At 70.6% G+C, this 57,671-nt stretch carries 43 protein-coding genes, 3 tRNA genes and 3 pseudogenes (1 of these 49 running past the window's edge); 34 read left to right on the top strand and 15 right to left on the bottom strand.

Going from position 1 to position 57,671, the window contains the following annotated elements; genetic code table 11:
• The 4 genes from I0C86_RS22510 to I0C86_RS22495 form a co-directional block, all read left to right on the top strand.
• Nucleotides 1–8, top strand: partial view of a hypothetical protein gene (locus I0C86_RS22510; protein ID WP_230394582.1) — the 3' portion only. It extends 592 nt beyond the left edge of the window; 8 of the gene's 600 nt are visible here — the last part of the coding sequence; the start codon falls outside the window, past its left edge; it ends in the stop codon at nt 6–8.
• Nucleotides 9–151: 143 nt separating this feature from the next.
• Nucleotides 152–847, top strand: a complete 696-nt coding sequence (locus tag I0C86_RS22505; RefSeq protein ID WP_196203247.1) for a response regulator transcription factor — start codon at nt 152–154, stop codon at nt 845–847.
• A complete protein-coding gene (locus I0C86_RS22500; protein WP_196203246.1) occupies nt 837–2,276 on the top strand; it encodes a sensor histidine kinase in 1,440 nt (479 codons plus the stop codon). Before I0C86_RS22505 ends, I0C86_RS22500 begins: the two co-directional genes overlap by 11 nt.
• A 137-nt stretch (nt 2,277–2,413) precedes the next feature.
• On the top strand, nt 2,414–3,118 hold the full coding sequence (locus I0C86_RS22495; RefSeq protein WP_196203245.1) for a glycosyltransferase family 2 protein: 705 nt from the start codon (nt 2,414–2,416) through the stop codon (nt 3,116–3,118).
• Nucleotides 3,119–3,179: 61 nt separating this feature from the next.
• On the opposite strand, the gene I0C86_RS22490 is transcribed toward I0C86_RS22495, so the two are convergent.
• Nucleotides 3,180–4,076: a transketolase family protein gene (locus tag I0C86_RS22490; RefSeq protein ID WP_196203244.1), complete on the bottom strand. Its 897-nt coding sequence runs from the start codon at nt 4,074–4,076 to the stop codon at nt 3,180–3,182.
• A 5-nt stretch (nt 4,077–4,081) separates the two neighbouring features.
• Entirely contained in the window at nt 4,082–4,819 is a 738-nt protein-coding gene (locus I0C86_RS22485) for a transketolase (protein WP_230394581.1), read from the bottom strand.
• A gap of 60 nt (nt 4,820–4,879) precedes the next feature.
• Between I0C86_RS22485 and soxR the strand changes: the two genes are divergently transcribed.
• Nucleotides 4,880–5,317, top strand: coding sequence for a redox-sensitive transcriptional activator SoxR (gene soxR, locus I0C86_RS22480; protein WP_196203243.1), 438 nt, complete (start codon nt 4,880–4,882; stop codon nt 5,315–5,317).
• A gap of 104 nt (nt 5,318–5,421) precedes the next feature.
• Here soxR and I0C86_RS22475 read toward each other — a convergent pair whose 3' ends face one another.
• Nucleotides 5,422–6,399, bottom strand: a complete 978-nt coding sequence (locus I0C86_RS22475) for an NAD(P)H-quinone oxidoreductase (RefSeq protein WP_196203242.1) — start codon at nt 6,397–6,399, stop codon at nt 5,422–5,424.
• A gap of 398 nt (nt 6,400–6,797) precedes the next feature.
• Here I0C86_RS22475 and I0C86_RS22470 point away from each other — a divergent pair, with 398 nt between their 5' ends.
• From I0C86_RS22470 to I0C86_RS22455, 4 genes are all read left to right on the top strand, one after another.
• Complete coding sequence (locus tag I0C86_RS22470) at nt 6,798–8,426, top strand: D-glucuronyl C5-epimerase family protein (RefSeq protein WP_196203241.1); 1,629 nt, start codon at nt 6,798–6,800, stop codon at nt 8,424–8,426.
• A gap of 122 nt (nt 8,427–8,548) precedes the next feature.
• Nucleotides 8,549–8,635 (top strand) — tRNA-Ser (locus I0C86_RS22465).
• Nucleotides 8,636–8,873: 238 nt separating this feature from the next.
• The gene (locus I0C86_RS22460; protein WP_196203240.1) at nt 8,874–9,242 is read left to right on the top strand and encodes a hypothetical protein; all 369 of its coding nucleotides are present in this window, start codon (nt 8,874–8,876) and stop codon (nt 9,240–9,242) included.
• A gap of 139 nt (nt 9,243–9,381) precedes the next feature.
• Nucleotides 9,382–9,924, top strand: a complete 543-nt coding sequence (locus tag I0C86_RS22455) for a YbhB/YbcL family Raf kinase inhibitor-like protein (RefSeq protein ID WP_196203239.1) — start codon at nt 9,382–9,384, stop codon at nt 9,922–9,924.
• A gap of 69 nt (nt 9,925–9,993) precedes the next feature.
• Here the strand turns inward: I0C86_RS22455 and I0C86_RS22450 are convergent, their stop codons facing one another.
• Nucleotides 9,994–10,704, bottom strand: a complete 711-nt coding sequence (locus I0C86_RS22450; protein WP_196203238.1) for a class I SAM-dependent methyltransferase — start codon at nt 10,702–10,704, stop codon at nt 9,994–9,996.
• Between the two features lie 298 nt (nt 10,705–11,002).
• Entirely contained in the window at nt 11,003–11,782 is a 780-nt protein-coding gene (locus I0C86_RS22445) for a ferric iron reductase (protein ID WP_196203256.1), read from the bottom strand.
• 360 nt (nt 11,783–12,142) lie between these two features.
• Between I0C86_RS22445 and I0C86_RS22440 the strand changes: the two genes are divergently transcribed.
• The gene (locus I0C86_RS22440; RefSeq protein ID WP_196203237.1) at nt 12,143–13,669 is read left to right on the top strand and encodes a peptide deformylase; all 1,527 of its coding nucleotides are present in this window, start codon (nt 12,143–12,145) and stop codon (nt 13,667–13,669) included.
• An 86-nt stretch (nt 13,670–13,755) separates the two neighbouring features.
• Here the strand turns inward: I0C86_RS22440 and I0C86_RS22435 are convergent, their stop codons facing one another.
• Nucleotides 13,756–14,871, bottom strand: coding sequence for a globin domain-containing protein (locus I0C86_RS22435; protein WP_196203236.1), 1,116 nt, complete (start codon nt 14,869–14,871; stop codon nt 13,756–13,758).
• 171 nt (nt 14,872–15,042) lie between these two features.
• Between I0C86_RS22435 and I0C86_RS45500 the strand changes: the two are divergent.
• Nucleotides 15,043–15,310 (top strand): annotated as a pseudogene (locus I0C86_RS45500) (CPBP family intramembrane glutamate endopeptidase); the annotation flags it as partial.
• A gap of 92 nt (nt 15,311–15,402) precedes the next feature.
• Nucleotides 15,403–15,885 (top strand): annotated as a pseudogene (locus I0C86_RS45495) (CPBP family intramembrane glutamic endopeptidase); the annotation flags it as partial.
• Here I0C86_RS45495 and I0C86_RS22425 read toward each other — a convergent pair.
• Complete coding sequence (locus tag I0C86_RS22425; protein WP_196203234.1) at nt 15,846–17,627, bottom strand: hypothetical protein; 1,782 nt, start codon at nt 17,625–17,627, stop codon at nt 15,846–15,848. The pseudogene I0C86_RS45495 and the gene I0C86_RS22425 sit on opposite strands and share 40 nt — an antisense overlap.
• 172 nt (nt 17,628–17,799) lie before the next feature.
• Between I0C86_RS22425 and I0C86_RS22420 the strand changes: the two genes are divergently transcribed.
• From I0C86_RS22420 to I0C86_RS22385, 8 genes and pseudogenes are all read left to right on the top strand, one after another.
• A tRNA-Ser gene (locus tag I0C86_RS22420) sits at nt 17,800–17,890 on the top strand.
• A 34-nt stretch (nt 17,891–17,924) separates the two neighbouring features.
• Nucleotides 17,925–18,000: transfer RNA gene (locus I0C86_RS22415), tRNA-Arg, on the top strand.
• A 663-nt stretch (nt 18,001–18,663) separates the two neighbouring features.
• Nucleotides 18,664–19,036 (top strand): annotated as a pseudogene (locus I0C86_RS22410) (DUF1731 domain-containing protein); the annotation flags it as partial.
• A 61-nt stretch (nt 19,037–19,097) separates the two neighbouring features.
• Nucleotides 19,098–19,643: a hypothetical protein gene (locus tag I0C86_RS22405; protein ID WP_196203233.1), complete on the top strand. Its 546-nt coding sequence runs from the start codon at nt 19,098–19,100 to the stop codon at nt 19,641–19,643.
• Between the two features lie 16 nt (nt 19,644–19,659).
• A complete protein-coding gene (locus tag I0C86_RS22400; protein ID WP_196203232.1) occupies nt 19,660–20,640 on the top strand; it encodes a hypothetical protein in 981 nt (326 codons plus the stop codon).
• Nucleotides 20,641–21,434: 794 nt separating this feature from the next.
• The gene (locus tag I0C86_RS22395; protein WP_196203231.1) at nt 21,435–33,113 is read left to right on the top strand and encodes a DUF7927 domain-containing protein; all 11,679 of its coding nucleotides are present in this window, start codon (nt 21,435–21,437) and stop codon (nt 33,111–33,113) included.
• A gap of 17 nt (nt 33,114–33,130) precedes the next feature.
• Complete coding sequence (locus I0C86_RS22390) at nt 33,131–33,820, top strand: DUF11 domain-containing protein (protein WP_196203230.1); 690 nt, start codon at nt 33,131–33,133, stop codon at nt 33,818–33,820.
• Complete coding sequence (locus tag I0C86_RS22385) at nt 33,820–34,713, top strand: fimbrial biogenesis chaperone (RefSeq protein WP_196203229.1); 894 nt, start codon at nt 33,820–33,822, stop codon at nt 34,711–34,713. The genes I0C86_RS22390 and I0C86_RS22385 overlap by 1 nt, the downstream gene beginning before the upstream one ends.
• Before the next feature lie 12 nt (nt 34,714–34,725).
• Here the strand turns inward: I0C86_RS22385 and I0C86_RS22380 are convergent, their stop codons facing one another.
• Nucleotides 34,726–35,097, bottom strand: a complete 372-nt coding sequence (locus I0C86_RS22380) for an SPFH domain-containing protein (RefSeq protein ID WP_230394580.1) — start codon at nt 35,095–35,097, stop codon at nt 34,726–34,728.
• Between the two features lie 74 nt (nt 35,098–35,171).
• Here I0C86_RS22380 and I0C86_RS22375 point away from each other — a divergent pair, with 74 nt between their 5' ends.
• Both I0C86_RS22375 and I0C86_RS22370 read left to right on the top strand, forming a co-directional pair.
• Entirely contained in the window at nt 35,172–35,624 is a 453-nt protein-coding gene (locus tag I0C86_RS22375; RefSeq protein WP_196203228.1) for a hypothetical protein, read from the top strand.
• Nucleotides 35,625–35,853: 229 nt separating this feature from the next.
• On the top strand, nt 35,854–36,525 hold the full coding sequence (locus tag I0C86_RS22370) for a hypothetical protein (RefSeq protein ID WP_196203227.1): 672 nt from the start codon (nt 35,854–35,856) through the stop codon (nt 36,523–36,525).
• Between the two features lie 72 nt (nt 36,526–36,597).
• On the opposite strand, the gene I0C86_RS22365 is transcribed toward I0C86_RS22370, so the two are convergent.
• Nucleotides 36,598–36,972, bottom strand: coding sequence for an ArsR/SmtB family transcription factor (locus tag I0C86_RS22365; protein WP_196203226.1), 375 nt, complete (start codon nt 36,970–36,972; stop codon nt 36,598–36,600).
• A 56-nt stretch (nt 36,973–37,028) separates the two neighbouring features.
• On the opposite strand from I0C86_RS22365, the gene I0C86_RS22360 reads away from it, so the two are divergent.
• Entirely contained in the window at nt 37,029–38,216 is a 1,188-nt protein-coding gene (locus I0C86_RS22360; protein ID WP_230394579.1) for a cation diffusion facilitator family transporter, read from the top strand.
• 146 nt (nt 38,217–38,362) lie between these two features.
• Here I0C86_RS22360 and I0C86_RS22355 read toward each other — a convergent pair whose 3' ends face one another.
• Nucleotides 38,363–39,046 (bottom strand): response regulator transcription factor, encoded by a 684-nt coding sequence (locus tag I0C86_RS22355; RefSeq protein WP_196203225.1) that lies wholly within the window; start codon nt 39,044–39,046, stop codon nt 38,363–38,365.
• A complete protein-coding gene (locus tag I0C86_RS45120) occupies nt 39,043–40,206 on the bottom strand; it encodes a sensor histidine kinase (RefSeq protein WP_196203224.1) in 1,164 nt (387 codons plus the stop codon). The genes I0C86_RS22355 and I0C86_RS45120 overlap by 4 nt, the downstream gene beginning before the upstream one ends.
• Nucleotides 40,207–40,368: 162 nt before the next feature.
• Here I0C86_RS45120 and I0C86_RS22345 point away from each other — a divergent pair, with 162 nt between their 5' ends.
• The 4 genes from I0C86_RS22345 (at nt 40,369) to I0C86_RS22330 (ending at nt 42,969) form a co-directional block, all read left to right on the top strand.
• A complete protein-coding gene (locus I0C86_RS22345; RefSeq protein WP_196203223.1) occupies nt 40,369–41,094 on the top strand; it encodes an ABC transporter ATP-binding protein in 726 nt (241 codons plus the stop codon).
• Nucleotides 41,091–41,822: an ABC transporter permease gene (locus tag I0C86_RS22340; protein ID WP_196203222.1), complete on the top strand. Its 732-nt coding sequence runs from the start codon at nt 41,091–41,093 to the stop codon at nt 41,820–41,822. The genes I0C86_RS22345 and I0C86_RS22340 overlap by 4 nt, the downstream gene beginning before the upstream one ends.
• Nucleotides 41,823–41,852: 30 nt before the next feature.
• On the top strand, nt 41,853–42,509 hold the full coding sequence (locus tag I0C86_RS22335) for a class I SAM-dependent methyltransferase (RefSeq protein ID WP_196203221.1): 657 nt from the start codon (nt 41,853–41,855) through the stop codon (nt 42,507–42,509).
• Between the two features lie 100 nt (nt 42,510–42,609).
• A complete protein-coding gene (locus I0C86_RS22330) occupies nt 42,610–42,969 on the top strand; it encodes a hypothetical protein (RefSeq protein ID WP_196203220.1) in 360 nt (119 codons plus the stop codon).
• Nucleotides 42,970–43,063: 94 nt separating this feature from the next.
• Here the strand turns inward: I0C86_RS22330 and I0C86_RS22325 are convergent, their stop codons facing one another.
• On the bottom strand, nt 43,064–45,802 hold the full coding sequence (locus I0C86_RS22325) for an ATP-binding protein (protein ID WP_196203219.1): 2,739 nt from the start codon (nt 45,800–45,802) through the stop codon (nt 43,064–43,066).
• Between the two features lie 136 nt (nt 45,803–45,938).
• On the opposite strand from I0C86_RS22325, the gene I0C86_RS22320 reads away from it, so the two are divergent.
• The 7 genes from I0C86_RS22320 to I0C86_RS22290 all read left to right on the top strand — a co-directional run bounded on the left by I0C86_RS22320 (nt 45,939) and on the right by I0C86_RS22290 (nt 54,596).
• Nucleotides 45,939–46,535, top strand: a complete 597-nt coding sequence (locus I0C86_RS22320; RefSeq protein ID WP_196203218.1) for a dihydrofolate reductase family protein — start codon at nt 45,939–45,941, stop codon at nt 46,533–46,535.
• An 82-nt stretch (nt 46,536–46,617) separates the two neighbouring features.
• On the top strand, nt 46,618–46,962 hold the full coding sequence (locus tag I0C86_RS22315) for a DUF1801 domain-containing protein (protein WP_196203217.1): 345 nt from the start codon (nt 46,618–46,620) through the stop codon (nt 46,960–46,962).
• A gap of 207 nt (nt 46,963–47,169) precedes the next feature.
• Nucleotides 47,170–48,315, top strand: coding sequence for a serine hydrolase domain-containing protein (locus I0C86_RS22310; RefSeq protein ID WP_323373787.1), 1,146 nt, complete (start codon nt 47,170–47,172; stop codon nt 48,313–48,315).
• Between the two features lie 459 nt (nt 48,316–48,774).
• Nucleotides 48,775–51,588, top strand: coding sequence for an ATP-binding protein (locus I0C86_RS22305; protein WP_196203215.1), 2,814 nt, complete (start codon nt 48,775–48,777; stop codon nt 51,586–51,588).
• 173 nt (nt 51,589–51,761) lie between these two features.
• Nucleotides 51,762–53,159, top strand: a complete 1,398-nt coding sequence (locus I0C86_RS22300; protein WP_196203214.1) for a class-III pyridoxal-phosphate-dependent aminotransferase — start codon at nt 51,762–51,764, stop codon at nt 53,157–53,159.
• A 156-nt stretch (nt 53,160–53,315) separates the two neighbouring features.
• Nucleotides 53,316–54,161 (top strand): hypothetical protein, encoded by an 846-nt coding sequence (locus I0C86_RS22295; RefSeq protein ID WP_196203213.1) that lies wholly within the window; start codon nt 53,316–53,318, stop codon nt 54,159–54,161.
• A 93-nt stretch (nt 54,162–54,254) separates the two neighbouring features.
• Nucleotides 54,255–54,596, top strand: a complete 342-nt coding sequence (locus tag I0C86_RS22290; RefSeq protein WP_196203212.1) for a hypothetical protein — start codon at nt 54,255–54,257, stop codon at nt 54,594–54,596.
• Nucleotides 54,597–54,706: 110 nt separating this feature from the next.
• Here I0C86_RS22290 and I0C86_RS22285 read toward each other — a convergent pair whose 3' ends face one another.
• The 3 genes from I0C86_RS22285 to I0C86_RS22275 all read right to left on the bottom strand — a co-directional run bounded on the left by I0C86_RS22285 (nt 54,707) and on the right by I0C86_RS22275 (nt 57,503).
• Nucleotides 54,707–55,234: a DUF6244 family protein gene (locus I0C86_RS22285; RefSeq protein WP_196203211.1), complete on the bottom strand. Its 528-nt coding sequence runs from the start codon at nt 55,232–55,234 to the stop codon at nt 54,707–54,709.
• 197 nt (nt 55,235–55,431) lie between these two features.
• Nucleotides 55,432–56,094 (bottom strand): lipoprotein, encoded by a 663-nt coding sequence (locus tag I0C86_RS22280; protein ID WP_196203210.1) that lies wholly within the window; start codon nt 56,092–56,094, stop codon nt 55,432–55,434.
• 173 nt (nt 56,095–56,267) lie between these two features.
• Nucleotides 56,268–57,503, bottom strand: coding sequence for a sodium:proton exchanger (locus I0C86_RS22275; protein WP_323373785.1), 1,236 nt, complete (start codon nt 57,501–57,503; stop codon nt 56,268–56,270).
• Between the last annotated feature and the right edge of the window lie 168 nt (nt 57,504–57,671).

Below are 57,671 nucleotides of genomic sequence, written 5' to 3'. Positions count from 1 at the left end.
CCGTCTGAGTCCTCGCCGGCACCGCGCGGCCGACCCCGTCCCCCGACCACGACTCCGTAACGACCACGACCCGGTACCCGACCACGACTCCGTACCCGATCCGAACGTTCCGGCCCGGGCGCCCGGGCCGCCCGTCGGACATCATTGTCGGGTGGCCGTCGACGCGTACCCGCGAGGGCTCGTCCTCGTCGTCGAGGACGAGCGGTCCATCGCCGACCTGGTCCGCCTCTACCTGTCCCGGGACGGGTTCGGGGTGCACGTCGAGCACGACGGCACCGCCGGGCTCGACGCCGCCCGCCGGATGCGTCCGGTCGCCTGCGTGCTGGACATCGCGCTGCCCGGCATGGCCGGTACCGAGGTCTGTCGCCGGATGCGTGCCGCCGGCGACTGGACCCCGGTAATCTTCCTCACCGCCCGGGACGACGAGGTGGACCGCGTCGTCGGCCTGGAACTCGGCGCCGACGACTACGTGACCAAGCCGTTCAGCCCTCGGGAACTGGTGGCCCGGATCCGGGCGGTGCTGCGCCGGACCGGCGGAAGCCCGGAGGGCGCGGAGCGGCCCCGGGTCGTCGGCCCGGTCACGCTCGACCCGGTACGGCGACTGGTGACCGTGGACGGTGTCCCGGTACAGCTCACCTCCACCGAGTTCGACCTGCTGGCACATCTGATGGGCCGTCCGGGGCGGGTGTTCACCCGGGAGGAACTGCTGGCCGGCGTCTGGGGCTACGCGGCGCACACGGGCACCCGCACGGTCGACGTGCACGTGGCACAGGTACGGGGCAAGCTGGGCCGCGCCGCCGAGGTGATCCGGACCCATCGGGGCGTCGGGTACGCCTGTGCCGACTGACCCCGCCGGGCCGCCGGGCGGCACCGAGCCGCCCGGCCGGCGGCGGCGCCGGTTCGGTCGTACCCTGACGGTCCGCGCGGTCGGGGTCAGTTGCGCGGTGGCCCTGGTGTCGGTCTTCGTGACCGCCGTGGTCGCGGTCCCGCTCGCCGCCCGCTCGGCGGAGCGGCAGGCCCGGAGCGCGTTGACGGCACAGGCCCGGCTGGCCGCCGAGGCGCTGCGCCCACGGATCGACCGGGGACGGACGGCCGACGAGGAGCGGATCGTCCGGCAACTTCGCAACCAGGGGATCAACGCGTACCTGATCCGGGCCGGCCGGGCCGACCGGCCCGGACTGCCGACCGAGGTGGTGGACCGGGTGGCCGCGGGCCGGAACTTCTCCGGACGCCGACAACTCTCCGGCCAACCGACGATGATCGAGGGTCGCTGGTTGCCGGGCGGCAACGGCGTCGTACTGGCGCGTCCGGTGACCACCGGCCTGTTGGAGGAGATCGTCGGGTGGCTCTGGCTGCCGCTGCTCGCCGGGCTCGCGGCCGGAGTCGTGGCGGGAGCGTTGCTCGCCCGCCGGTTGGCCCGGCCGATCAGCAACGCGGCGACGGCGGCGGCCCGGCTCCGCGCCGGCGACCGGGCGGTCCGGGTACCGGTGGAGCCGCCGGAGGAGGCTGCCGACCTGGCGTACGCGCTCAACGACCTGGCCGCCGCGCTCGCCCAGAGTGAGGGACGGCAGCGGGAGTTCCTGCTCTCCGTCTCGCACGAGTTGCGTACGCCGTTGACCGCGATCCGTGGCTACGCGGAGGCCCTGGCCGACGGGGTGGTCGGCCCGGACGGGGGCCAGCGGGCCGGTCAGATCATGTTGACCGAGGCGGAACACCTCGATCGGCTGGTCAGTGACCTGCTGTCGCTGGCCCGGCTCGAGGCGGCCGACTTCGCGTTGGAGCCGGTGCCGGTCGACCTCGGCCGGTTGGGTGGTGATGCCGCGCAGACCTGGTCGGCCCGCTGCGCCGCCCTCGGCGTCGTGATGCGGGCCGAGATTCCGGAGGTACCGACCTGGGTCCACACCGATCCCGGGCGGATCCGGCAGGTCATCGACGGGCTGCTGGAGAACGCGCTCCGGGTGGTGCCGCCGGGGGCGACGATCGTGCTCGCGGTACGGCCGCCGGGTCCGGGCGAACCCGGGGGTGGCGTGCTGGAGGTCCGGGACGGTGGGCCGGGGCTGGCCGACGACGACCTCGCGGTGGCTTTCGAACGCGGTGCGTTACGGCAGCGCTACCAGGGTGTCCGCAAGGTCGGGAGCGGCCTGGGCCTGGCGCTGGCCGCCGGACTGGTCCGCCGGCTGGGCGGCCGGATCAGCGCGGGTCACGCCCCGGAGGGTGGCGCCCGGTTCACCGTCTGGCTACCGGCCGACGGGACGGTTACGTACCGGACGGGCTGACCGTGGCCCCGGCCGGCGACGGCTGCGAGCTCGGGTCGCGAAGATCTGACCAGGGGCCGTGCCCATGCCAGGGACGGCGAAGGGCGCCGATCAGGCTAGGCTAGTCCCGATTCGTCGTCGGCACCGTGGAGATCCCCGTGAAGCTCTCGATCCTCATGCCGGTCTACAACGAGGAAGAACGCATAGCGGACGCCCTCAAGCAGGCACTCGCGGTCGACTATCCGTGCGAGGTCGAACTTGTGGTGGTCGACGACGGTAGCCGTGATGGTACCGGAGAGATCCTCGGACGGGCCGACGACACCCGGCTCCGGGTGATCACCCATCCGCGTAATGCGGGAAAGGGTGCCGCGATCAGGAGCGCGGTCGACAACGCCGAGGGCGAGTACATGGTGATCCTCGACGCCGACCTGGAGTACGACCCGCAGGACATCCCCAGGCTCCTCGCGCCGGTGCTCGACGGCCGGGCGACGGTGGTCTACGGAAATCGAACATTTGGCAGCCACAGCGCCTACAGCTTCTGGTACGTGATCGGCAACAAGGCCGTCACCACGGCCGCCAACGTGCTGTTCAACTCGTACATCGGTGATCTGGAGACCTGCTTCAAGCTGATGCCGGTCGCGCTGTACCGCTCCCTGGACGTCCGCTCCCGTGGGTTCGGCATGGAGGCGGAGGTGACCGGCAAGCTGCTGCGCCGCCGGATCCGTCCGTACGAGGTGCCGATCAGCTACCGGGCCCGGGGCCGGGAAGAGGGCAAGAAGATCACCTGGAAGGACGGCGTCGAGGCGCTGTTCATCCTCGGACGGGAGCGCACCCGTCGCCGAGCCGTTTCCGGCGAGCGCTGACCGGCCGGAGCCGGCCGCACTGCTCGGCGGCACTGCTCGGCGGCACTGCTCGGCCCCGGGATCAGTCGAGGAAGGCGCTGATCGACCGGCGCAGTCCCGGCGCGTCCAGGCCGTGCCAGCGGGCGTGGTCGGCCGGACTGCCGTACCGGCGCAGGTCGGTGCGGCCGACGCCGAGCGCCAGCAACCGATGCGGTACGCCGGCCAGGGCCCCGCTCACCTCCGCGCTCGACGTGCCGGCGAGGTACGGCTCCACCAGCACCACCGCCGGGGCGGCCGGTGACGGGGTGCCGACCAGCTCCCGCAGACCGGCGGCGTCGAACGGCCGGGGAGTGTGCGTGTACGCGACCGTGACGTCCAGCCCGGTGACGGCGTGCAGTACCGGGTCGAGCATCGGGCCGACCGCCAGCACCAGGGGTGCGCCGACGGTGCCCCGGTGGACCACCATCAGCCGGCCGGCGGCGGGCCGGGGCAGGTCGTTGGTCGCGGTGGAGAGTCGCAGGTAGACCCGGTCGTCGTGGTTCGCCGCCGCCCGCAGCAGCGCCGGCACCTCGTCCGGATGTCCGGGTACGTGCACCGTCCAGTCGGTGAGCGTGTCCAGTAGCGCCACGTCTCCCGGCGACATGTGCGTACGGCCCATGCTCGACCCGTCGTACGACGCGCCGACGCTGACCACGACGGCGCCCACCCCCTGGTGGTCCAGGTCGAGTTTGAGCTGCTCGTAGACCCGGTCGACGGCGAAGGTGGCGTACGAGTGCACGATCGGGCGCAGTCCGGTCAGGGCGAGTCCGCCGGCGACGCCGACCATCAGCTGTTCGCGGATTCCGACGTTGAGCACCCGGTCGGGATGCCGCCCGGCGGCGGGGGCGAAGGAGGACGCGGAGATGTCGGCGAGGACGAGCGCGGTGCGCGGATCGTCGTCCAGCAGGGCGGTGGCGGTCTCGGTGAAGGTGTCCCGCATCTCGTTCACTCCTTCGGTTCGACGACCGCGACGACCACGTGCGGCCGGTCCGGTCGGCGGCTGGTGAGGGCGGTCTCGATCGCGTCGTGGTTCCGGCCGTCGACGGTGTGGGCGGTCCAGCCGTGCACGGTGAACCGGCTCGCGATCCCGCCGGGCCAGCCGTGACTGGCGGACTGGTTGTCGATCACGATCGCGCTGATCGTGGCGAGCCCGGTCGCACCGGCGTACGCGATCGCCTCGTGGTTCGAGCCCTCGTCGAGTTCGGCGTCGCCGAGCAGGACGTACACCCGGGGCAGGTCCAGGCCCTGGGCCCGCAACCCGAGCGCGGTGCCGACGCCCAGTCCGAGGCCGTGGCCGAGTGAGCCGGTGCCGATCTCGACTCCGGGCACCAGGGTCCGGTCGGGATGGTGCCCGAGCCGGCTCTCCGGCCCGGCGAGGTCGTCGAGCCAGTCCTCCGGGAAGAATCCCTTGGCGGCGAGTACGGCGTAGTAGGCGGCCGGTCCGTGGCCCTTGGAGAGCAGGAAGCGATCCCGGTCGGGCGAGTCGGCGGTCTCCGGCGAGACCCGCAGGATCCGGTCGTAGAGCACCCAGAGCACGTCGAGGGTCGAATGGGCGCTGGGTGCGTGTTTCTCGTCACCGGTCAACCGGCGGAGCAACGGCCCGAGCCGGGCTGGCCGTCCAGCACGCCGGTTCCGGGTCGCGGGGGTGACCATCAGGTCGGGAGCAGTGGCGGTCGTGGTCATGAACCCAGCTTGCAAGTTAAAGTGCACTTCAACTCAAGGCCCCGGACAGCGGAGATTGACGTGCGGCAGGAGAGTCTGACGATCGGCGAACTCGCCGTCCGGTCCGGCGTGGCGCCGTCGGCGTTGCGGTACTACGAGCGGCTCGGACTGATCCGGGCCGGTCGTACCGGCGGCAACCAGCGGCGCTTCGACCGGGCCGAGCTGCGTCGGGTGTCGTTCATCCGGATCGCGCAGCAGCTCGGAGTCTCCCTGGAGGACATCAGGTCCGCGCTCGACGCGCTGCCGGACTCGCGTACCCCGAACAAGGCCGACTGGGCGCGGCTCTCCGCGAGCTGGCGGCGCCGGTTGGACGAGAAGATCGACCTGCTGACCCGGCTCCGGGACGACCTGACCAACTGCATCGGTTGTGGTTGCCTCTCGTTGCGCAGTTGCAGCCTCTACAACCCGGACGACGAACTGGCCGGGCAGGGGCCGGGCCCGCGCCGGATGCTCCCGTGAACGCGCCCGCCGACGGACCGACGGACTGGCGGACCGACGGACTGACGGGTCGACGGCTCGGCGGCTCGGCGGTTCGGCGGCTCGGCGGCTCGGCGGGGAGCCGATCAGTCGACGGTGAGCAGCACCTTGCCGAAGTGCGCCCCCGACTCCACGATCCGGTGCGCCTCGGCGGCCCGGGCCATCGGCAGCCTGCGGTCGACCACGGGCCTGATCGCGCCCGACACGATCAGTGGCCACACCTCCTCGCGTACGCCCCGGACGATCGCGGCCTTCTCCGCCGCCGGCCGGGAGCGCAGCGCGGTCGCGGCCACCGAGGCCCGCTTGGCGAGCAGCGCCCCCAGGTCGAGTTCGCCCCGGCGCCCGCCCTGCATGCCGATCACCACGAGCCGGCCGCCGGTGGCCAGCGCCGCGACGTTGCGGCCCAGGTACGACCCACCGACGATGTCCAGGATGACGTCCGCGCCTCTGCCGTCCGTGGCAGCCATTGTCGCTTCGACGAAGTCCTGGCCGGTGTAGTCGATGACGGTGGTGGCGCCGAGTTCACGTAGCCGGTCGTGCTTACCGGCCCGGGCGGTGGCCAGTACGGTCGCGCCGAGCGCGGCACCGAGCTGGACGGCGAAGGTGCCGATGCCGCTGCCGCCGCCGTGGACGAGCAGCGTCTCCCCGGCGCCCAGCCGGGCCAGCCGGACCACGTTCGACCAGACCGTGCAGGCCACCTCGGGCAGCGCGGCCGCCTCGATCAGTTCGACGCCCGCCGGCACCGGCAGGAGCTGCCCGGCCGGTACCGCCACCTGCTCGGCGTAGCCGCCGCCGCTCAGCAGGGCGCAGACTGGTTCGCCGACGCTCCAGCCGGTCACTCCGGTGCCGACCGCGCCGATCACACCGGCACACTCCAGGCCCGGATACGGTGACGCGCCGGCCGGCGGCGGGTAGTGGCCCTGGCGTTGCAGCAGGTCGGCCCGGTTCACCGCACTGGCCCGAATGTCGATCACCACTTCGTCGGGTCCGGGAGTCGGCTCGGACACGTCGGCCCAGAGCAGTGCGTCGGGGCCACCGGGCGTCGGGATCATGATCGCCTTCATGGACACAGTCTTACCGCCGTCCCGCCAGCCCGCAGCGCCGCCCGGCTCGCCGTCGTTCCTACGAACGTCGGACGCGGGCGACGCCAAGTCAACACATGTCAGGACGCGTACTTCTCGCACCATTCGGCGAGCTTCCTGCCGACCTTTCCGGACGAATGGCCGAGGAATTGTGGAAAATGGTAGCCGCACCGGCCTTCAATTGCCTTCACCGGCTACCAATCCGGGCGAATCCATCAGGGGGTTTCCGGTACGGATGAACGGCAAAAGAACGTATTGGAGCCTCCGTCCCCGGGTGCTATAAAGGCCTCCCAATCCGACAGATTCAAAACGGGGTGGGTATGGATCAGCAAGGTCCAACAAACGGCGGCTCGCGGTCCGGCCGGTGGTCTCGACGTACCGTGCTCGGTGCCGGACTCGCGGTGGGCGGACTCGGACTCCTCGCCGATCCGGCCGCCGCCCGCCCCGGCGTTGCTCCCGGCGATCCCTTCGGTCTGGATCCCGGCCTGAATCTCGGCCTGGAGAAGACCCTTCCGGGTCCGGCCGGGCCCGTCATCGACCCGGCCTTCGAGATCTCGCCGCCGCTGCCGCCCGAGGCACTCTCCGATGTGCCCACCCTTCCCCGCGCCGACGCGCGGCGGCTCGCCCCGGTCCGGCCGTCCCAGCCGGGGATCACGTCCCGGGCAACCCCGAACGCCGTACCCGGGGTTCCCTTCGAGTTCGAGTACCACGACTTCGAGATCCGCGAGCTGCCCGACGGGATCCGGCCGTACCACATGAGCTATGCCGTGCCGCTGGTCGACCCGGGCGTGCACGACTCGTCAGGCGTCCGGATGGCGTCGCTGGGTGGAAAGCTCTACGACCATCCGGTCGCCCAGGCGCAGTACGGCCTGCACCTGATCGAGGCGTACCGGATCACCGCGAACGTCGAGTACCTGAACCGGGCCAAGAAGCAGGCGCAGCGGCTGATCGACCGGCGGGTGCTGCACGGCGGCGGCTGGTTCTACCCGTACCCGTTCCGCTACCAGCTGCACCGGTCCAACGACGTCTACGAGGCGCCGTGGTACTCCATGATGGCCCAGGGGCAGGCGCTCAGCGTGTTCAGCCGGCTGTTCACCGCCACCGGCGAGGCCGAGTGGAAGGCCGCCGCCGATGCCACCTTCGCGTCCTATCTGGTGCCTCCGCAGGCGGGCAAGCCGTGGGGGGTGTACGTCGTGGGCGGGAACCTCTGGCTGGAGGAGTACCCGAACCCGACGGAGGTCAAGGGTGACCGGACCTACAACGGGCACACCTTCTCGGCGTACGGGCTGTGGGACTACTGGGTGGTGACCAAGGACGAGCGCGCGAAGGTGCTGTTGCAGGGTGCCCTGACCACCACCCGCGACGTCTACGGCGACGTCCGCAACCGGCACTGGCGGAGCAAGTACTGCCTGCGGCACGCCAACGACGCGGGCAACTACCACACCACCCACGTCACTCAGCACATCCAGTGCTTCGCCATTACCGGTGACACGATATTCGCACAGGTCGCGGAACTGTATTACACCGATTTTCCGCCGCACGGCATAACCGGGACAATCATGTTCCAGGCGGGAACTCACACCGGATACCGGTTCGACAGTGCCGGCACCATCACGGCCAGCCGGAAACTGACATTGGAGCGCCGGAGCAACGCGCCGTCGACCGCCCGGCTGAAGATTATGCGGAACGAGGGAATCTGGTACCAGATCAGTGCCGGAACCCTCGCGGGCTACTACCTCAAGGAAGTGCCGCAGCACTCGTACCAGGTCGGTGAGGCCGCCTCGATCGGCTATCGGATCCTGCGTCCGGCGACGATCGCGACCTCGCCGCTGAAGGCGTACACCATCGACGAGGCCGGCAACATGACCTCGGAGGTCACCAACTATCAGGTGGGTGATCCGGTCAACCTCAACCGCCGGGCGGTGCTGAACGGTGTCGAGCATCTCCGGTTCGCCGACGGCGACCATGCCGGGAAGTGGGTCGGCTACCCGACCATCACGCGGATCTGACGCGGTGCGCCCCGGGAGCGGACGCTCCCGGGGCCGTGCCGGCGGATGCGCCCCGGCCCGACGATCTGGCACACTACGTGGCGGGCAGCGGCTCGTCCCGGCGGGGCGACCACGCCGCTTCGGGAGGGTTCGCCTAGTGGCCGATGGCGCTGGTCTTGAAAACCGGTAAGGGGGCAACCTCTTCGTGGGTTCGAATCCCACACCCTCCGCTTCCCAGCACGACGGCCGGCGCCACCCGTGGCGGCGGGGGTACGCCCGGGTCCGCCACCTGGGATGTCGCCCATAGCCTGTTGACGGGCACGCGGTGCGATCCCTTACCCTACAGATAGTAATCAGACAGTGATCCTACGTAGATATCGCTGAACTGGGATCGCCGCAATCGGCTGGGCTGGCTGCCCACCGAACGGCGGAAGCCCGGACAGGCGTACGGAGTGAAGCGAGGGCGCCATGGAGCTGCGGCTGTCCCCGGTGCAGGTTCGCAACCGACTGATCCTGGCGGCTCGCCGGATCGTCGCCGACCACACTCCCGATGCCGAGGGCATCTGCCCGATCTGCGGAGTACTGCACTGCGAGGCGCTCGCCGTGGCCTTCGGTTATCTGGCCCGGGTGGACCGGCCCGAGCCGCCGGTGGCGGTCGAGATCCACCGTCGCGCCGCCGTTCCGCCACCGGGGATCACCGCCGCCGAGTTGCGGATCGCCGCCGGTTCGGCGCCGGACGCGATGGGCCGGTGGGACGTCGGGATCCGCCACCGCGTCGGGTGGCGGGCGGACGACGACGAGTGCGCCGACTCCGATCGGCCGCGCCGGCAACCCTGATCCTGCCGCCCTGGGCCACGCCAGTCGCGGTGGAGGGTGAGGGTGAGGTGTCGCGGGTGGCGGCGCGCGTAGCGGGTAGAAAGGGCACGGCGGCTTCCGCTCCGACGCCAGCCACCTGTTGCGCTGAAAGGATCTCTTGATGGCTCTTGACCGACCGATCCCACCCGACCCGTACGAGGTGCTGCCGGCCGTACCGTCGTTCACGCTGATCAGCAACGACGTGCAGAACGGCGAGCCGCTGGCCGTCGAGTTCGCGCATCCGAGCGTGGGCGGCGGCAACCTGTCGCCGCACCTTGCCTGGACGGGCTTCCCCGCCGAGACCCGAAGCTTCACGGTCACCTGCTACGACCCGGACGCGCCCACCGGCAGTGGCTTCTGGCACTGGGTACTGGTCAACCTCCCGGCCGAGCTGACCGAGCTGCCCCGGGGTGCTGGCGGCACGCCGTCGGCCGGCGCCCAGGGCGCGTTCAGCGTGCGCAACGACTACGGCGAGCAGTCGTACGGGGGCGCGGCGCCGCCGGCCGGGGATCGTCCACACCGGTACGTCTTCGCCGTACACGCCCTCGATGTGGAGCGGTTGGATCTGACTCCCGAGGCGAGTCCGGCCTACGTCGGCTTCAACCTGACGTTCCACACCCTGGCGCGGGCGGTGATCCGGCCCACGTACCAGGTGAAGGACTGACGGTGGGTCCGGGCCGGCATCCGTGTGCCCTCCTCGGGCCCCGGTGCCGGCCCGTGGCCGGTGGACCGCTCAGGCGGGCACCCGGGCCACGGCGAAGACGGACTGGCCGAACGGTGGCCGTACGACCCGCTCGGCGGCCTTGGTCACCGGCAGCACGAGGGTGTCGTACACCTTGACCATCGGCCCCTCCTTCGGCATCAGCCGGAAGACGTTGGTGGCCATGTAGTAGCCGATCAGGCCGAGCGCGTTCGCGTAGTGCAGGGTCTCCACCTGCAGGCCCGCCTCGTCCAGCGCGGCCCGCATGGTCTTCTTGGTGTAGCGCCGGACATGGCCGGTGGCGATGTCCGCCGGGCCCATCGCGAACTCGAACGCCGGCACGATGAGCACGATCGCCCCGCCCGGGCGGACCAGGCCGCGCATGCTGCGGAGTGCGCCGACGTGGTCCTCGATGTGCTCCAGCACGTTGTACGAGACGGCGGCGCTGTAGTCGCCCTGCTCGTTGGTCGGCAGCAACATCTGCCGTACCTCGATCGAGGGCTCGTCGGAGAGCCGTTCCTTGAGGGCGATCAGCCGGTCAGGGTCCGCCTCGGTGGCGGTGAACCGCTCCAGGAACGGCGCCCACTCGATGGCGTAGTCGCCCAGGCCGCTGCCGATCTCGATCGGGTTGTCACCGAGGTACGGCAGGGCCAGTTCGACGAACCAGCGCCGGTGGTTGACGGCGGTGGCGAGGCCTTCGAGCACCTCTTCCTGAACCCGTTGATCTCCAGTTATTTCTGCCATGCGTCGATTCCTCACGCTCTGACTCGACCTGCACTGGACCGACAGAGTGAACCATCTACGACGACCGTAGGGAAATTGGGGCACTCATGCGAGCCGAACTCAGGCATCGCACTTCGGTTGTGACCAGTTCGGGGGTGTTTTGTTACGTAGCACCCGAAGATTATCTTGATCACATTGGCCAGGTGTGTCGACTCGATAACAGTCGGGTGTCAACCCCTCGGGCTTCCCTCTCCGAGGGCTTCTCGAACGCGTCCGCGCGGATGCCTCGGAAGCCCCCGGAGATGCCTGGACGGACGCGTCAGGGGGTGCGGATGCAGCAGCCGGCGCAGACCTTGGGCTGCGGAAGGGTGAAGGCCAGGCAGCAGGTCTTGCGCTGCACGGTCAGTTCGCCGGTCGGGCCGGGCACCAGGTCCACCAGGTCCGCCACGCCGAGTGTGTCGAGCAACGTGCCGATCGTCGCCGCGGATCCACCGGGCAGCGAGTCCGCGGCGCGCAGTACGCCGTGCGCGACCCCTGACGCGACCGAGCCGAGCAGCGTACGGGCGCCGACCCGGACCTGGGAGTGCAACGCGTCCAGCATCGGGGTCAGGTGTGCGTCGAGCAGGGACGCGCGCAACGCGCCGAGGAGTTCGGCCTCGTCCAGGGCGATCCGGACCTCGGGCAGCCCGGACAGGGCCAGCGGGTCCGACGGAAGTACCGCGATCGTGGTGGAGCGGCGGAGGCCGAGCTTGACCAGGGGCCGGTGCTCCTCCAGTTGGACCAGTACGTCCTCGGGGCGCAGCAGCGGCACCCGCCGGGCGGAGGCCCAGCCCAGCACCACGGGCAGCGCGAGCCAGTACGTGTAGGCCTTCCAGGCCAGCGCGGCGGCGGCATGGGGCTGGGCGCCCCACCGCTGCCGGGTGGCGTCGAGGAGTTCGGGCAGCCGCGTGCCGTCCACCAGTTCGGTGGCGGGGATCCAGCCCGTCTCGTCGGGAACCAGCAGGCCGGTGGCGAGGCCGGGCAGGTCGTCGGTGCCGAAGGTGGCCCGCAGGGTGGCGGTCACCGGGGCGAGGGGTGCGGCGGCCCGGTCACCGATCAGGACGGTCACGCGCGGTCGCCGATCCGCGGTGTTCCGGTGTGCCGGCTGTCGCCCGGTACGGTCGCCGTAACCGGACTGGCCTGCGTCGACGTCAGCAGTGCCACCAGGACCCACCCCCCACTCGTGCCGGCTGCATCGTCACCCTAGCTTGCTAAGGCTAGGCTAACCAGAGTTGGGTGATCGCGCAGTCCCTGGGGCAATGTTTTCTCCGACACGTCGCCAGTTGACCCCGCCGGGTAGGGCCGGCCGGCAAGGATCAGCCGGAGTGGCCGAAATGTCAAGCCATTGTCGTTAACGCGCCAGTTCTGTCAGACTGGCCGACTCGGCCAGCAAACTGAGATTCCCGGCCAGAGGAACCTGATGACCACCTCGCCTATCGAGCGGGCTGCCGACTCGTTCGCGGCCGAGCTTTCCCGCCGGCGGGTCGAGCGGGGAATGACGAAGAAGCAGCTCGCGGCCCGGATGGGGTTCGACCCTTCCTACGTCAGCCACGTGGAGGGGCGTCGGCACCGTCCGACCGAGGATTTCGCCCGCCGCGCCGAGGCCGTGCTGGGCGCGGCCGGAGCGATCTGGCAGCGCTTCCAGGAGTACGACGAACTCCGGCAGGCGCGCTCCGCCGTCGTCGCGCACCGCGACCCCCCGGTACCCGAGCAGTGGATGCCGCCCGGCACCGGCCTGATCGTGGAGCAGGAGACGGCCACCCTCGCCTACGACGGCGACGCCTACCGGTGCGTGATCCGCCGGGCCCTCTACAACGCCGGCACCGAGCCGGTGACCCGCTATCTGGTCCGGGTGGCCGTGGACCGATATCCCAACGATCCGGGTCGGTCGAACCGGCACCACCGGGAGAACCCGCTGACCTTCGCGGAACTGGACCTCCAGGCGTTCTGCGACGACCAGGGCACCCGCGAGCCGATGGAGTGGCGCAAGAAGCACGACCGGGACGCGTTCAAGGAGGTGTGGCTGCTCTTCGAGAACTCCGACGGGCGGTTCCCGCTCTATCCCGGAGAACGGATCACCACCGAGTATTCGTACCGGGTGAACCAGGACAAGTGGGGCCAGTGGTTCCAGCGGGCGGTCCGGCTGCCCACCCGCCGGCTCGCGCTGCGACTCGACCTGCCGCTCGACCTGGACCCGCAGGTCTGGGGGGTGGAAACGTCACTGTCGGCGGAGGAGGGGCCGCTGCGTACGCCGCTGGTCCGGCACGACGGAGACGGACGGGTCCTCTTCGAGTGGTCGACCGACGACCCGCCGTTGAACGCCCGGTACCGACTGGAGTGGCGCTACCGGGCCGCGCCCACCACACCGACCGCCCCGGAGCCCGAGTCGGAGACCCGGGCCAGCGACCGCATGCGGGCCGCCGGAATCGTGCAGCTCGGAGCGGACCTGCTCCGGCAGCCGGCCCGGCAGTTCGACCTGCCCCGCGACGAGGCCAACGCCCGCGACGTGGTGAGCCGGCTACGAACCGTGCTGGAACGGCTCGACGAGCTGCACCCGTTCAGCAAGGGGGTCGGTCTCGCCGCGCCGCAGATCGGGCTGCCCTGGGCCGTCGCCGTCGTCCGGCCGCCGGACCGGGACGCGGAGCCGGTCGTGCTGCTCAATCCCAGGGTCGTCGACGCGGCCCTGGAAACCGACGAACAGTACGAGGGGTGCCTCTCCCTGTTCGACCTGCGGGGCCTGGTGGCCCGGCCGCTCCGGCTCGACATCGAGCACGCCCGCTGGGACGGCGGACGCGTGATCACCTCGTTCGAACTCGCCATGGCCCGGCTGGTCGCCCACGAGGTCGACCATCTCGAAGGCAGGCTGTACGTCGACCGGATGGACCCGGACGTTCCGCTGGTCCCGATCGAGGAGTACCGGGACACCGGCAATCCCTGGCGCTACTGAACGCGGCCCTCGCCTGCGCGTGGGGGGGCCGGGCCTCGTGTCCTGCGGGACAGGACACGAGACCCGGCCTTGGGGGGAGTGGGGGTCTAGAGTTCGCCGAACGCGTCGTACCGGATGTTCTCCGGCGGCACCTCGTCGGCGGCGAGCGTCCGCAACGCGGACCGGACCAGCGAGGCCGAGCCCGAGACGTAACAGTCGTGGCTGGTCCACGGGCCGTACCGGGCGAAGACCTCGGCGATCTCGCCCTGTTCGCCGGGGAAGCCGGGATCGGCACTGCACGCGGGGATGATCGACAACCAGGGGTGCTCTGCGGCCAGCTGGTACAGCTCGGTCAGCCCGTACAGGCCGTCGCGGTCCGGGGCGCCGACGAAGACGTGCATCCAACGGGTGCGGTTGTGCGCCGCCAGTTCCTCGGCCAGCGCCTTGATCGGGGCGAGCCCGACGCCGCTGGCCACGCAGAGGACGTCGCGGGTGGATTTCGGATCCAGCGTCATGGAACCCATCGGTGCGGCCACCCGCAGCAGGTCGCCGACCCTGACCCGGCGGACCAGGGCACTGGAGACCCAGCCGGCACCGACGGCCCGGACGTGGAACTCCAGCGTGTTGTCCGTCCTCGGGGCGTTCGCGATCGAGTAGGTCCGCCAGAGCCGGGGCTGGTAGCGCGGCACCTCGACACTGACGTACTGACCCGGGCGGTAGGGCAGCGGATACTGGAGGGGTCGGCAGGTCAGCACGGCGATGTCCGAACCCCGGCGTTCGTGGCTGAGCACCTCGGCATGCCAGAACGGCGGGTTCGGATCGAGGGCCGCTCCGGCCTGCATCCGCTCCCCGATCGCCTGGTACGCGTCCCGCCACGCCTGGTCGTACTCGACGGTCCACCGCTCGCCGGCGGACTGCCGCAACGCCTCCAACAACGCGGCGCCCATGACGTCGTAGTGCTCGGCCCGTACGTGGTACTTGCGGTGGTCGCGACCGAGGGAGCGGAGGTAGTCGTCGAAGTTCTCCGGATCGTCGATGGTCTGGACGGCGGTGACGATCGCCTCGAGCAACCGGTCCCGCTGCCCGTCCATCTGGACCGGAAACAGCGTGCGCAGTGCGGGGTCGGTCAGGAACAACCGGGCGTAGAAGTATCCCGCGACCTTGTCCCGCTGCTCTTCGACCAGGGTCCAACTCTCCTTCAAGAGCTGCGCCAGGTTGTCCATTGACACCTTCTCGGTCGGGGCCACTGCGCGAATAAGAATGAATACCGAGAGTCAGTGCGGGTCGCACAGAGTGTGCGATCGGGTCCAAACGGCGCTCGCCGGGCTACGGCCCCTCGGAGGCTCCCGGTGCGGGAGACCACGGCGGCCCGCCGGATCGGGCACAGTTGTCGCGTGACGGTTGATCTCGCCCGACCACTTTCCCGCCGGGTGCTGGGCACCGAGGTGCTGTTGGTTCTGGGCCTGTCCCTGGGGCAGTCCGCGGTCTACTCGGCGGTGACGATCATCGCCCGGCTGACCGCCGACCGGCCGCTGTCCCAGCAGACCGCCACCCTGAACGCCTCCCAGTCGGCACGTCCCTGGCTCGACCTCACCTACCAGCTTCTGGGCATCTTCTTCGCCCTCGTGCCGGTACTGCTCGCCATCCACCTGCTCAACCGGGACCGGCCGCTCGACCGGGACGGCCTGCTCGATCGCGAGGGTCTGCTCGACCGGAACGGGGTGCTCGACCAGGGCCGGGGTGGCGCCCGGTGGGCACTCGGGCTGGACGGGCGGCGGCCCGGCCGGGATCTCGCCTGGGGTGCGGCGCTCGCCGCCGCGATCGGGCTACCCGGCCTCGGCCTGTTCTGGGTCGCCGCGCACCTCGGCGTCAACGCCAACGTGGTACCGGCGAACCTGCCCGATCTCTGGTGGGCGGTGCCGGTACTCGTCCTCTCCGCCGCGCAGAACGCGATCCTCGAGGAGGTCGTGGTGGTCGGATACCTGATGACGCGATTGCGGGAGATGAGCTGGCGGATCGGCGCCGTGATCGCGGCCAGCGCGTTGCTGCGCGGCTCCTACCACCTCTACCAGGGCTTCGGCGCGTTCCTCGGCAATGCGGTGATGGGGGTCGTCTTCGGGCTGTTCTTCCTGCGTACCAAGCGGGTGCTTCCGTTGGTGGTGGCCCACACCCTGCTGGACGTGGTGGCCTTCGTCGGTTATGCGCTGCTGCCGCGAAGCTGGTTCGACTGGTTGTAGGGCAAGGCTGACGGCCCGTCCGCCGTACCTTCGCCAGCGGAGGAGGAAGGGCCGGAGGAACGCGGGCCGCTGGTGGTCCGGTAGAGCGTGGCGGCCCGGGCGGCGAGCCGCTCGATTGCAGCGGCGTTCGCCAGAGCGGTGACCAGCGTCGTCGCCCCGGGCAGTCGTCGTACGGCCATCCGTAGCGCCAGCCAGTTCGCGCTCCGGGCGACGATCGGCGCGCCGAGCCGCCAGCCCGCCTCCGCCAACCGCGGTGACGACCCGTCCGGACCGCCCCGCAGAGCCACCTCCGCCGCGTCCAGGGCCGCCCGGGCGCTCTGCCCGTCCGGATGGACCCGGGTCAGCACGAGCAGGTCGGCGGCCCGGTCCGGAGCGGTCGGATCATGATCGTGTGCGGCAGCCAGATGCAGCACCAGGCCGGCCTGCGCCCAGGTGACGACGGCCAACTCCGCGAACGGGGCGAGCAGCCCGGTCGCCATCGACAGGGCGCCGCCGACGGCGGAGAGCCGGACGTACCGCCGGGTGGCCAGCCGGGCGAGGCCGTCGGGGGTGGCGTTCGGATAGCTCGTACGGATCCGCGTCGCCCAGGCCAGGGCATCCGGCCCCAGTTCGCGTACGGCGGCAAGGGCGAGAAACTCCGGCGCATAACCGGGGTGGTCGAGAATGTGCCGCACCGTCGCGCCCTGCCGCCCTGACCGAGGGGTACGGTCCGCAGCCGCCCGATCCGGCCCGGCACCGCCTGACGGGAGTACGGCGGCGGCCCGTTCGGGTACGACGGTCCCGTCGGCCGTGCCGGTCAGCTCCCCGGGGGCGTCGCTCTCGATCGTCTCGCTCGCTGCGGAGCTGTCCGGCGGAGCGGACCCGGCTGCTGACGGCGTGCCCGTCGATCCGTCCGACGGTGGCTCAGGGCTGGCGGGTCCGGTCGAGGGCTCGGCCGGAGCTGTCCGAGGTCCGGTCGCCACCTCTGCCGGCGCTGCCGTCGGGTCGGCTGGCGGAGTCGTCGGCGCTGCGGACGGTGGCTGCGGCGCGGCCTCGGTCGACGCGGGCATGGCCGTGGCCTTCCTCACAGCGGCCGTTCTGCCGGTGGTCTTCTTCGCGGTGGTCTTCTTCGCAGCGGCCGTCTTGGCGACCGTGGTCTTCTTGGTCGCGGTGGTCTTCTTGGCGGCGGCCACCTTCTTGGCGATTCCGGTGCTCTCGGCGGGCGTGGCCACCTTCTTGGCGGCGGCCTTCTTCCGGGCGGCCGGTGCCGCGCCCTGGCGCGGCGGGATCGACTCGTCCTGGGCGACCGGGATCGACTCGTCCTGGGCGACCGGGATCGACTCGTCCTGGGCGGCCGGGATGGTCTCGTCCTGGGCGGCCGGGATGGTCTCGTCCTGTCGGGTCGGGGTGGAGGCGCCGGTCTCGAGAGCGTTCGGCGCCGGCCTGGTCGGCTGGTCGGCCTGCTCGGGACCGGGTTCCGGGGAGTTCTGCGGCGTGGCGCCCTGCCCGGAAGAGGAGAACGCCGGCGGCCGAATGGCGGAACTGGTCGACGCCGTCGGCAGCTCGGCCTCGGTCGGCGGCTGGAACAGCACCGCTGGCGGCGTCGGTCGGGTACGGGGGCGCGGTGCCCTCGGCGCCTTGTCGGTTGGCTCCGGGTCCGGCTCTGGTGGGGACGTGAAGGCGGCCTCGGTCCGGCCGGATCCGCGCGTCGACTTCGGTTCCGGGCGGCGGCGTTGGGGCTCGGTGGGCGGCTGCTCCTCCATATCGTGCGAGCCTAGTCGTGTTGGTGGATCGGCACCGGACAGGAATCGACCGAGGTTGCGGCCGGGACGGCCAGGGGGTGGCCGACGGCTTCACCAGCCCGACCGGGAAGTCGTTTTGCCCCTCCGGGTAGCTGCCCTGTATCCTCGACCGACGTGGTCCGCTGACCACCAGGGAGACTTCGCCTAGTCTGGTCTATGGCGCCGCACTGCTAATGCGGTTGGGGTCTTAAAGCCCCTCCCGGGTTCGAATCCCGGAGTCTCCGCGCTGGGGCTGGTGTGTAGACTGGCCCGGCAGCTGCGCCCGTAGCTCAACGGATAGAGCATCTGACTACGGATCAGAAGGTTAGGGGTTCGAATCCCTTCGGGCGCGCCACTTGAGCAGGCAATATAGCCAACCGGCTATATTGCCTTCTTTCGTGTGGGTCGCGGTTGTGACCCACGTTTGCGCAGCTCAGGGGCGCTTTTTCCCGCTCGAGCGACCTCTCGACGGCGAGCACCCTCGGAGCACCCACGGTCCCGTTAACCGGGGACGCCAAGAAGGCATTGTGCTTGTTTCTGCAGGTAGCGGCCCTACCTTGTGGCGCACCGGCAACACCGCTGCGGCCCGGCACCTCTGATTACCCGTCAGATGCTCCACGCAAGATCGACAGCTTCGACCGAGTCGACCTGGGCTGGACACCGGTCTGGCGCCGATGCCGGGCATCGAGGTCAGGACTTCGGGGAGAGAGTGTGCGTCAGGCATCCTGTCCACCTCGCCGTGACCTGGTCCTGTGTCGTAGCACGTGAGGGAATTGGTGAGGCGGGGAAGACCGTGTCAGCGCTGGCTGCGCCACAATGGGTTTCCTACCGGCAGGTTAGGGCCGGATCGCTCTTCCGGTGACGCTGTGTCAGCACGCCAGTAGCTCGCTATTGGAAAGGACCATGCCAGGCAGGCGTTGAGGTCCCGGGGACTGAGGCGCGATGAGGCTAGGGCTTAGAGGGTTGGGGTGCGGCGAGCGCGTCGCTCGTCGGTCGGGTGCCAGCATCGGCAGTGTTCGGCATCGCGGGCAAGTTCGGCAACGGGCGGCAGTGGATCCCGTGAATCTCGCTGACCGACTGGATCGCGGCGGTGACCTTCCTGCTGAACCGCGACGACATCGCCGGCCCGGTCAACATCGTCGGCCCGAGGCCGGCCACCAACGCCGAGTTCACCAAGGCGCTCGGCGGGGCCCTGCACCGGCCGGCCGTGATGCCGGTGCCCGGGATCGCATTGCGGGTCCTGCTCGGCGAGATGGTGGTGGAGGCGCTGCGCAGCCTCCGGGTGCTGCCCGGCGTTACTGAACCGGGCCGGCTTCCAGTTCCGGCACCCGGACCTGAACGGGGCACTGGAGGCAGCATTCAAACGCGAATGGTCTTTTCGTCCGTATTGAGGTAACTTGTCTTAGTAATCTCCGAGGAAGACCCGTGTCTTACCGCACCTGGGAGATTCACATGAAAAAGACCCTGCTATCCGCTTGCCTGGCCGGCGTAGCCCTGGCGGTCGGACTCGCCGCGCCGGCCTCCGCCGACGAGGGGAGCACCATCGTCACCCTCAACGTCACCGCCGCCGGCGGCCTCACCATCACCGTGCCGGCGACGGCGAACCTGGGCAACGGCACCGAGGGCGCCACGGTCTCCGGAAACCTTGGCCCGGTCACCGTGCTGGACCAGCGGGCCCTGCTGAACGCGAGCTGGGTCACCACCGTCGTCGCGACCGACTTCACCACCGGCGCCGGCACGGCGGAGGAGACGATCCCGGTCATCAACGTCCGCTACTGGTCCGGACCCGCCACCGGCACCGCCGGATCGGGGACCTTCACGCCGGGACAGCCGACCGCGGCCGACGCAGTGATCATCAACGTCCCCCGGACCGCGTTCACCCACACCGGCGGCTCGGGCAACAACTTCGCGACCTGGAACCCCACCGTGCTGGTCGACGTGCCGGTCGGCACCTCCGGCGGTACGTACACCGGGACGGTGACACATTCGGTGCTGTGACGGCGTCCGCCGGCTGGTGCTGCTGACCTCCGTCGCCGTCCTGGCCCTCGGAGCGTCCGCGGCACCGACCGCCGCCGGACGCCCGATGCCGGGCGAGCGGGACTCCGGGGGGTCGGGAATCGGCCTCCAACTGCTGGAGATTCCGGTCGCCCGGGCCCAGGATCCGAGGGCGAACGCGTACATCGTGGACCACCTCGAGCCGGGGACGAGCATCCAACGCCGGGTCGAGGTCCGCAACACCTCGGACGAGCGCCACAAGGTCGAGTTGTACGCCGGCGCCGCCAGCGTCGAGAAGAACATCTTCACCGCCGCGGACGGTCGTGGGGGCAACGAACTCAGCGACTGGGTGACCCTGGACTCGGATCGAGTCGAACTGGCGCCCGGAGCCAGGAAGCGGGTACAGGTCACGGTCGCGGTCCCGGGGACCGCGTCGGCGGGTGAGCGGTACGCGGCGGTCTGGGCGCAGGTCACCAGCCCGGCCCGCGACGGCGGCGTCACCCAGGTCCACCGGGTCGGCGTACGGATGTACCTCGACATCGGGATGGGCGGGGAGCCGCCGACCGACTTCCGGATCGACCAGATGGCGGTCGGGTCCGGATCGGGAAGCTGGCCGGTGGTCACCGCGTGGGTGCACAACACCGGCCGGCGTGCCCTCGACATGGACGGAACCCTGCACCTGGCGAACGACTCCGAGACGGTCCGGGCCGGGCCGTTCCGGGTCACCACCGGCGTGACCATCCTGCCGGGCCAGCGCGGCCAGGTCAGCACGACGGTGGATCAGCCGTTGGCGGCCGGCACCTGGACGGCGCAGCTGATCCTGAGCAGCGGCACCGTACGACGTACCGCCGAGGCCGAGCTGGTCCTGCCCGGGGTGGCCCAGAAGGCGAAATCCGCCGGCCCGGGGTTGCTGCTGTTCGTGCCCGGCGCCGCCGTGGCGCTGCTGCTGATCGCCGGGCTGCTCGGCTGGCGCCTGCGTCGTGCCCGGCTGCGCAGGTAGCGGCAGAACCCGAGGAACTTCGAGCGGTCCTTGGTCTTCTTGATGTGACCGTAGAGCTTGTCGTTGACCACGTCGTAGGCAGCGAACAGGTGTCGGATCCCGTGTGGCCGGGTGTAGGCGGCGGGGCCAGGGCTCCCGGTTGGGATCCTTGTGCTTGCCGCCGCGCCCGGCCCACTGCCGCCCTGGATGGTGCTGGAGGTTGAGCGTGCCGAACTCGTCCAGGCAGAAGACGACGTCCGGCTCGCCGGGCTCGGGTATGACCTCGCGGTCGGCGATCGCGTAGAGGTGCTCGACCCGGGCCTTCTTCGTGGCGTAGTCGGGATCGCGGGAGGTCTTCCAGGTCGATCCGCCGGTCGGAGCGCATCCGGACGGTGCCGTACCGGGGCCTCGTCGCTGTTGATATCCGGGCGTTTCACGTTGTCCGTCCGGTGGGATCGATCTCGACCTTCCGGATGGAGCCGTCCTCGTGGATCCGGACCACACCGTTGCTGTCCGAGGCTTCCCTCGTGGCAACGGTTGGTCTAAGTGAGAAGGATTCCATGACTGCCGTCCCCGGTTCAGTCTCGTTCGGCTGCGTTGCCTGTCACTATCTGGGCCTTTCGGGCATATTTTCACCAGAGAACGCACTTATGGTCGGTTTCCTACTCATATCCTGGTTTGGGACTGGAGGGAAATCGGGCGTCTGTTGCGGCTCTTGCTCCCTCCTGTGACGAACTCGGGGGTGGGGACAACGTGACAACGAGGGCGACAGCGGTGCAACGCGTCGCTGAACTGACGTCGTCTGGGGCGACGCGGTGAACGCGGACATCGCACCAGCCGTCCGGCGTCGGCGGCGACGTGATCTCGCGGTCTGCCTCGTCGCCGCGTTGCTGGCGGCGCTGGTGGTCGTCCTCAGTCCGGCCCCCGCCTCGGCGGCCGGCACCCTCCTGTTCGACCAGCCGTTCCACAACAACACCCCGGACGGCCTCGGCGCCGTGACCCTGCCGGCCCTGCCGAGCGGTTCTGCCACGACACCGAACTCCGCCTGCCTGACCGCCTCGGGCAATCCGAGCACCGGAGCCCTGCACAGTTGTGCGGCGGGCACAACCCCGCCGGGCACCGGCAAACTCCAGCTCACCGACACCTCCACATTCCGGACCGGTGGCGTCTTCGGGGCGACGAGCGTACCGACCGTGTCTGGTCTGGACGTCACGTTCAACCTCTACCAGTGGGGCGGCGGCAGCGCCGACGGGATGACCTTCTCGCTGGCCGCCGTCGACCCCGCCGTGCCGTTGGCACCCGCCACCCTCGGCCAGACCGGCGGCGCGCTGGGCTACTCGAGCACGAAGACGCTGCCCGGGCTGGCAAACGGTTACATGGGCATCGGCTTCGACGTCTTCGGCAACTACAGCACCACCACCTACGAGGGAAGCGGCTGCCTGCCGAGCCCGCCGTACATCACGGCCGCCAAGATCCCCGGCCAGGTGTTGGTCCGTGGTCCGGGCCGGAACACGGTTGGATACTGCGGGGTGAACAGCACCGCGACCTCGGGGAGTTCGCCGGTGATTCCGTTGCGTGCGGCGACCCGGGCTGCCTCGGTCGTGCCGGTGGAGGTGGCGATCAACCCGACGACTTCCTCGTTCACCACCCCCTCCGGGCTGATAGTCGCGTCTGGTCGGTATCTGGTGCGGTTCACGCCCGTGGGCCAGGCCGCCCGAACCCTGGAGGGCCCGCTACCGGTGGTCCCGGCCGGCCTGTATCCCTCGACGAGCTGGCTGAACAGCAACGGAATTCCACGGCAACTCGCGTTCGGCTGGGTGGGTTCGACCGGTTCCGTGGTGGACAACCACGAGGTCGACAACGTCCGGGTGCTGACGTTCAACCCGGTGCCGGACCTGAACGTGACCCAGACCAGTTACACCGGCCCGACGCCCCAGCCCGGTGACCCGGTGACCTACTCGGTCGTGGCCGGCGTCAGCGCCGGTGCTGACGAGACAAATGCGATCTCGGTGACGGAGACGCTGCCGACCGGCGTGGTGCCGGTCGGCGCCTTCGGCTCCGGCTGGGTCTGCGCCGCCCCGGTGGGCCAGAAGATCACCTGTGCCAACAGCAACACCCCCTTCGCCAACGGGAGCACCCTGTCCCCGGTCACGATCGTCGGCATCGTGACCGGTTCCAGCGTTACACCCGCGATCATCCAGACCCAGTCCATGGCCACCGCCTCGTCCAGCGACGCCAATCCCGGCTTCTCGTCGTCGACGACCGCCGGGACGGTGCCGGCCACCCCGAGCGGGATCACCGTCACTCCGGCGACGAGCACCATCGCCGGTGGCATCGGCGTCACGGTCGGTGGTACGAACATCGCCGGAGCGACGGCCATCGAGATCGGCACCACTGCGGAGCAGCAGGCGGGGACCCCGGTCACGCTGCTGCCGTGTCAGTCCGGGCCGGCCGCCGGTTGTTTCACCGTCAACGGCGACGGCACCCTTGCCATCTCGTCGATGCCGTCGCGGACCAGCGCGGCCACCGTGACGGTCACCGTGGTGACCCGGGGTGTCGCCGCCGCTGCCAGCTACGTCTACACGGACCGGCCGGCCACCCCGACCGCGCCGACCGCGACAGCCGGCCTTGCCAGCGCCACCGTCAGCTGGTCGGCGCCGTCAAGCAATGGCAGCGCGATCACCGGCTACATCGTCACGCCGACCAGGAACGGGGTGGCCCAGGCCCCGATCTCGTACGATGCCTCCACCACCACCCGTACGTTGACCGGGCTGACCGTCGGCGCCTCCTACACCTTAACGGTCGCGGCGGTGAACGCCATCGGCACCGGTACGGCCAGCCCCGCCTCGAACGCCGTGGTGCCGTTCGTGCTGCCCGGCGCACCGACGATCACGGCGGCGAGCGCCGGGGACTCGGCGGCCACCCTGACCTGGACCGCGCCCAGCAACGGCGGGAGCCCGATCCTCTCGTACGTGGTCACCCCGTACGTCGCGGGCGTGGCCCAGACGCCGCAGACCTTCACCGGTACCGGCACCACCCGGACAGTGACCGGACTGACCCCTGGCACCTCGTACACCTTCACGGTGGCGGCGACGAACGCCGGCGGGACCGGGCCACCGTCGGCCCAGTCCACGCCGGTGATCCCGAACGTTTCTCCAACGCTGTCGAACCCGGCACCGCCGCTCGGTGAGGTCGGCGCAACCTACAGTGTCCCGCTCACGGTCAACGGCGGCACCGCTCCCTTCGTCTGGTCGGTCAGTGCCGGAACGCTACCGGCCGGGGTGACCCTCAACGCCAGCACCGGGCTGCTCTCCGGCACCCCTACCACCGCCGGAACCTTCGGGTTCACCGTTCGGGTGCTCGACGCCAGTGGACAGTCCGCCACCCAGGCGCTGAGCGTGGTCATCGCGCCGCCGCCGACGCTGACCTTTCCGACGCCACCCCAGGGCCAGGTCGGGATCGGCTACAGCATCCCGCTCACCGTGACCGGCGGTACCGCCCCGTTCACCTGGTCGGTCACCGCAGGCAGCCTCCCGCCGGGTCTGACCCTCAACCCGGGTACCGGACAGCTCTCCGGAACCCCGACACTGGGCGGCAACTACTCCTTCACCGTTCGGGTGATGGACTCGTTCTCGCAGAGCGCCACCCGTACCGTCGCGCTCGGCATCACCGCCTCGCCCACCCTGAACTTCCCGCCGCCACCGTCGGGCCAGGTAGGCGTCCCCTACAGCGTGCCGCTGACGGTTACCGGCGGTACCGCGCCGTTCGTCTGGTCGGTCTCCGTAGGCAGCCTGCCGCCAGGTCTGACTCTCGACGCCAGCACCGGGCTGCTCTCCGGCACCCCGACCACGGCAGGTAGTTACCCCTTCACCGTACGAGTGGTCGACGCGGCTGGTCAGCAGGCGACCGCGGCCGTCAACCTGGTGATCGCGGCCGGACCGCTGATCGTGACGAAGAGCGCCGACGTCTCCAGCGTGGCGGCCGGGCAGACCGTGCACTACTCGATCACGGTCAACAACACCTCGTCGGTAGCGTTCACCAGCGTCGCGCTGACCGATCCGCTCGCTGCTGTCCTGGACGACGCGGCCTACAACAGCGATGCGACGGCGACCTCCGGATCGGTGTCTTTCGCCGGCTCGACCCTGAACTGGACCGGTGACCTGCCCGCCGGCGCGGTCGCGACCATCACCTACTCGGTAACCGTGAACGGCACGGTCACCGGAAACCAACTACTGACCAACACGGTGACCTCCACGACGCTGGGCACCAACTGTGCGTCGGGCAGCCAGGACGTCCGGTGTACGACGACCGTGCCGATCGCCGCCCTGGCCATCGTGAAGACGGCGGACGTCGCCACCGCGACGCCTGGTGACGTGGTGCGTTACACCGTCACCGTGACCAACACCGGTCAGGCCCCGTACACCGGCGCGGGCTTCACCGAAGCGCTGACCAGCGTGCTGGATGACGCGACCTACAACGCCGACGCGACGGCGACGGCCGGGGCGATCTCCTTCACCTCGCCCAACCTGAGCTGGAGCGGCAATCTGGCCGTGGGCGCGAGCGTGACCGTCAGCTACTCGGTGACCGTCCGGCGCCCAGATCCCGGCGACCGGGCCATGACGAACACGGTGGCCTCCACCACCCTGGGCAACAACTGTCCATCCGGTGGCACCGACGTCCGCTGCACCGCCACGGTCACCGTCCTGGTGCCGGGGCTGGTCCTGACCAACGTCGCGAGTGCGTCGACCGCCATCCCCGGCTCCACGGTGGGCTACACGGTCACTCTCACCAACACCGGGCAGACGGCGTACACCGGAATCAGCGTGCCCAACGCGTTGGCAGCGGTGCTCGACGACGCCGTCTGGAACGATGACGCGACCGCCACCAGCGGCGCGCTCAGCTTCACCAGCCCGACGCTGACCTGGACCGGGAACATCGCGGTCGGCGGCACGGTGACCATCACCTTCAGCGTGACCGTGGCTGATCCGGCCGTCGGAGACCGGGTGCTGACCAGCGTGGTCTCCTCCACGGCCGTCGGCAACAACTGCGCCAGCGGCAGCACCGACCCGCGGTGCACCGCAGCGGTCACCGTCGTCATTCCCGGGTTGACCCTGGTCAAGACGGCGGATACGCCGAGTACGACGCCCGGGAACGTGGTGACTTACCAGATCGTGGTGACCAACACCGGCCAGTCGGCCTACGTCGGGGCGACCTTCACCGACTCGCTGGCCGGGGTGCTCGACGACGCCGTCTACGACGCCAACGCCACCGCCACCTCCGGGGTGGTCAGCTACAGCAGCCCGACCATCACCTGGACCGGCAACCTCGCCGTGGGTGCGACCGCGACCATCACCTACTCGGTCACGGTCGCCAGTCCCGATACCGGGGACCGGTCGCTGACCAACACTGTGGTGTCCCCGACGGTAGGTGCCAACTGTGCCACGGGCAGCACCGACCTCCGGTGTACGGCGGTGGTCGGCGTGCTCTTGCCCGGACTGGCCATCACGAACACCCCGAGCGCGTCCACCACGACGCCCGGCGGAACCGTCGGTTACACGATCACGATCTCGAACACCGGAGAGGCCGCCTATCCGGCGGCGACCGTCACCGCATCGCTGGCCGATGTGTTCGACGACGCCACCTACAACGGGGACGCGACGGCGGACAGCGGCACGGTCGGCGTCGCCAGTTCGGTGCTGACCTGGACCGGCGCGCTGGCGGTCGGCGCGACCGCCACCGTCCGGCTGTCCGTGACGGTGCTGAACCCCGATCCCGGTTCCCAGGTGCTGACCTCGACGGTCAGCTCGGCGGCGGCCAACAACAACTGCCCCACGGGCGGTACCGACCCGGCGTGTACGGCCACCGTCACGGTGCTGACCCCGGGCCTGACGATCGAGAAGACCGCCGACACGGCCACCACGACACCCGGTGGCACGGCGACTTACACGATCACCGTGACGAACGTCGGCCAGACCGCGTACGTGGGCGCGAACTTCACCGACTCCCTGGCCAATGCGCTGAACGACGCCAGCTACAACAACGACGCGGTCGCATCCGCCGGCACCGTGTCCTATGCGGCTCCGGTGCTGAGCTGGGTCGGTGACCTGGCCATCGGCGCCGCGGTGTCCGTCACCTACTCGATGACGATTCTGGACCCGGATCCCGGCGACAAGGTGCTGAGCAACACGGTGGTCTCCACCACCCCCGGCAACAACTGTCCGACCGGCGGTACCGACCCGCGCTGCACGGCGACGGTCCTGGTCCTGGTGCCGGGCCTGGTGATCGCGGTGACGTCCGGCGTCGCCAGCACCGCGCCGGGCTCCGTGGTCGGCTACACCGTCACCCTCACCAACTCCGGTCAGACCGCCTATCCGGCGTTGACGGTCACCGACGCGCTCGCCGGGGTTCTCGACGACGCCGCCTACAACAACGACGTGTCGGCCTCGGCCGGCTCGGCCAGCTTCAGCAGCCCCAACCTGAGCTGGACGGGTGCGCTGGCGGTCGGCGCCACGGTGACGATCACCTATTCGGTGACGGTGGACGATCCGGTCGGGGGCGACCTGATCCTGACCAACCAGGTCGTCTCGGCGGCCGCCGGCAGCAACTGTCCGGCCGGCGGCACGGACACCCGATGCGTTGTCAGCGTGCCGGTGGCCAGGCTGGAGATCATTACCACCACCGATGTCGCCACCATCACGCCGGGTGGCGTGGTGCGGATCAACGCGAGCTACACCAACACCGGTCAGGTGCCCTACAACGACATCAGCGTGGACTTCGACACGTCGGGCCTCACCGACGAGGTCATCGGGAACGGAGACCAGACGGCGACATCGGGCATCCTGACGGTCGGAACCGGCGGCGCGGTCTGGACCGGTGACATCCCCGTCGGCGCCACGGTCAACCTGACCGGCAGCATGACCGTGCTGGACCCGTACAGCGGCGACGGCCTGCTCACGGCCACATCGGTCTCCTCGGCACCGGGCAACAACTGCCCCGCCGGCAGCACGGATCCGCGGTGCACGATAAGCGTCGCGGTGCTCATCCCGGGACTCGACATCACCACCGTCGCGGACACCTCGGCCGCCGCACCCGGTCAGATCGTCGGCTACACCGTGACGGTGACCAACTCGGGTACGTCGCCCTACTCGGCGATCAGCGTCACCAACGATCTGGCGGGGCTGTTGGACGACGCGACCTACAACGCCGACGCGGTGGCCAGTGCCGGTTCGGTCGGCTTCGCCGGGACCACGCTGACCTGGACCGGCAGCCTGGCGGTCGGCGCGGTGGTGACAATCGATTACACGGTCACCGTCCGGGACCCCGATCCCGGCAACAAGAACATGGTCAGTACGGTCAGTTCCACCGCGGTCGGCAGTTCCTGCTCGGCGGCGGGGCAGGCGGTCGGCTGCACCTCGACGGTGGTCGTCCTGACGCCCGGGCTGACCATTGTCTCCACCGCCGATTCCCCGACGGGGATGCCCGGTAGCACCCTGACCTACACGGTGACCATCACCAACTCCGGCCAGCTCGACTACACCGCGATCAGCGTCGCGGACGACCTCAGCCAGGTCGTCGACGACGCGACATTCAACAACGACACGGTGGTCACCGGTGGTGGAACGGTGAGCTACACCGCGCCGGTGCTCACCTGGAGCGGTGACCTGGCGGTCGGGGCCACCGTCACGCTCGTCTTCACCGTGGCGATCGACAATCCCGTCGAGGGAGACTCGTCACTGGTCAGCACGATCACCTCGGGCGCGGCACTCAACAACTGTCCGGCGGGCGGCACCGACCCCCGGTGCGTCGTCACCGTCGCGGTCGTCGGGGAAAGCACGCTCTCGTACACCAAGACCGCCGATGTGGCGTCCACCGTCGCCGGCTCGGTGGTGACCTACACGATCGTCGTCGCGAACTCCGGCGGCACCCCGTACCTGGGCGCGGAACTCAACGACGATCTGTCCGACGTACTCGGCGATGCCACCTACAACGACGACGCCTCGTCGAACGGCGGTGGCACCTTCAGCTACGACGAGCCGCTGCTGGAGTGGACGGGCGACATTCCGGCGAACGGGTCCGTCGTGCTCACCTACAGCGTGACGGTGGCCGCCCTCGTCGGTAACGCCGTGCTGGTCAACACCGTGGTGTCCGACTCCCCGGACAGTAACTGCTCCGACGGAAGCGCCGACCCGCGGTGCACCGCGACGGTGACCGTTTCGGCACTGACCATCGTGAACACCGCCGACCGCGCTGCCGTCACCCCGGGCGGCCTGGTCCGGTTCACGGCGACTCTGGCCAACAACGGCAGTACGCCGTTCTTCGGCGTCAGCGTCACGTTCGCCCGCAGTGACCTGCTCGACGACGCCGACTCCATCCGGGACGAGGCGTCCTCGGGGAGCCTCGTGGTCACCCCCGCCGGTCTGGTCTGGAGCGGCGATATTCCGGTGGGCGGAACGATCACGATTGCGAGGGACTTCCGGGTAAGGAACCCGGATCCGGGGAACAAGGTGATGGTCAGCACGGCCAGCTCGACGATCCCCGGCAACAACTGCCCGACCGGCGGAACCGACCCCCGGTGTACCGCGAGCGTGGACGTCCTGCTGCCCGCCATGAGCATCGTCAAGACGGCTGACACCCCGGTCACGGTCCCCGGCGGGACGGTCAACTACACCATCACGATCAGCAACACCGGCACCGCGCCGTACCTGGGTGCGGTGGTCGCCGACGACCTGGCCGGTGCGCTGGACGACGCGACCTATGTCGACGGCACCGCCACCGCCACGACCGGATCGCTGTCGTTCGCGGCGTCGACGCTGACCTGGACCGGGGATCTCGCGGTGGGGGCCAGCGCCGTCATCACCTACCCGATGACCGTGCTGGCGCCCGACCCGGGTGACAAGTTGCTGGTGAACAGAGTCTCGTCGGCCGAGGTCGGCAACAGTTGCCCGCCGGCCAGTCCCAACGTCGGCTGCGGCCTGACGCTGCCCGTACTCACGCCGGCGCTGAGCATCGCCATCACCGCCGGCACCGCCAGCACGACCGCCGGCGGCACGGTGAGCTACACCGTCACCATGGTCAACACCGGGCAGACCGCCCAGTCCGGCGTCACCGTGACGAACGCGCTGGCCGGCCTCCTGGACGACGCGACCTACAACGGCGATGCGACCCCGAGCGTCGGCAGCGTCGTGCTGACCGGCACCGACCTGGTCTGGACCGGCTCCCTGACACCCGGATCGACGGCGACGATCACCTACTCGGTCACCGTTGACACCCCGGACGCCGGCAACCACCTCCTGACCAGCACGGTCAGCTCCACGGCCGCCGGCAACACCTGCGCCGCCGGCAGCACCAACCCGGCCTGTACGGCCGTCGTGACGGTGTCGGAACTGACCATCGCGAACTCGGTCGACGGTCCCACCACGGTGCCGGGCGCGCAGGTCCGGTTCAGCACCCGGGTGGAGAACACCGGCGCGACGCCGTACACCGACATCGTCATCGACGCCAGTTTCGCGGGCGCCCTCGACGACGGCACCTACAACGGTGATGCCGCAGCCAGCGTGGGCACGCTGGTCCTGCTTCCGGCCATCGCCTCGATCCGTTGGACCGGCAACCTCGGGGTCGGCGAGGTTCTCGTCGTCACCGGATCGTTCACGGTGAACAATCCGGATACCGGAAACAAGATCATGACCTCGGTGGTCAGCTCAGCCGTACCCGGCAACAACTGCCCGGCGGGCGGTACCAATCCGGCCTGCACCGCCACGGTCACCGTTCTCGTCCCGGCCCTGGCGGTGCTCAAGACCGCGGACACCGCCACCGTGGTGCCGGGCGGCACCGTCGGCTACACGATCACGGTCACCAACACCGGCGAAACCCCGTACACCGCCGCCACCGTCGCCGACAACCTCGCCGGCCTGCTTCCGGACGCGACCTACAACGGTGACGCGGACGCGGACGTCGGCGTCGTCTCCTACGCCGACCCGGTCATCACCTGGACCGGTGACCTGGCGATCGGCGCGACGGCCACCATCAGCTACACGGTCACCGCCGACGATCCGCAGACCGGCGGTCGGGTCCTCAGCAACGTGGTCACCTCCAGCACGCCGGGCAGCAACTGCCCGGCCGGTGGCAGCGACCCCGACTGCGCGGCGACCGTCAGCGTGCTGCTGCCGGCGCTGAGCATCACGAAGCACGCCGACTCGGGCACCACCACCCCGGGCAGCACGCTCGGGTACACGATCACCGTCACCAACAGCGGGCAGACCCCGTACACCGGGGCCAGCCTGACCGACGACCTCACCGAGGTACTCGACGACGCCAGCTACCAGAGCGCCGCCGCGACCGTGGGCGTCGTGTCGTACACCGATCCGGTGTTGACCTGGACCGGGGACCTCGACGTGGGCGCCTCGGCCGTGATCACCTACTCGGTCGCGATCGACAGTCCCGCCACTGGCGACCAGATCCTGACCAACGCGGTCAGCTCCACCACTGTGGGCAACAACTGTCCACCCGCCGGCACAGACCCGGCCTGTGCCGTCACCGTCACCGTGCTCATTCCGGCGCTGTCGATCACCAACGAAGCCGACGTGACCACCGCCGTCCCCGGGCAGGTGATCCGGCGTACCGGCACCATCACCAACGTCGGCCCGACCGCCTACACCGGAATCCAGATCAACAGCAGCCTGCTGGGCATCATCGACGACGCCCGGCCAAACGGCGACCAGGTCGCCAGCTCCGGCATCCTCACCGTGGTCGGCGCCAGCGTGACCTGGACCGGTGACATCCCGATCGGCGGAGTCGTCACCATCACCGGCACGATGACCGTCAACAATCCGGACCTCGGCAACCGGATCATCACCAACACCGTCACCACCACCGCACCGGGCAGCAACTGCCCGCCCGCCTCGCCAGGACCAGCCTGCACGTTGACCATCAACGTGCTCGTCCCCGGGCTCACCATCGTGAAGACCGCCGACAGCCCGAACACCACCCCGGGTGACACCGTCACCTACACCATCACGGCGACGAACACCGGCGAGACGCCGTACGTCGACACCACCGTCACCGACTCGCTCAGTGGGCTGCTCGCGAACGCGACCTACAACGCCGACGCCACCGCCGCCACCGGCACACTGCTGTACACGGCCCCCAACCTGGTCTGGCGCGGTGACCTGCCGGTCGGTTCCGCCGTCGAGATCTCCTACACCGTGACGGTCAACGGCGCCCAGACCGGCGGACGGATCCTCGAGAACGTCGTCACCTCCGCCGCCCAGGGCAACAACTGCCCGGCGGGCGGTACGGATCCGCGCTGCGCCGCCACGGTGGCCATCCTGATTCCCGGTCTGAGCATCACCAAGACCGCCGACACCGCCACGGCCGCGGTCGGGGACCAGGTCACCTACACGGTCACGGTGGCCAACACCGGGCAGACGCCGTACACCGGCGCGACATTCGACGACCAGCTCAGCGACGTCCTGGACGAAGCCGACTTCAACGACGACGCCGAGGCGACCATCGGCGCGGTCAGCTACGACGCCCCGGTGCTGACCTGGACCGGAAACCTGCCGGTCGGGGTCACGGCCGTCATCACCTACTCGGTCACGGTCGGCTCTCCGTCCGCCGGCGACACGACTCTCGTCAACACCGTCAGCTCCGACACCGTCGGAGCCAACTGCCCCGGCGGCCCGGCCTGCGAGGTGACCGTCAACGTACTCGTCCCGGCGCTGCTTCTCACCAAGATCGCCAACTCCGCCGAGGTGGTGGCCGGCGGGATCGTCCAGTACAGCACCCTGATCAGGAACGCCGGCCAGACGACGTACACCGGCGCCACGGTGACCGACTCGCTCGTCGGCGTACTCGACGACGCCGCCTACAACGCCGACGCCACCGCGACCACCGGCACGCTGAGCTATGCCGGATCCATCCTGACCTGGACCGGTGACCTCGTCGTCGGCGGGACAGCCACGGTCGTCTACACCGTCACCGTGAACGAACCCGTCACCGGTGACGGGTTGCTGCTCAACAGCGTCACCTCCAGCATGGTCGGCAACAACTGCCCGGCCGGCAACGACGACCCGCGGTGTGCGACCGAGACCACCGTGGTGGGGCAGTTCCTCACCCTGACATCGCTGATACCCGGATTCACCATCGGGGTTCATCCCGACTCCGTGATCGTCGTGGACGACGCGGTCACCATGACGGTCACCACGAACAGCCCTACCGGTTATGTGGTGGCGGTCCGGGCACTGGCGCCCGCTTTCGTGCCGGCCGATCCCGACAACCCCTACACCATTCCGATCGAGAACCTACGGGTACGGGAGAGCGGCGCCCAGGTCTTCCAGCCCCTGTCGGAGCTGACCCCGGTCATCGTGCACCGTCAGTCGACGCCATCCGCGCCCGGAGGAGACGCGATCAGCAACGACTACCAGGCCGTCATTCCATTGTCCGCCGTTGCCGACTCGTACTCCGCGACGTTGGAGTACGTGGCAATCACCCAGTAGCCGTCATAAGGAGCATCATGCCAAGCATCGCTGTCCTTGCGACCGCGCTCGTCGCCTGGGCGATCGCGGCGCCGGTAGCCGCAATGTCGCCGCCCAAAGGTGAGGTGGCGCCGAAACCTTCGGCGACGCCCGATCCGAAACAGCCACTGCTCAGCATCGCGGTGGACAACGGACGGACCGCCGTCGCGGCCGGCGACGAACTGACGTACAAGGTCAGGGTCCGCAATCTCGGCACCACCGAGACCAGAGCGCTCCAGATCTCCCAGAGCCTGCCTGCCGGCCTCACCCTCGTCTCCGCCGACCGGGACGGTACCGCCCGCGCCGGCAGCGTCACCTGGTCGGTCAACCTGAAGGCGGGCAAGGAGTCCACCCTCACCACCGTCGCCCGGGTCGGTCAGACCTCCGACGAGGTGCTTCGACTGGCCACCGTGGCCTGCGCGACCGTGAAGGGGGGCGCCAAGCCGCTCGTCTGCGCGACGCACTCCGACCTCCTCCCGGCGGGTGCCGCCGTCACCCGCGTCGACCGGTCGGGCTCCGGCAGAATCCGGTACGGCATCGCCGCGGGGGCGGTGGCCGTCGTCGGTGGGCTGGCCGCGATCGTCACCATCGCCCGGCGTCGCCGCCAGCGCCGGCCGGAGCACCGGGAGGTGCCCGCGCCCCGCGCCGAACCTGCCGAGCCCGTCGCCAGCGCGCCCACCGTCGACTGATGCGCACCAGGGTGACGCGGGTCGTCCTTCCGGTCATGCTCACGCTGACATCGGCGGCCCCGGCGTCGGGTCAACCGACGGAGCCTTCGGACTTTGCGCTGACGGTCAGCCCGACCCGGGTGATCGTGCCAGCGGACCAGATCGAACGGCCGCGGGAGTTCACGGTGACCAACCACGGTCGGGCCCCGATCGACATCCTCGTGCGAAAGGCGAGCTTCACCGCCGGACGCGACGGAGAACTCCGGTTCCGGCCCGACGCGCCCCACTCGGCCGTCGAGTGGGTCACCGCGCGGCCGGACAGCTTCCGGCTGGACGGCGGAGCGGCCCGGCAGGTGAGCCTGCGCATCGCCCTGCCGGCCGCTGCCGAACCCGGCGAGCACCAGGTCGCGGTGATCTTCTCGGTGCCGCCTCGGCCCGGTGGGGCCAGCATCGGCGTGCGTCGGAGTGTCGGCGCACCGGTGTACGTCACGGTGCCCGGCCACGCCGTCGAGTCGGTCGATGTCACCAGTCTTCGCGCGCCGGGATTCGCGGTGCGTGGTCCGCTCGCCGTCACCGCGACGGTACGCAACCTGGGGACCGTGCGCCGCGACTTCCTCGGCGACGGCAGGCTTCGGGCCCGGGTCGCGGGAGACAGCGTCCCGTTTCCCGACTTCACCCTGCTTCGCGGCGCCGACCGGGAGGTCAGCGCCCGCTGGGCTGATCCGCCGCTGGCGTGTGTGTGTCGGGTCACCGTGGCGGTGGTCGGCTCGGACGGGGTGACCCGGGACGCTACGGCCACCATCGTCGTCCTGCCGTTGCATCTGATCGGGTCCGGAGCGGCACTCGTCGTAGCGTTGCTGTTGGGCTGGCTACTGGTCCGGCGCAGGAGGCGGAGCCGCCCGTTCCCTTGTTGACATAAGTCCGTGTCACAACCGCCCGCGCCCCGACGGCGCCGCCCCGGTGGACGGCGACCGGGCGTCGCCGGGGCGGTGGCATGGTGGCGACTTTGATCGCGACGGAGCCCAGCAACAGCTCGGGTCAGCCTCTGCGGCCGCGGCGGTCCCCAGCGCGTCGGCGGCGAGAGCCCCACCTTCGGCTGCGATGATCTTTGCGCGCTTCTCCCGCTCGGCCTCGGCCTGCCGGGCCATGGCCCGTTTCATGCTTTCGGGCAGTTGGATGTCCTTGAGCTCGACCAGGGTGACCACGACGCCCCACTCTGCGGTGGCGACGTCGAGGATCTTCCGGACCCGCCACGGTCGGGAGGGTGCGGCGCCGCTGCGCTTCGGCGGCAAAGGCATCCCTTTGAGAGTTGACCCTCGGCATAGGGTGAACACGCTCGACATCCTCGTAACCGAGAGTAGGGGACACCCCCATGACGGAATCGACCAACGCCGACCAGGATCCGACCCCCGACTATACGAAAACCCGCCCCGACCTGGCACTCCAGATCCTCGCTCGGATCGCCCAGGAAGATAAGGTCTCGATCGGGGTCACGCTGAACGTCAGTGGCGGAATCGTCACGGGCACGGTGATTGGACGAGACCGGTGGTTCCGAGAGCTGGGTGACTTCGTCGAGGCCTCGACGGATACGCCCGAAGCACGCAGCCTCGCCGATTACCTCGGGGAACTGATGAGCGGAATCGCGAAGCCGGATGACGACGACGATCAGGTTGTGGCCACGCTGCGATACGGCTACATCCACCTCGTGAACGCGCGGTATGTCTCGGGCTCCCGGGTAATGCCAAGTCAGGGGAGCACGTTGTGGCGTGGCCGGCTCTCCGAGATCGCCGGCTTCTCGATCGGCATCCTCCCCGATGCCGCGTGAATGCCCCAACGGCCGGCGGTACGGCACGGCGGCCGAGCTGGCCGATGCGCTCGCTCTGCCGGTTCCTGACTCGCGATAAGGACTGCCGGTCGGTTCCGACGGCCCGGCTGCTCAGGCCAGCGTGGAGCCGGGGCGGAGGTTGATTTCTCGGCTGTTCCGGCGCTAGCCTCGTCCATCATCATCGATGGCTCTCGGCGGGTGCCGTCGTCTCACCTTCTCGGGAGTGGCGATGTCGCGTAAGACCGGTAAGCCGTCCTACCTTCGACAGGCCGAACAGGCCCGTTCCCGCCGGATGCGCGTCGCCGCGACGATCGCCTCCGTGGTGGTCGCCGCGTTGCTCGGCGGTCTGGTCGGGTTCCTCGTCGGCCGGCCCGATGCCACCACCCGGGCCGTGGACGCCCTTCGCGCCGAGGAGGCGAAACGTGACCTGCGACAGATCGAGGACCTGACCGCCCTGGCCCGGCAGTCGCAGGCCGCGCTCGATCCGCTGCTGGTCGAGTTCGACGCGGCGCTTGACGGCAGCCAACCGGCCACCGAATCAAAGATCCGAGGGTGGCAGGCCGCGCTCGGCCAGATCGCGGAAAAGCATGCGGACAGCCCGTCTGGCAGCACGGCAACCAACGTGGCCCGGGGCGGATTACGCGACTCGGTAAGCGATTTCGTCATCGCTGTCGACCTCTTCGCCACGGCGCAGCAGGCGTCCGCAGGGCAGCGCGGCGCGTTGCTCGAGATCGTGAAGAGGACCCGGACAGCCGCCGCGACCGCATGGTCAGTCGCCGCGACCCAGTTGGATCAGATCAATGTGAGCGCCGGGCTGGGGCACCAGCACGTCTACCTCCAGACCAAGCAGGGCAGCGACGCGTTCACCTCAGATGGCTCACCGGAGGGTGCCGGCGGCTGAGCGCATGCCTGGGGTGACCGGGTGACAGGTTCAGGGTCGGCACAGCCGGTCAGGCTGGCGTTCCTGTGGCGTCTACGGACGATCCGCAGCATGGTGGGCCGGCCGGTCGGAGACCTGGTGCTCGGCCATCCGCAGTGCCTCCGTCACAAGCCTGCGCACGTGCGGGTCGGCGACCACGTACAGCGCCCGACGACCCTCCCGGCGGACCGTCACGAGACCGGTCAGGCGCAGTTTCGCCAGGTGTTGCGACACCGCCGGACGAGCCGCTCCCACCGCGCCGGTCAGGGCGGTGACGTCCTGCTCGCCATCGAGGAGATGCGCCATCAGTCGCAACCTCGTCGCATCCGCCAACATGCCCAGCGTGACCGTGGCCGACTCCACCACGGCATCGCGAATCGCTTGTTTCTGCACATGCTCGGCATCTGCAACGTTGTCGCGTGCGTACATGAGCACATATTATCGGGATGTTGCCCAGACGAACACCACCAGCCCGGAGGCCACCGATGCCCGAGCGCGAGCAGCACGGCCGAATGCACACGCTTCGACCCGGCTCCGATCACGGCCACGGTGAGAACCACGGCCACGGTGAGAACCACAGCCACGGTGAGAGCCACGGCCGCGCCCACGATGATCACGCACACGCACACGCACACGCACACGACCACGACCACAGCCCCGGCGCCGGCTGGTGGAACCGCCTGCGCCACAACATCACGCCGCACTCGCACGACAGCGCAGACAAGGTCGACCCCGTCCTTGAATCGTCCCGCGAGGGCCTTCGCGCCCTGTGGATCTCGCTGGTCGCGCTCGGCATCACCGCCGCCCTGCAGGCGGTCATCGTCGTCTTCTCCGGCTCCGTGGCGCTGCTCGGCGACACGCTGCACAACTTCGCCGACGCGTTGACCGCCATCCCACTGGGCATCGCGTTCCTGCTCGGCCGCCGCGCCGCCACCCGCGCCTACACGTACGGCTTCGGCCGCGCCGAGGACCTCGCCGGCATCGTCATCGTCGCGTTCATCGCCACCTCCGCCGTCGCCGCCGGCTGGACCGCCATCAACCGGCTGTTCAACCCCCAGGACATGAGGCACGTGCCCTGGGTCCTCGCCGCAGGCGTGATCGGCTTCATCGGGAACGAACTGGTCGCCCGCTACCGCATCACCGTCGGCCGCCGCATCGGCTCGGCCGCGCTGGTCGCCGACGGCCTCCACGCCCGCACCGACGGGTACGCCTCACTGGCCGTGGTCCTCGCCGCGGGCGGATCGTGGTTGGGCTGGCACTGGGCGGACCCGATCGTCGGCCTGGCCATCACCGTCGCGATCGCGTTCGTGCTCAGGGACGCCGCCCGCGAGGTCTACCGACGACTGATGGACCGCGTCGACCCCGAACTCGTCGACCAGGCCGAAGCCTCCCTGCGCGCCATCCCCGGCGTACGCGACGTCTCCGGGATCCGGCTGCGCTGGATCGGACACCGCATGCACGCCGAGGCCGACATCGTCGTCGACGCCCACCTCAGCCTGCTCGCCGCCCACGAAATCGCCGCTGACGCCGAACACCAGCTGACCCACTCCGTACCGCGGCTCATCCGGGCGACCGTGCACGTCGATCCCGCCAGCCAGCCCGGCGCCGAGCGGCACACCGCCATCTCACACCACCGCCGGGACCGGCTCGCGGAGGCAACCCAGGCGGCGTGACGTGGCCGAGAGGGCAGGGCGACCGGGTGTCGCCCAACGCCCGCTCGACTTTCCTGCCGGCTGGACCTCGATGCCGATCAGCCCGTTCGCGGTGGGCATCCTCGGCGGCGCCCGCGCTGGTACGGCGGCCGTGACGCCGCCGCTCGTCAGGGGGCCGGCGGGCGGACCAGGCCGGTCTCGTACGCGATGACGACCAGCTGGGCGCGGTCATGTGCGCCCAGTTTCGTCATGGTGCGGTTGATGTGGGTCTTGACGGTGTGCGGGCTGAGCGTGAGGTGCCCGGCGATGTCGTCATTGGACAGCCCGGCGGCTACAAGTGCGAGGATGTCGCGCTCCCGGTCGGTCAGGCAGCCGAGCCGGGCCGGTGTCGCGTCGAGTCCGTGGTCGGGGCGGGCCAGGTAGCGGCTGATGAGGCTGCGGGTGGCGGCGGGGGTGAGCAGGGCGTCGCCGCCGTGCACGACCCGGATCGCGTCGAGCAGCGCGGCGGGTTCGACGCTCTTGCCGAGGAAGCCGCTGGCGCCGCTGCGCAGCGCTTCGAAGACGTACTCGTCGATCTCGAACGTGGTGAGGATGAGGATCCGCACGTGCGCGAGGTCGGCGTCGGTGGTGATGCGGCGGGTGGCGGCGAGACCGTCGAGGCCGGGCATGCGGATGTCCATCAGGACGACGTCGGCGCCGGTGCGGCGAGCGTTGTCGACGGCGTCGTGCCCGTTGGCCGCCTCGCCGACGACGTGCAGGTCGGGTGCGGAGTCGATGAGGCTGGCAAAGCTGGCCCGCAGCAGCGGCTGGTCGTCGGCGACGAGCACGCGGATCGGCCCGGTGCCGGTCATGGTGCCACCGGGATGACGGCGGTGACCCGCCATCCGCCGTTCGGGCGTGGCCCGGCGCGCAGGGAGCCGCCGACGGCGGTGACGCGTTCGCGCATGCCGACGATGCCGTGCGCCGGCTCGACGGTAACCGGTTCGACGGATGGCCCGTCGTTGTCGACGGTGACGGTGACGGCGTCCGTCTCGTGGCGCACGGTCAGGGCGACGTCGACCGGCCCGGCGTGCTTGCACACGTTGGTGAGTGCCTCCTGGACGACACGGTACGCGGTGTGGTCGGCGGCCCAGGCGAGCGCCGCGGGTGGTCTGTCGACGTGGGCGGTGAGGCGCAGGCCGTTGCGGCGGTAGGCCGCCAGCAGATCGCCGAGGGCGGCGAGGCCGACGGCCGGTTCCCGGGGCGCGGTCTCGTCATCGGGCTGCCGGAGCAGACCGACGGAGTCGCGGAGCTCGTCCAGGGCGGCGCGACTGCTCCGCCGGATCTGGGCGAGCGTGTCACGGACCTGGACGGACTCGCCGGTCAGGAGGTGGCCGGTGACGCCCGCCTGGACGTTGATCAGGGCGAGGTGGTGCCCGACGCTGTCGTGCAGGTCGCGGGCGATCCGAAGGCGCTCCTCAGTGAGGCGGCGACGGGTCTCGGCGTCCCGGTCGCGCTCGGCGTCCTCCGCCCGGCGGAGCACCTCGGCGAGGTATGCCCGACGGTGCCGGGCGGCCGTGCCGGCGGCGACGGCGACCGCGCCGAGCGCGGCCAACGCCAGGTTCTCCGGACCGAGCCGGCGCGACGGTCCGCCGAAGGTGTGCGCGACGCCGACCGCGACGACGACCAGGCCGCTGACCAGCAGTGCGCGGCGCCGGTCGGAATGCTCGGCGACGGTGTAGAGGGCGAACAGCGGCGCGGCCAACAGCAGGGTGCCACCGAGACCGTGGTTGTGGGCGAGGTACACCTCGGCGGTGATCGTCGCGACCACGAGGACGGCGTACGGCCACCGGCGCCGCAGCACCAGCGCACCGCAGGCGAGCACGGCCGCCAGCAGGGAGACACCGTCGGGAAGTGGGCCGGGAACGCTCGTGGTGACCAGGGTTACGGCGAGGATCACCAGCCCGATCGTGAGGTCCGCGACATGCCGGTACTCCCGGACGGCGTACCGCAGGTGGCCGATGACGTGCACGTCGACCACCGTACGAGCCGTGGCCGGGCGACCGCGTCGTCCCTGCGGCGAATTCTGCGGATACCGCGGACGCGGTACGCCGAGGATGCCGCCGCGGGGCGACGACACCCCGGGCCGGCGCAGGCGAGAGTGAGGTCCTCAATCCGAACGAGAGCGGGGACGATGACCGACGTGTCCATCACCGGCCTGACGAAACGGTTCGGCCCGGTGACCGCGGTACGCGACGCCGGCTTCACCGCCTCGCCCGGCGTGACCGGGTTCCTGGGGCCGAACGGCGCCGGCAAGACCACGGTCCTACGCATCCTGCTGGGACTGGTGCGCCCGACCGCCGGCGAAGCGCTGATCGACGGCGTCCGCTATGCCGACCTGCGGCATCCCCGGCGGGTGGTCGGCGCGCTGCTCGAGGCCACCGGGTTCCACCCCGGCCGCACCGCCCGGGACCACCTGACGATCGCAGCACGGCTCGCCGCGCTCCCGGTCGCACGGGTCGGCCAGGTCCTCGACGACGTCGGTCTGGCCGCCGACGCACACCGCCGAGTCGGCGGCTACTCGCTCGGCATGCGCCAGCGGCTGGGGCTGGCCGCGGCGCTGCTCGGCGACCCGCAGGTCCTGATCCTCGACGAACCGGCCAATGGGCTGGACCCGGCCGGGATGGCGTGGTTGCGAGGGCTGCTGCGGGACCTGGCCGACCAGGGCCGGACGGTGATCGTCTCCAGTCACGTGCTGGCCGAGGTGGCGCAGACCGTGGACCGGGTAGTCGTGCTGCACGCCGGGACTGTCCGGTTCGCCGGAACCCTGGACGAGTTGGCCGGCCCCGGAACGGGCGGACTGGAGACCGCGTTCCTGCGCCTGACGTCCGAGCCTCGGCTCGAAGGGAGCCGGCCGTGACCGCGCTCCTCGGTGCCGAACTGCTGCGGCTGCGCACCACGCGCGGCGTGTGGCTGCTGCTGGCCGTCGCGCAACTGCTCATCGTGGTCGGGGTCAGCGGGGTGATGCGCTCGCGCGACGACGTCGGCTCACCCGAGGTGCAGCAGGCCGCGATCGCGCACGTCGGCCTGATCTCGCTGTTCACGCTGGTGCTGGGCATCATGGCGATGGCCGGCGAGTACCGGCACCGCACGATCACCGACACCTACCTCACCGTGCCCCGGCGTACCCCGGTAGTCGTGGCCAAGCTCGTCGTGCACACCGTGGCGGGGCTGCTCTTCGGCGCCGTCACCGCGCTCGTCGCCGTCGCTGCCGCGGCGATCTGGCTGACCGGGCGCGGCTCGTCGCTGGACGTCGGATCGACCGACCTGTGGCTGACGGTGGCCGGCGGGGTGGCCTGGAACGCGGCGTTCGCGGCGATCGGTGTCGGCGTCGGTGCGCTCATCACCAACCAGATCGGTGCGATCGCCGCCTCCCTGGCGTGGCTGGCCCTGGTCGAAGGGCTGGTGGCGCGGCTCGTCGGCGACGCGCAGCATTGGCTGCCGTTCGCCCTCGGTTCGGCGTTGAACCGGCTGCCCACCGCGACCGACGGCCCGCCGCAGTGGCAGGCCGGGCTCGCCCTCGCCGGCTACGCCGTGGCTTTCGTCGTCGCCGGCGTCGCCACCACCGTCCGCCGCGACATCACCTGACCGGACACCGCAGACCGAAGGAAGCCCCTGATGCCGCACTCCTCCGACCGCCACCGCGCCCACGGTGGCGTCCTCCACCACGCACACGGTGGCGTCCTCCACCACGCCCGTGGCTACGAAATCGTGTCGATGCTGGCCTTCGGCGGGTTCCGCCGCCACACCTACGACGCCCTGGTCCACGCGTCCGGCGCCCAGCCCGGCGACCGGGTCGTCGACGTGGGCTGCGGCACCGGCTACCTGACCCGCCGGGCGGCCGTCGCCGTCACGCACACGGGTACGGTCACCGGAGTCGACCCGTCCCCGCAGATGCTCGCCCTGGCCCGCCGCCACGCCCCGCCGACGTGCACGTTCACCGAGGCCGGCGGCGAACGCCTGCCGGTCGACGACGGCACCGCCGACCGGGTCGTGTCCTGCCTGGCCTTCCACCACATCCCGCCCGAGCTGCGCGCCGACGCCGTCCGGGAGATGCACCGCGTGCTGCGCCCCGGCGGACGGCTGCTGGTCGCGGACTTCCGGCCGCCGCGCGCATGGCCGGCCCGGCACCTGCTCGGCGCGGTGGCCGGCCCCGCCATGCGGTACGACGGCAGCGACGAGGTCCTCGCCGCCGTCGAGGCCGCCGGATTCCACGACGTCACCACCGGCCGGCAGCGACCGCTGCTGTTCGTGGTCACCGCAACCCGGCCGTGATCCCGTACGGATCAGCCAGCCCGTGTGTCCCGGCCGCGGCGTAGCTGACACCGGAACTCCGGCTAGGGTGGCCAGCGCGTCTGGGGAGGAGGCGACGTGGATGGAACTCTCGATGTTTCTCGCGCCGGGTGAAACGTCCGACGTGGTCGAACTTGCCGAGGAGGCCATGGCGCTGGGTGACCGGTTGCTCGGGCACGCCGTCCACGGTGTCGAGTCGGTGCGTCAGGGTGACGTACCGGCCGCTGTGAGGCCTGTGGACGCGTTCGCCATGGGCTCGCTGCTGGTCATCCTGGCGCCGACGGCGCTACCTGCCGTCATCGGGCTGGTGCAGGAATGGCTGGCCAACCGGCCTGTGCCCGCCGTCCGGATGGTGATCGACGATGATGTCCTGGCGGTGGGCCGGGCGTCACGCAACCAGCAACACCGGGTGGACGCGTTCCTACGGCGCCACGCCGGCTGAGGGCGCGCCGATGGGCGGGATCCACGACGCGCTGATGGTCGCCTCCGGTACCTTCGACGACCTGGGCCGCACGTTCGCCGTACCGGGCGACGACTCAATGAGCCGGCACCCCGACACCGAGGGCGGCGAGGTCCCGCCGGCCCTCGGCGGCGCGGTCGGGTAACAGCAGGAGCGTGCAGGCTCGCTCGAACCGGGCGCCGATGCGCTCCCATCCGGCCACCGAGGCGGTGAGGGCGGCGGTGTCGCCGTAGAGGCGACCTCGGGCGCGGGCGGTGCCGGCGGTTGCCCACGCGCTCTCGTGCCGTTCGGCGGCCGACAGCAGGTCCGGTGCGTCGGGAAGTCCGGCGACGACGGCCAGCTCGGCGCCCACCGCCTGCGAGTAGGGCGGAGACCAGCTGCGGATGCCATTGAACGTCAGGCGGACAAGCGCGGCGGCGTCCTCGACCCGCCCGGCGTGTACGGCGAGCCGCGCGTCCACCATCGTCACGAACGTGGAGTGCGGGGGCAGCTCCCCGATGACCTCGACCGCACGGGAACGCCACAGCGCGTACCCCTCGTCGTCGCCGCGCAGTCCGTGGACGAGGGCGACCGCGGCCATCGGCGGCGACATCGTGCCGGTGCGCGGACGGCCGGCCCGCCGCCAACCCTCCCACGCGGTACCCGCCATCCGCAGCGCCTCGTCGAAGCGCCCGCTGAGCACCAGCGGCGTGATCAGGAGGGCAGCCGAGTAGTAGGAGCTGCCGGCGAGGTCGTCGTCAATGGTCCGCTGGCCGATCGACAGGGCGGCCGGCAGGTCACCGACGCCGAGGGCGGCCAGGTGGGCCATCCGGTACGTGTCGACGATCTCCGGAGCGGCGTTCGGGTCGTGCCGGGACATCGCGGGCAGCAGGGTCATCCGCTCGTCCATGATCCGGCGAACGTCCGCGCCCCGCCCCGCCACGATGTCGGCGGTGGCCACCGCGTCCAGAGCCGCGCTGATCAGCACCGGATCGCCGGTGGCCCGGGCGGCTGCCGCGGCGGCCTCGGCGAGCGCGGGGTCGGCCTCGTACCTGTCGGAGGTCGCGGCCCAGGCCGCCGCCTCGGCCAGGCGGGCCGCCACCACGGCGTCGCTCGACCCTCCGGCTGCCGACGCCGCCTCGTCGAGGAGGTCACGCAGGCGCTCGTACGGAACCTCGGCGGCGAAACCTGCCGGGTGCCGCCGGGCGGTGGTGACCGCCTGCGCCAGCGCGATGGCCGTGGCCCCGCGATCCCCGGCCATCCGGGCCCGCTGTGCGGCGGCGAGCAGCAGGTCGAAGGGGCGCTGGCCGTCGTCGCCGACCGCATGCGAAACGGCGGACGCCGCGTACAGGTCCGCCCCGGCATCCCCCGGAGCGGGGGCCCGCTCGGCGGCGGTCCGGTAGTGGCCCAGCGATTCCATCAGGAACCGCCGTGCGTAGGCGAGGTGGGCCAGTGCCCGGGCCAGCCGGTGCGGCAGCTCACCCGGGCCTTCGGGGGCGGCGGCGAGGGCGGCTCTGAGATCGTCGGCGACGCCGTCGAACTCCTCGTACCACTCGTCGCCGTCCAGCCTCGTCTCCAGCTCGGTGGCGACGGCGGCCGCCCAGCGCAGGTGCCGGTCCTGGATCTCCGGCCGCTCGTCCGAGGCGTCCAGCTGTTCGGTGGCGAACGCGCGCACCGTCTGCAGCAGCCGCCACCGGGCCGCGCCGCCCCGGCGGTGCACGGTGACCAGGCTCTTGTCGGCCAGCCTGCCGAGCACGTCCGCGACCGTGCCGCGAGGGCTTCCGGCGGAGCTCACCGCGGCGACGGCGTCCAGGTCGAACGCCCCGGCGAAGGCGCCGAGCCGCCGGAACAGCGCCTGTTCCTCGTCGTCGAGCAGGTCGTGGCTCCAGCCGATGACCGCGCGCAGCGAGCGGTGTCGCTCGTCGGCGCCCCTGCCGCCGGCCACCAGCCGCAGGTGGTCGTCGAGCGCGGCCAGCAAACCGTTCTCGCCCAGGGTGGCACTGCGGGCCGCGGCCAACTCGATCGCCAGCGGCATGCCGTCCAGCCGCGCGCACAGCTTCGCGACCACGGTGGGGTCTGCCGCGAATCCGGGGTCCGAGGCGGTGGCGCGGTCGATGAAGAGCCGCTCGGCGTCGGATTCCAGCGGCAGCGGGCCGAGCGGTACGGCACGCTCGCCGGGCACGCCGAGACGTTCCCTGCTGGTGGCCAGGATGCGCGTACCCGGACAGCCGGACAGCACCCGCTCGGCGAACGGTGCCACCACGTCGATCACGTGCTCGCAGTTGTCCAGCACCAGCAGCGATCGACCCTCCCCGAGCCGCTCGATCACGGCATCCTCGAGCGACTGCTGGGGACGCTCGCTGACACCGAGCGTGGCGGCCACCGCCTGTGCGACGTACCCGCCGCGAGCCGGAACGAGATCGACGAACGCGCCGCCGGAGGGGAATAGAGGCCCGGCCGCCTCGGCGATCTGGCCCGCCAGCCGCGTCTTGCCCACCCCGCCCGGTCCCACCACGGTCACCAGCCGGGCGCCGCGCAGCGTCTCCATCAGGTGCTCGCGCTCCGCGCTCCTGCCGACGAAAGTGGTGAGCGCCGACGGCAGGCCGGCCAGCCGCCCGGGTACCGGCGCCCCCGCCTGCACCTGTACGGCGAGTTCGCCGAGCGCCCTCCGGTCGGCGACGCCGTACTTGCGCAGCAGCGACGAGACGTGGTTCTCCACGGTCCGCACGGAGATGTGCAGCCGGCCGGCGATGTCGGCGTTGGACAGGCGCGAGCCGAGCATCACCAGCACCTCGATCTCCCGCTTCGACGCTCCGGCGGGATGCGTGACCTCCATCGCGCCATCATGCCCGACGGTGGATCGGGGATGCGTAGTCACATGAGTGGTGGAATGCGTGGTCGCCGCCGATGCCCGTCCCGTCCCCCGCGCGGCAGGCTCTACCCGAGTTCACCGAAACCACCTGGGAGACATCATGGGACGCGTCGTACTGTCCATCTTCACCACCGCCGACGGGGTCGTCGACGACCCGCAGCGGTTCACCTTCCAGTTCGTCAGCGAGGACTTCATGCGGACCGGGCTGGCGCAGTTGGAGGCCGCCGACGCGCTGCTGCTCGGCCGGGTCACCTACGAGGGGTTCGCCGCGTCCTGGCCGAACATGACCGACGAGGCGGGCTTCGCCGACAAGATGAACAGCATGGCGAAGTACGTCGTCTCGACGACGCTGGACCGGGGCGAGTGGAACAACACCACCGTCATCAGCGAGAACGTCGCCGAGACGATCGCCAAGCTGAAGGCCGAGGTGAACGGCGACATCCTGATCTACGGCAGCGTCGCACTGGTCAGGTGGCTGCTGCGCAACGAACTCGTCGACGAACTGCGCCTGGTCACCTACCCCGTCGTGATGGGCGGTGGCGTGCGCCTCTTCGAGGAGTCGGAAGAGCCGTCGGTCCTCCGGCTGGTCGGCGCGCAGGCGTTCGACTCGGGCGTGGTCGTGCTGACCTACGCCCCCACCGAGGACAGGCTCGTCGGGTGGGGGCAGGAGCCCGAGGCCCCCGGCGGCGAAGGGTAGGAGCGAGGCGGCGCTCGACCCTCGGCTACGACACGTTCCGTAGACCCATGCTTTCCAGCGAAAAGTGATGAAGGAGAAGGCCGTGAGCGACGATGTCACCCAGTACATCAACAAGACGCAGCCGTGGCAGATCGACGTATGCGAAAAGCTACGTACGATGATCGACCAGAGCATTCCAGGTGTCGAGGAACGGCTTCAGTACGGCAAGCCGCATTACCTCAAGAACGGCCACTACGCGGCCGTCATCGCGGTAGCCAAGTCCAAGGTTTCGTTCATGGTCTTCAACGCGACGGACATTCCTGAGGTCAAGGGATTCCTCCGGGCAATGGGCAACGGTGAACGCAAGACTGTCGACATCAAGGAAGGGCAGGACGTCGACTACGACGCCCTCGCCAGCATCCTGGGAAAGACCACTGCCGCCCTGTAGCTGCCAGCGTGTCTGCCGTGTCAGGGCCTGATCGACCTGCCCTGCCCGGGGAAATCCCCCAGCAGAAGACGGCCGTCAGCCGGCTGCCGGCCGGGCCGCCGCGTGCCTAGCGTGCTCTTGCGTAACCACAGATAACGACAGGAGCCCGATATGAGCGCACGTTCCGCAGTACGGGGGACGCCGAGGTGGCGGAGGGTCTTGGCGGCCGTGACGGCCGGCACGGTGCTCGCCACGGCGGTCGGCGGTGGGGCCGGATCGGCCGCACCGCCGACCGCCAGTCACCGGTCCACGGACACGATGCTCCAGCACGGCCTCGACGACCTGCGCGACCTCGGCGTATCCGGGACGGAGGGCCTGGTCCGAGACGGGCACCGGATGACCGTGGCCCGCAGCGGCGTGGCCGACCTGGACACCGGCGCGCCGATGCCGGTCGACGGGTACTTCCGGATCGGCAGCACCACGAAGACGTTCGTGTCGGTGGTGCTGCTCCAACTCGTCGGCGAGGGTCGGATCGGACTCGACGACCCGATCGAACGCTGGCTGCCCGGTGTCGTCGACGGCAACGGCAACGACGGCCGGCGCGTGACCGTACGCCAGGTCCTGCGGCACACCAGCGGCCTCTACGACGCCACCAACGACCTTGCCGCGCTGCGGTCGGCCGACGAGTTCCTGGCGCACCGCCTCGACCACTACAGCGAGGCCCAACTGGTGGCGATGGCGATGCGCCACCCGCCACTGTTCGCCGCCGGCACGCACTGGAGCTACTCGAACACCAACTACCTGGTGGCCGGGATGCTCGTCAAACGGGTCACCGGACACCTGTGGCACACCGAGGTACGCTCCCGGATCCTGGTGCCGCTGCGCCTGTCCCATACGTTCTACCCGGGCGACCAGCCGACCCTCCCCCAGCCCCACGCGCAGGGATACCGGCAGTTCGCGCCGGGCGGGCCGCTGGTCGACACGACCGTCTTCAATCCGACCGTGACGGCCTCGGCCGGCGGCCTGGTCAGCACCACCACCGATCTGGCCCGCTTCTGGCAGGCGGTGGCGCGCGGCCGGCTGTTGCGGCCCGGACAGCTGGCCGACCTGCAGCAGACCGTGCTGGCCGACGGGTTTCAGGAGATCCGACCCGGCATCCGCTACGGGCTGGGCATCATGTGGATACCCAACCGGTGCGGCGGCTCCTGGGCGCACGTCGGCTCCATGCCCGGAATGAGCACGCTCGCCGCGGCCACCCCGGATGGGCACCGCTCGACGGTCCTGTACCTGGCCACCGAGCTGGCCGACCCGGACCGGGCATGGGCGGTCACGCAGCGGCAGTTGGCACTGCTCGACGACCTGATCTGCGGATGACGGGTCATCCACCCACCAATCGCCGGCCTGTGGCCGGCACTGGATGAGACTGCCGTATCCACCGTAAGGACGGATCCGGGTCCAAGGTGGTCGGACCTGGGGTGGCCGAAGCGGTGACGCTCCACGGTGCACAGCGCCGAAACCGTCGCGGATTCCCAGGTCGCCGAGCCGGGCCTGCCGACAGGGCCGGTCCGCCGACGACCGCCGTGGTGGCCGGGTCGCCGCACCCAACGCGGCCGGGCAGCGGCTGGTGCGCCGAAGGCGCATCATGACCAACACCACGGTCACCGACCGCGACCGCGGACCGCGCGACGAGACCGTCCCGCCCAGGTACGGGGGATCGGCGATCCGTACGGGGCACCCGCACGACATCGGTGACGGCATCGCTTCGAACGGGTTACCGGGGGGATCGGGTCGCGGATCTGCGTATCGGCCGGTCGTCAAGGCGGAGGTGGCGGATTGGACCAGGACGAGCGGCAGGTCGCCGCAGCCGAGTTCGGCCGGTGGGTGAAGGCACGCCGGACCGAACTGATGCTCAGTCAGGAGCAACTGGCGGCCCGCGCCCGGGTGAGCATCCGAACCGTCCGTAATCTCGAGGCCGGCCGATCCGGTACGCCCCGGCTGGAGACCCGGCGGCTGGTGGTCGCGGCGCTCGGGGCCGACGAGCACGAGGAGTCCAGGGCGGCCCCGGCGCCGGTGGCGTCCCGAGCGGCGGCTTCCTCGGCGGTCGCCGTCGTGCCGGCGCAACTGCCGGTCGACACTGCCGGGTTCGTGGGGCGGAGCGACGAGTTGCGCCGGCTCGATGCACTGCTGGAAGCGAGCACCGCCACTCTTCCCGGCCAGGATGGCGTCGATACCGCCCCGGCCAACCCGGTGACGCTCCTGACGGTCGCCGGCACGGCCGGGGTCGGGAAGACCGCGCTGGCGGTGCGCTGGGCACACCGGGTACGCCACCGCTTCCCGGACGGCCAGTTGTTCGTCGACCTTCGTGGCTTCGCGCCGGGCACGGGGCCGGTTCGCCCGCTCGACGCGCTGTCCCAGTTTCTCCGGGCCCTGGGCGTGCGGCCGGAGGAGGTACCGACCGATATTGAGACCGCCGCGGCCATGTACCGGTCGATGCTGGCCGACCGCCGCGTCCTGGTGCTGCTGGACAACGGTTGCGACCCCGATCAGGTACGCCCCCTGCTGCCGGGTGGCGCGAACAACCTCGTCCTGGTGACCAGCCGCGATCACCTGAGCGGTCTGATCGCCAGGGAGGGCGCCACCCGGCTCACCATGGGCCTGCTCCAGCCCGACGAGGCCCGCGCCCTGCTCGGACGGATCCTCGGCGACGCACGGGTCTCGGCGGAGCCGGAGGCCACCGCTGAACTGGCCCGGCTGTGCGCGTTCCTGCCGATGGCGTTGCGGATCGCCGCCGCCAACCTGCACGGACAGCCGTACCAGACCGTTGCCGGGTACGCGGCGACGCTGCGGCCAGACCGGCTGTCCGAACTGGCGGTGCACGGCGAAGTGCAGTCCGCGGTACGGGCGGCGATCGACCAGTCGTACTTCGCGCTTCCGGAGTCCGCCCGCCAACTGTTCCGGCGGCTCGGCCTGATGCCGTGCCCGGACGTCAACATCGAGTCGGCCGCGGCGATCGGCGACGTGACCTCCGCCGAGGCGGCGGTCACGCTTGGCCTGCTGGCCCGCGTTCACCTGCTCGAACAGCGCGGGCCCCGCCGGTTCGGCTACCACGATCTGCTGTGTCTCTACGCCCGCGAGCGGGCGCACGCCGAGGAGGAGGAACCCGCCCGGCAGGCGGTCGTCACGCGGTTCTACGACTACTACCTGGAGATGGTCGACAGCGCCGCCAACGTCCTGCATCCCCAGCTCATGCGGCTGGCCCCGCTGCCCGGCGGGCCCGCCGCCAGCGACGTGCCCCGGTTCGACGACCCCGGCCAGGCCTCCGGATGGCTGGACGCGGAGCACGCGAACCTCCTGGCCGCGATCACCCACGCCGCCGTGCACGGGCCCCGCCCCGCGGCCTGGCGGCTCGCCGACGGCATCCGCGGTCATCTCATGTTCCGGATGGACACGGTGGACTGGATGAGCACCGCCGGCGCGGGTCTCGCGGCCGCGCGCGCCGATGACGACCTGCCCGGTCAGGCGGCTGCCCACCTCAGCCTCGCGACCCTGTACTCCCGGCTCGGCGACCAGGAACGCGCCGCGAGCGAATACTCGCTGACCATCACGCTGGCCCGGCGTGCCGGTTGGCTGGACGGCGCGATGGCCGCGCACGGGTCGCTCGGCAACGTGTACCTGCGGCTGGGGCAGGCGGCGGAGGCGGCCGTGAACTTCGCCGACGTGCTGACGCACGCCCGCCGTACCGGTCGGGCCCCGATCGAGGCTACCGCGCGGTCCAACCTCGGAGTGGCCTGGCTGGAACTCGGCCGGCTGGCGGCATCGGCCGACGAGGCCGAGAAGGCCCTGGCGGCGTCCCGGCTGGTCTCCGCGCGGAGCATCGAGGCGAACACGCTCGCCAACCTCGGTCAGGCCTGCCATGCGCTGGGACGGTTCGACCGTGCCAGGGAGTGTTTCGAAGGGGCGCTGGCGCTACATCGGCAGCTGGGCGACCAGGACAGCGAAGGATGGACGCTCTGCGGCCTCGCCGCGTTGCACTGCGACACCGGTGACCATGCGGGCGCCCTGCGGCTGGCCGAGGACGCGTTGGACATGACGCGCGGTGACAGCCACAACCGGTACCGGGTCGACGCGCTCAACACCCTGGGCACCATCCTGGAGCGCCTTGGCCGGCACCGGCCGGCGGTCGACCATCACCGCCAGGCGCGGGACCTGGCCGGTCGGAGTGGGTACCGGTACGCCATGACGGTCGCACTGCTCGGGGAGGGCGCCGCCCTGCGGCAGCTCGACGAGCCCACGTCCGCCCTCGACGCGGTGACCGCGGCGCTGGACATCGCCGCCAGTAGCGGGTACCGCGTGTTGGAGGGCAGCGCCCGGTCCCTCCGCGCCGAACTGCATCTCGACGCTGGCGAACCGGGTCCGGCCGCCACCGCCGCGGAACTGGCGGTCGCCGTGCAGCGGGAGACCGGGTACCGCCTCGGCGAGGGGTGCGCGCTCGTCGTGCTCGGCCGGGCCCTGACCGGCGCGGGCGACGTGGTCGCCGGGCGGGCCCACTGGCATGCGGCGCTGGCGCTGTTGCGGGACATCGGCGCGGCCGAGGCCCGGACGGTACGCGCCCTGCTGAGTCGCTCCGAGACGCTGCCTGCCGGTTAGCGTCCGCGTTGCCGCTATTTTGCCGGTCCGCTGCTCGATTTTGCCCATCGGTTGCCTCGTCCCCGGCACGCTTCGGTCCATACGTTGGGGTGCCGAGGAAGGAGTCGGCATGCCGCCATTCCTGAGCGTCGTTATTTCGAGCCCGGACCTGCTGGACCGGCCGGGGGGTCGACGTGACCGGCCGTGATCCGGGTCGGCGGTACCTGATGGGCACCTCGCCCCGGACCCACCGGCTCGACGTGACGGCCACCGGAGCCGAGGGCTCCTGGATCGAGCTCGCCGACGGGCGCCGGCTGCTCGACTTCCATGGTCAGCACATGTGCATCGGCGTCGGGCACCGTCATCCGAAGCTGACCGCCGCGCTGCACCGCGCCGTCGACCGGCTCGACTACGTCGCGGACTTCTTTCCGCACCAGGACAAGGACCGGGCGGCGAGGCTACTGGTCGAGGAGACGATGGACGAGTCGGCCTGGGTGGGCGGGGTGCGGTTCGTCTCGTCCGGGTCCGAGGCCACCGAGCTGGCCATGATCGTGGCCAAGCTGTACAAGAACCGCCCGCTGATCGTGACGCGCGACCTCGCGTACCACGGGTGGACCGCCGGTGCCGCCGCCGTCACCGGGATCACCGCCCTGCGCAACGGACTCACGCTCGAAGACGGGTCGAGCCGGCCCGTGCCGACCTCGCACCCGCCGTACCCCTCGGCGCCTGCGCCGATCTGCTCCTCCTGTCCACTGGGCCAGACCTATCCGAGCTGCAAGGATTCGACCGGCACGTTGGCGTGCGTCAATGCGACCGAACGGGTGATCCGGTCCGCGGGCGTCGACCGGGTGGCCGCGTTCATCACCGAGATCTGGCACGGTGCCGGCGCGTTCCTGGTGCCCGACGAGTACGTCGGCCAGATCCGCGAGCTGACCCGGCGGCTGGGTGTGCTCTGGATCGACGACGAGGCGATCTCCGGCGTCGGCCGGACCGGTCGTTGGTGGGCGTTCCAGCATTACGACGTGCATCCGGACATCATGACCGCCGCGAAGGGTCTCAGTAGTTCCGCGGTACCGGTCGGGGCCTGCCTGGTGAGTACGGAGATCGCCGACTTCTTCGGCCGGGGCTGGTGGGGGCACAGCAGCACGTTCGCCGGCCATCCGCTGGCGCTGGCGGCGGTGGTCGCGACGCTGGAGATCATGATCGAGGAGGATCTGGTGTCTCGCGCCGCCGACCTGGGCGGCGTCGTGGAGAGCCGGCTCAAGGACATCGTCGCGCGGCACGGGTGTGCGGCCGGCTACAGCGGCCGGGGCCTGGTCTGGGGCGTCGAGCTGATCCGGGATCCGGCGACCGGTCAGCGCTGGGTCGAGGCCGACCGGTGGCGGAATCCCGGTCTCGACCCGACGACCGGCTTCCAGCCCACCGGCCTGGTGCTGGGCGAATGTCTGCGCCGCGACGTCCTGCTGTTCAGCTACGCGCCGAACACGGTCACCATCGCGCCCCCGCTGCGGATCACCGCCGAGGAGATGGAGATCGGACTCGACGCTCTCGACGCGGCCCTGGACCGGCTCGACGAACGGAACGCCGCGTAGCGGGGCGCAGGTGAACGGGAGGTGGCCGGACCGGATGTCCGGGCATCGGAGTCGGAGCTGACCGCCAAGTGCGCATCGACGCGGCTGTCCGGTCCCGGTGCTTCTGTGCGAGCATCGATCGATCGGCGCTGTTGGTGCTCGCTTGGGGAGGTTCGGGTGGGCGATCGGAAGCGGAGCAGCCGGCGGCAGCGCCGGGAACCGATCCGCCGGATGATCCCGCCCACTCCTGGTCCGGATGATCGCCGGTTCCGTCGGAACGAGCCGGCGCTGATGCCGGTGTACGAGTTCAGTCCGATGTTCGGGCAGCTCGTCGAGGCTCCGGTGGAGGTCGTGCCACTGCTCGCGGCCCTTGCCGTGCTGCACCAGAAACAGAGTGGCATGCCGGTGGGGACCTGCGTTCCGACGAGCTATCAGATCAGTGGGGCGTTGCGCCATCTCGGCTTCGACGCCGAGCCGGTGGCTGCCTGCGCCACGCTCCACCGGGCCACCGACACGTTCTCGGAGGTTGCCGAGGTGGGAGTGTCGAAGCACCCGCCGGTCGTACATCCCGACGGCACCACGAACGGGCACATGGTCGTATGGACGTCGTCGTTCGCGCGGCTTGTCGACGCCACGCTGGTGCAGGACCCGGTCCTGTTGGCGGCGGCCCAGGTTGATCCGGTCTATTCGATGCCGGTGTTCGTCGACGTCTCCGCGGACCGCGAGGAGTTTCTCCGGTCCAGGCCGGTCGTCCAACTCGATGACCGCCTGCACGCGTCCTGGGTTCTGCTGCCGGAGTGGACGACGTCGATGGACCCGATTCTGGAGGGGAAGACCGGGACGATCGTGAAACTCGGCGCGCTCGGTCTGGCGACAGATGCGCTCCGCCTGATCCGGGCTCTGCGGAAGGAACGGGATCTGACAGCGTTGCCGGCCCGGTATCCGCGACTCGGGGCGCTGCTGGCGGGCGACGAGCGACTGACGGAACTACCGCCCGAGCCGCTGCCCGAACCGGCCCGCTGAGGAGACGCGCCCGCTCGCTGCTACCGCACCGGGCGGAGGTTCGGCGACGAACGGCTCTGGTGATTCAGTCTGGCAGGGTGCCATGATCGGCTCGTGTCGCTGTGGGAGGCCGCCTGGCGCATCGGGGTACCGCTGGTGGTCGTCGTCTGCGCCGCGGTCGCCGCGTCCGTCGCCTTCTCCGGCCCGCCCGACGAATTCTCCCGGCCACGCGGCTGGCAGTGGGCGTGGGTGGGTTTGTGGCTGATGGCGGCCGGTGAGGCGGCGTTCGGCACCAACCGATCGTGGTTCGAGCGCGCCTGGAAGGGCGCCGTCGCGCTGTTCGTTGCCGTGGCCGTCACAGTCGCCGTGTGGCGCCACTACCGCTGGCGGAAGCGTTTCCAGCTTCCGGACGACTCGCCTCCGGTCGTCGCCCGGCCGCCCCGGTCGGACTCGTAGCCTTCCCGGGCGCATCGTCACGCCCTGCTCGTCCGGGTCTCCGACAGCCGGAGGTAGTTCCGAGACGGACGGTCTGGTCCTCGGCAGCCAGGGACACCGGCTCAACCGGGTCAGTTTCCCGAGGAGCCGAGTTGTCGCGCCTCGGCGATCGCCGCGTCGACGAACTGCCGGGCGCTGCCGGTGCGTTGGGTGACCTGCACGAGGACCTGTTTGATGCTCTCCAGCGCCGACAGCATCGGTCCGGGCTGGCCGCCCTGCAGGATGACGGTGACGAGTTGCTGCGTCTCGGTGACCTGCTCGATGGTCCGGGTCGCCACGGCACGGACGTCGTCGAGGGTGTTCTGCGTGGGTGTCAGCCCGCTGATCGTCTCGTCGGGTGAGGACACCTGGGGGACGGCGGCGGTTCTCTTCGTCGCCCCTCCGATCAGTTCACCGAGTTCGCCGAGGCGGCCCTGGATACCGCTGACCGCGTCTCGTACCCGGGCCATGCCCGCCGCCACGGCGAGGAAGCCGGCGCCTGCGGCGCGGGCAGCGACCTCCTGCGCCTGTTTGCCGGTGGCGGCCGCCTGGCCCTGCGCCCGCTCGACGCCCGCCGACAGGGCACGCAGTTCACCGGTGACCTTTTCGATACTCGACACGTGGCGGAATTCCTCAACGGGTAGTGAAGACGGTAGGTGACTGAAATTACCCGTCCCCACCCGAAACCACCAGGTCGTGTGGTCGGCGGCGAGATCGCCGAGCTGCCGGAACACCGGACCACCGTGGGCACGCCACTTTCCGCACCGAGTAATGCCGCTCGCCTCCGGTCCGCTGGTCCAAGCCGCGGTCCGCCGCGCTACCTGGTCACCGAGACCGTCTGCTTCGCGAGTTGGAACGCCGGGAACACCGCCTCGAACTCCTCGGTATCGGAACCGCTCAGCGTCAGCAGCATCGTGCCGTACCGGGTCGCCACCACCAGCGCCCGACCCCGCTTGGCCTCACCGGTCAGTTTGCTCTCCTCCATGAACGTCACCTCGGTGGCGATCAGCGGACCGGCCTTGGTGTTCCGGTACTGCACGTCCGTGAGCTTGCCGTACTTGGCGACGAACTCCTCCAGGCCCTTGCGCGCGCCGATGACCGCACCCCGGTCGACGACCCAGACCCGCATGAAGCCGATGTTGCCGGCCGGCCTCGCGTCGATCTCACAGCTCATGGTGGATCCGCCCACCTGGATCAGTTCGGCGAAGTCCGGGTTGAACACGACCGGCTTGGCTTTCCACTTCGCGGGCAGATCGAAGGTGATCGGCAGCTCGCAGGGCGAACCCTCCGGACCGACCTTGGCGGCCGCCGTCGCGGGCGCGACGTCGTCGTACCAGGGAGGACCCGGCGCCACCGGCGTCGCACTCGGGCTCGCCGAGGCCTTACCGCCGGCCGACGGTGTCTCGGCGGAATCGCCGCAACCGGCGGCGATCCCGATGATGACCGCGGCCAGTACGGCCACGCGAATTCGTCTGCCCACGTCTGCGCCGCTCCCGTTGATGTTGAAGGCGGCGCACAGCAAACCCGAGTGAGCATTCGGAAGTCAAATGAGTTCACGTGGTCGAAGGGCTCGCTCCGGCGGTCGTGGAGAGCCGGGCGACCGGGTCGGGGCGACGGGCCCGGCGACCCGGGACCCGACCGGTACGCCGTGGCTCAGGTGCGGGGCCGGGCCCGACCGGTCGGCCAGGCGGCGCGTACCAGGTCGGGCACTTCCCGCCGATGACGGAGCAACAGGATGCCGGCCAGGATCGCGTACGCGACGGCGACCACGTAGCGGACCATCTGTGTCGGTATGGCGAACTGCACGGCGAACAGCAGAAGCAGCAGCGCCGCCTCGCTCCGGGAGATGCGTAGATCCAGCAGGACCGCGACGCCGAGCAGGGTCTGCGCGGTGGTGAGGTACAACTCCTCGGTCTGCCGGTCGTCCAGCGGCAGCCCGGTCAACTCCCCGCCACCGAGGAAGAAGGCGATCGGCAGGCAGGCGACGAGCAGGGTCCACTGGTTGAGCTTCGCCGCCAGCAGGGCCCCCAGCCCGTCGTCGGCCCGACCCCGGAGGGCGAAGGCCACCGCCACGATCACCTCCGGAGCCTCGGAGGCGACCGGAGCCAACCACTGCACGAGCAGGAACTCGTCGATCCCCAACGTCGATCCGGCCTCGACGAGGGACTTGCCAAAGGGCTCGGCCGCACTCAGGATCACCACCGCGGCCGTACCGAACAGTGCCGCAGCGGTAAACCGGCGTCGCGCGGTGGGCTGGTCGGCGAGGGTGGCCGCCACCCCCACCAGCCCCTCCTCGGCGTGCTCGCTCCGCCCGATCCGGGACAGGTAGAGCGCGTACAGGCCGCCCAGGACCACGGTGTCGTACCAGGCCAGTCGACCGGTCAGCGGGATGACCAGCGCATACACGGTCGCCATCAACAGGTACACGGTCTCGGTCCGCCGGTGCGGGGACAGGCGTACGCCGTTGCGGTCGCCGGGCCGCCCCCGTCGGCGTACGGCCCAGATGGCGAAGAAGACCAGCAGTGGCCAGGCCACCCCGATCAGCAGACGGTTGGCGCCGGTCATGTTCGCCAGTGCGAACGCCGCGAACTCCGGGTCGGAACCGGCGGCGAACGCGAAGTAGATGTCGATCGCGTACTCCGGTAGCACCGCCACCAGGGCGAGCAGCGCCAGTGCGAGACTGCCGGGCAGGTCCACCCGGGCCACCTCCGAGGCCCACATCAGCAGCGCCACCGCCGACAGCACGGCCACCCCGAAGACCGCGATTCCGACCAATGGCGGCAGATGACCGCCGGACATCCGGACGGCAACGGCCGGAACCGCGGCCAGCGCCGCGATGCCGACCCGGGTCGCGACGCCCCGGGAGGACACCGTGACATCGAGTCTCACCCGCACTGCCGCCACCCCCGTCCGTCGGCATCGAGCCTGCCGGACCGGGCCGGGAACAGCGGCCGAACCGACCAGATTCACTCGGGCACCGAGCGCGGTGGGCCGGCCCGCCGCCCCGGGGCACTGGCGCTGGGCGGTGCGGCGCTGGCGGTGGGCGGCGGGCCGGCC

It is taken from the genome of Plantactinospora alkalitolerans, assembly GCF_015690345.1.
Taxonomy (GTDB): Bacteria; Actinomycetota; Actinomycetes; order Mycobacteriales; family Micromonosporaceae; genus Plantactinospora; species Plantactinospora alkalitolerans.
This window is presented reverse-complemented; position numbering and strand designations above follow the sequence as displayed.

Excerpts from the sequence above, each read along its gene's own strand:
- I0C86_RS22485 (WP_230394581.1), bottom strand. The coding sequence starts at position 4,819 with ATGACCACGACCGCCACTGCTCCCGACCTGATGGTCACCCCCGCGACC.
- I0C86_RS22345 (WP_196203223.1), top strand. The coding sequence starts at position 40,369 with ATGACCGACGTGTCCATCACCGGCCTGACGAAACGGTTCGGCCCGGTG.
- I0C86_RS22375 (WP_196203228.1), top strand. The coding sequence starts at position 35,172 with ATGACGGAATCGACCAACGCCGACCAGGATCCGACCCCCGACTATACG.
- I0C86_RS22440 (WP_196203237.1), top strand. The coding sequence starts at position 12,143 with ATGACCACCTCGCCTATCGAGCGGGCTGCCGACTCGTTCGCGGCCGAG.
- I0C86_RS22325 (WP_196203219.1), bottom strand. The coding sequence starts at position 45,802 with ATGGAGGTCACGCATCCCGCCGGAGCGTCGAAGCGGGAGATCGAGGTG.
- I0C86_RS22370 (WP_196203227.1), top strand. The coding sequence starts at position 35,854 with ATGTCGCGTAAGACCGGTAAGCCGTCCTACCTTCGACAGGCCGAACAG.
- I0C86_RS22380 (WP_230394580.1), bottom strand. The coding sequence starts at position 35,097 with ATGCCTTTGCCGCCGAAGCGCAGCGGCGCCGCACCCTCCCGACCGTGG.
- I0C86_RS22450 (WP_196203238.1), bottom strand. The coding sequence starts at position 10,704 with ATGGCAGAAATAACTGGAGATCAACGGGTTCAGGAAGAGGTGCTCGAA.
- I0C86_RS22475 (WP_196203242.1), bottom strand. The coding sequence starts at position 6,399 with ATGAAGGCGATCATGATCCCGACGCCCGGTGGCCCCGACGCACTGCTC.
- I0C86_RS22335 (WP_196203221.1), top strand. The coding sequence starts at position 41,853 with ATGCCGCACTCCTCCGACCGCCACCGCGCCCACGGTGGCGTCCTCCAC.
- I0C86_RS22390 (WP_196203230.1), top strand. The coding sequence starts at position 33,131 with ATGCCAAGCATCGCTGTCCTTGCGACCGCGCTCGTCGCCTGGGCGATC.
- I0C86_RS22320 (WP_196203218.1), top strand. The coding sequence starts at position 45,939 with ATGGGACGCGTCGTACTGTCCATCTTCACCACCGCCGACGGGGTCGTC.
- I0C86_RS22360 (WP_230394579.1), top strand. The coding sequence starts at position 37,029 with ATGCCCGAGCGCGAGCAGCACGGCCGAATGCACACGCTTCGACCCGGC.
- I0C86_RS22460 (WP_196203240.1), top strand. The coding sequence starts at position 8,874 with ATGGAGCTGCGGCTGTCCCCGGTGCAGGTTCGCAACCGACTGATCCTG.
- I0C86_RS22405 (WP_196203233.1), top strand. The coding sequence starts at position 19,098 with ATGAAAAAGACCCTGCTATCCGCTTGCCTGGCCGGCGTAGCCCTGGCG.
- I0C86_RS22490 (WP_196203244.1), bottom strand. The coding sequence starts at position 4,076 with ATGCGGGACACCTTCACCGAGACCGCCACCGCCCTGCTGGACGACGAT.
- I0C86_RS22365 (WP_196203226.1), bottom strand. The coding sequence starts at position 36,972 with ATGTACGCACGCGACAACGTTGCAGATGCCGAGCATGTGCAGAAACAA.
- I0C86_RS22355 (WP_196203225.1), bottom strand. The coding sequence starts at position 39,046 with ATGACCGGCACCGGGCCGATCCGCGTGCTCGTCGCCGACGACCAGCCG.
- I0C86_RS22425 (WP_196203234.1), bottom strand. The coding sequence starts at position 17,627 with ATGGAGGAGCAGCCGCCCACCGAGCCCCAACGCCGCCGCCCGGAACCG.
- I0C86_RS22385 (WP_196203229.1), top strand. The coding sequence starts at position 33,820 with ATGCGCACCAGGGTGACGCGGGTCGTCCTTCCGGTCATGCTCACGCTG.
- I0C86_RS22330 (WP_196203220.1), top strand. The coding sequence starts at position 42,610 with ATGGAACTCTCGATGTTTCTCGCGCCGGGTGAAACGTCCGACGTGGTC.
- I0C86_RS22455 (WP_196203239.1), top strand. The coding sequence starts at position 9,382 with ATGGCTCTTGACCGACCGATCCCACCCGACCCGTACGAGGTGCTGCCG.
- I0C86_RS22435 (WP_196203236.1), bottom strand. The coding sequence starts at position 14,871 with ATGGACAACCTGGCGCAGCTCTTGAAGGAGAGTTGGACCCTGGTCGAA.